The organism is Novosphingobium sp. GW835-FHT14H07 (assembly GCF_058793515.1).
Window position 1 is genome coordinate 53841 of sequence record NZ_JBXAFX010000009.1, and the last position, 54588, is coordinate 108428.

A 54588-nucleotide genomic window follows, 5' to 3' on the forward strand; every position below is an offset into this window, starting at 1 on the left:
GCGCGAGAAGCACCGCCTTGCCCTGCGCAAGCTTGCCACCTCCAATTGCGAGCGCGTGTTTCTCGGTACTGACACCGCGCCGCACGCCAAGCACCTCAAGGAAACTGCCTGCGGCTGCGCCGGCATCTTCAACGCGCCCTTCGCGCTCGAAAGCTACGTCACCGTGTTCGACGAGGAAGGCGCGCTGGACCGCTTCGAGGCGTTCGCCTCGCTCAACGGCCCGGCGTTCTATCGCATGCCGGTGAACGAAAGCACGATCACGCTCGAGAAGGCTCCGGTGGAAGTCCCTGAAGTGCTCGATTGCAACGGCACGCTGATCGTGCCGTTCCATGCGGGCGAAACTCTCGCATGGCGGCTGGCTTGAACCTTCAGGCCTGACGGGCCCGCTTCACCATGTCCCAACTGTAGAGCGCGATTGCCGCCCAGATCAACGCGAAGCATGCGAGCCTCGTAGTGTCGAGCGCTTCGCCGAACACCGTCAGCCCGAGAATGAAGCTGAGCGTGGGTGACAGGAACTGGACGAAGCCCAAGGTCGAGAGCGGTAGGCTTCGCGCCGCGACGGCGAACAGCAGCAGCGGTATCGCCGTCGCCACGCCCGAAGCGATCAGTAGCGGGGTCTCATGCCCGCCCATCGCGAGGGCCGACCCCGCGGGTGAAACCGCGCCAAGCCAGACGATGACCAGCGCTGGCGCCACCAGCAGCACGGTCTCGATCGTCAGGCCAGGAACCGCACCGACCGGCGCCTTCTTCCGCACGAAGCCATAGAACGCAAACGTGAACGCCAACGATAGCGCGACCGCCAGCGTATCCAGCGCGCCCCCGAGCAGCAGGGCTATTCCCGCACCAGCCAGCGCCACCGCCATCCATTGTACCCGGGTCAGCCGCTCGCCGAGGAAGACCGTGCCGAGAACGACGTTGATCAGCGGGTTGATATAGTAGCCAAGGCTTGTCGCCAGAACGTGCCCGCTGTTGATGGCGATCACGAAGATCAGCCAGTTCGATCCGATCAGCAGCGCGCTCAGCACAAGCAGGCCGAGCACATGGCCGCTGGTCAGCGCCGCCCTGACATCCGGCCATTGCTTGCGGAAGCTGATGATCACGAAGCAAACCGGCACAGTGAACAGAACCCGCCAGCCCACCAGTTCGAGCGGAGGCACCGCGTGAAGCGCGCGGAAATAGAGCGGGAGCAGGCCCCACATCACATAAGCCGCCAGTGCTGATGCGAGTCCCCGGCGTAAGGTGCTGGATTCGTTCATGCGGCGTCCCTGCCAGCAATGTCGAACGGGGCCAACCCCGCTCTGGCCCTCGTTTCATCGGCAACGGCAATCGCTTCGCCGCAAAGTTCAAATCTGACGCCCCGGTTGCGATCTGTTCAGGTTGGCGGGCGTAAATCTTAACCAACGAAGCAACAGGACCAGACTCCGAACGGTGCGGGTCCTCGATCAAATGAGGAGAACGTCAATGTTCAACCTGAAGAATACCGCCCTGGCCCTGGTTGCCGCATCAACCGTCGCTGCTGCCGTTCCGGCAAGCGCCGCAGTCCTTCCGCAGGCTCAGGCGAGCACCGCCGTTGCCGCCCAGTGGAATGAAGGCTGGAATGGCGAGAGCTGGGAACATGGTCGTCGCGACCGCGACTGGCGCGGTGACCGCTATTACGGCCGTGGCTACGACCGCAACTATTACCGCGGTAACGACCGTCGCTATTATGGCGACCCCGTCTATCGCAACACCCGCGTCTGGCGCGGCAATGATGGCCGCTACTACTGCCGCCGCTCGAACGGCACGACTGGCCTCTTGATCGGTGGTGCAGCCGGCGCCCTGCTCGGCCGTGAAGTCGCCGGTGACTATGGCGACCGCACTCTCGGTGCGATCCTCGGCGCCGCCGGTGGCGCCCTGCTCGGCCGCGAGGTTGACCGTGGCGGCTCGCGTTGCCGCTAAGTCAGGGTTCCTGAGTTATTGACCGTCCTTCGGGTCGCACTGAAAGGTCGGCGAGGGAGCGCTCCGCAGATGCGGGACGCTCCCTTTTTCTTAACCATGCCGCGCTAGTTCACCATCATGCGCAGCCTTGGCCTCGTTCTTACACTGACTCTCGCTGCCTGCGGTTCTGCGCCTGTCGAGCAGCACAAGACCCCGCTGGACCCGGTAATGACCGAGGCCCTCGAAGGACAGCTCATGGTCGATCCCGACCTCAGCCAGCAGAACATGCGCAATCTCGCGATCGTTCCCGGCGGTCCGATCGACCCGGCGCTCCCGCTCCCCGATCCGAAAAGCTGATCTTACAATTCGCTCGTCCTGAGCCTGTCGAAGGACGCAAGCACAGCGCTTGCCAACCAGAACCCTTCGACAAGCTCAGGGTGGGCGGCATTGGGTTATCCGTAGTGTTATTCGCTGCGCAGGCCCACGCCGATGCTTGCGCGCGGCTGATCCATCTCGCTCGAGGCGACCGGGTAGGCGCAATAGTCCGCCGCGTAATAGGCGCTCGGCCGGTGGTTGCCTGAAAGCCCGACACCGCCAAACGGCGCGGCAGACGACGCACCATTGGTCGGCCGGTTCCAGTTGACCACGCCCGCTCGGATATTGGCCCAGAAGCGGTTGTAGTCCTGCGGGGTGCCGCCGATCAGCGAGGCAGAAAGACCGAACCGTGTGTTGTTCGCCTCGGCAATCGCCTCGTCGAAATCATCGACCTTCACCACCTGCAGGAGCGGGCCGAACAGTTCCACATCAGGCCGCTCGGCAATGCCGGTAACGTCGATGATCGCCGGGCTCAGGAACGGCAGTCCGTCCTGAAGCCGCACCATGTGCTTGATCGGCCGTCCGCCCGACGACAGCAGGTAGACGAAACTTTCGGTCAGCCCGTCAGCCGTACGGTTGTCGATCACCGGGCCCATGAAGGGCGCCGGCTCGTCGAACGGAGCGCCGACGATGATCCGGTCGGCCAGATGCTTCACCTGGCTAACCACCTCGTCGTACATCGAAGATTTGACGATCAGGCGCCGCCCGGCCGTGCAACGCTGCCCGGCGCTGGTGAACGCCGATTGCACGATCAGCGTGGCGGTATCCTCGATCTTGGGTGTATCCCACACCACGATCGGGTTGTTGCCGCCCATCTCCAGCGCCACGATCTTGCCGGGATTCGAGGCCAGCTTGCGGTTGATCGCGATGCCAGCGTGGGCAGAGCCGGTGAACAGCACGCCGTCGATCCCGTCATGGGCGACCAGCGCCTGACCCTCGGCGGGGCCACCGATCAGCACCTGGACCACGGCCGCCGAGATGCCCGCCCGGTGGAAGCACTGCGCCAGAAGTTCACCCGTCGCCGGGGTCTTTTCCGAAGGCTTGAACACCACGGCATTGCCGGCAATCAGAGCCGGCACGATATGGCCGTTGGGCAGGTGGGCCGGGAAGTTGTATGGCCCGAGCACTGCCAGCACGCCATGCGGCTTGTGGCGCAGCGCCGCCGTGCCTTGCAGCGCGCTGTCCAGCTTGCGCTGCGACGTGCGGTCGGCATAGGCGCGGATCGAGATCTCGACCTTGTTGACGACACTTTCGACTTCAGTGCGCGCTTCCCACAGCGGCTTGCCCGTTTCGCGCGAGATCATTGTCGCCAGCTTGTCGGCGTCCTTGCGCACTTCGTTGGCGAAGCGGCGCACCAGCTCGATGCGCGTGGCAAGGGGCTGCGCTGCCCATGCCGGCCAGGCCCTGCGCGCACGCGCGACGACTTCTTCGACGTCGCCGATCTTGCCGCGCCACACTTCGGCGCCGGTTGCGGGTTCAAACGAAACGATTTCGGCAGCTGCCACGGATTTGCCTGCTCTTCTTTTCAATTCTTGCGCGAACGATGGGTCCCGATCCCGGGCGTACCGTAACGCAGCGTTGGTTACCGATTAAACAAAATTCATGGGCGGGACCACCCCTGCCTTTCGGATTTCAAACGGGGCGGAATTCACGAGGCCGAACGACCCAAAGGTTCCAGCCTTGCGCCCATTGCCTCGCCCATGCGCCGCACTGCATCGACTTTGGCGAACAGACCGCTCCAGTCGTCCTGTCCGGCAATCGGAGCCCAGATCGCCTCCACTTCATCGATCAGCATGGACTGCGGTGCTGCATCGGACCAGTACGGATGGCTACTGTCGGTCGCAACGTAAGGCGCCAACGATGCCTTCAGCGCCTGCTCCTCCTCGCTTGCCCCGAACGGTCCGCGCCCGCCGCGATGGGTGAAGAAGAACGCATCCGGTCCCAGTCCCCGGGTTGCCATCACCTTTTCGCAAGCCCCGATCAGCGCCGTATCCTCTTCCAGCCCGCGTTGTTCCACACCCAGCCGCCACAGCCATCGCTTCGTCATGGCCTGCTGGTACAGCTCGGGATAGCGGTTGAGCGCCTCGATCAGCGGCGGCGCCTCTACCAGCGTGCGCAAGGCCACGGCCAATTGCCCGCAATTCCAGTGAATTGCCTCGGGCTGGCGGCCATAGGCATAAAGCCCCTGGTGATCGAAGTAGGCCGCGGTGAAGCCAGGTTCCCACTTCGGCAGCCACCGCCACGGCCCATAGTCGAAGCTTTCGCCCGTCACGTTCATGTTGTCGGAATTGAGCACGCCATGGACGAAGCCTGCCACCATGTAGCTCGCCGCCATGTCGGCCATGCGCTCGACAACCTGATTGAAGAACCGCACCGCCGGATGGGGCGCATCTGCGTGGCCCCCCGGAAAGTTCGCGAGGCAGTAGGTCACCAGTTGCGCCATCTCGTCTTCGAGTTCCAGCGCCGCCAGCCGCTGGAACGTGCCGATGCGGATGTGCCCATGGCTCAAGCGTACCAGCACTGCCGATCGCGTCGGCGAGGGTTCGTCCCCGCGATACAGCGATTCGCCGGTCTCGATCACCGAAAGTGTGCGGCTGGTATTCACCCCCAGCGCCTCGAGCATCTCGGTCGCCAGAATCTCGCGCACTGCGCCTTTCAGCGTCAGCCGCCCATCGCCTGCGCGGCTCCACGGCGTCTGGCCGGAACCCTTAGTGCCCAGATCCATCTGCCGCCCGCCTGCGTCGAGCATCTGTGCAAAGGTAAACCCGCGCCCGTCGCCCAGGTCAGGGTTGTAAACCCGGAACTGATGCCCGTGATACCGTAGCGCCAGCGGTCCGGGCATGTTGTCGGCCAAAGGCTCGAAACGCCCGAAATGTCGCACCCAGTCCTGATCGGTCAGACGCGCCAAGCCGATCTCGGCTGCCGCCCGGTCATTGCGCCAGCGCAGTATGGTTTCGGGAAAGTCCGCCGCCTTCACCGGATCGCCGATCCAGTCGGCCAGAGCCATGATACGGGGTGAGGGGCGATAGATCGCGTCTTGCGGGAGCGCCTGCATCCGGCAATAGTGGGCATGACCAGGCCTGCCCGCAAGCAGGCACCCCCGATTTCACGCGGAATACCAGACGAAATGGCCGAATACGAAGATCGCTACTGGACCAGCAGCGACGGATTGCGCCTGCATTTTCGCTACTTCGACGGCGATTCCAGCAAACCCCCGGTAATCTGCCTGCCGGGATTGACCCGTAACGCCCGCGATTTCGAAGATCTTGCTGCCCGCCTTGCCGGCACATGGCGGGTCCTCTGCCCGGAAATGCGCGGCCGCGGTGACAGTGATTACGCCAAGGACCCGATGACCTACACGCCCATGCACTATCTGCAGGACGTCGAGGCGCTGCTGGCGCAGGAAGGGATCGAGCGTTTCGTTTCCATCGGCACCTCGCTCGGTGGCTTGCTCACCATGCTGCTCGCGGCCGCCAACCCACAGCGCATCGCCGCCGCCGTGCTCAACGACGTCGGCCCCGAGGTCTCAGAGAAAGGCCTCGAACGCATCCGCGGCTATGTCGGTCAGGGGCGAAACTTCGAAACCTGGATGCACGCCGCCCGCGCGCTTCAGGAAAGCAGCGGCGATGTCTACCCCGATTGGGACATCACCCAATGGCTCCGCTATGCCAAGCGCATCATGGTCCTGGGTACCGGCGGACGCATCGCCTTCGACTATGACATGAAGATTGCCGAGCCGTTCGAGGCTCCCGCCGGCGCGACCCCGCAAGTCGACATGTGGCCGCTGTTCGATGCACTCACCACCCGTCCGCTGCTGATCTTGCGCGGCGAGAATTCCGACATTCTCGAAGCGGCCACCGCACAAAAGATGGCCTCACGGCCCGGCGTCGAACTCGTCACTCTCCCGCGCACCGGCCATGCGCCAACACTCGATGAGCCGGAAAGCATCGCCGCGATCGGACGGCTGCTGGCCCGGGCATGATCCGCCCACCGGTCAAAGGGCCCCTGAAACTGCTCCACCTGCATTCGACGTTCGATGCAGGCGGCAAGGAACGGCGCGCCGTCGCGCTGATGAACCGCTGGGGGAAGGGGCGGAAAGATCAGCCGATCGAGCATCACATCGTCTCGGCTCAACCTGGCGCGATGGGCGCCAAGGCCCTGATCGACAAGAAGGTGTCCGCGTTTTTCCCGTTCGGCTTTCCGCCGCTTGCGGGAAAGCTCAGGGTTGGCCGCCTGCGCCAGCTTGCCCGCGCGATGCAGGGATTCGACCTCGTCCTCACCTACAACTGGGGCGCGATGGACGCGTGCATGGCCCATGCGGTTTTCGCGCCGACCATGGGCCTTCCTCCCCTGATCCACCATGAAGACGGCTTCAACGCCGACGAGGCTGATGGCCTCAAGACCAGCCGCAACTGGTACCGTCGCGTTGCGCTTGCCCGCGCCAGTGCGCTGATGGTCCCCTCGCGTCAGCTTGAGCACATTGCACTCACCGTCTGGCACCAGCCGCGCAGCCGGGTTCAGCGCATCGCCAACGGCATCGACACTGGTCTCTATGCCCGCAAGCCCAAGCCCGACCTGCTGCCTCGCGTGGTCAAGCGCCCCGGCGAGAAGTGGCTCGGCACGCTCGCCGGCCTGCGCGCGGTGAAGAACCTGCCGCGCATGGTCCGCGCGATGAAGGGCCTGCCACCCGAATGGCACCTTGTCATCCTCGGCGAAGGCCCGGAACGCGAGGCGATCACAGCCGAGGCCATCCGCCTGGAACTCGGCCACCGCGTTCACCTGCCCGGTCACGTCGCCGATCCGTCGCTCGCCGTCGGCCTGTTCGATCTCTTCGCGCTCTCGTCCGACAGCGAACAGGCACCGTTTTCGGTCATCGAGGCCATGGCCGCCAGGCTCGCCGTTGCCAGCCCGGCCGTGGGTGACGTCGCGGAAATGGTGGCAGAGCCAAACCGGCGCTTCATCGTGCCCGCCAACGATGAGGCTGCCTTCGCCGGCGCCATCGCCACGCTCGCTGGTGACGAACCGCTGCGCCGCGCCATCGGCAAGGCCAATCGTGATCGCGCCCGCGACGAATTCGATGAGTCCGTGATGGCGAACCTCTACGCGCAAGTCTACGCGCAGGCGCTGGGGACCAACCCGTTCCGCTGAACAGCCTTCAGCAAGCGTTCACGCTCGTCGCGGCAGGTGGGGCACGAGCAATCAATTCCGTTGAAAAGGCGGGCCCATCCGCTAAACACCGCGCCAGACACACGCTAGCAAACGTCAACCAATTCCCGAAAGCGCTGCCTTGGCTCTCCGTCCTGATAGTCCGCAATCCCGTTCCAACCAACTCGCCGAGCGTTCGGCCGGGCAGGGCGATGCCTTCCTGCGCGAAGTGGACGATGCCCTGCGCGAAGATCAGGTCTACACCGCGATCCAGAAGTACGGAAAGCCGGTCGGTGCGCTGATCGTGGCGGGCCTGCTCGGTCTGGGCGGCTATCTCTGGTATGAAAACCACAGCAACGCCAAGGCTGCCGAACAGGGCGAAGTGCTGACGAAGGCACTCGACAACCTGGAAGTGCGCAATCTCAAGGCTGCCACCGATGCGGTTGCCCCCCTCGCTGCCGAAGGGACTGACGGTTACCGCGCTACGGCGAAGATGCTGGCGGCGGGTGTCCTGTCCGAACAGGGCAAGAACGCGGAAGCGGCTAAGGCTTTTGCCGCGATTGCCGCCGATGCCGACATTCCGCAGGCCTACCGTGATCTCGCCACGATCCGCGAAGTCTCGCTGACTTTCGACCAGCTCGGCCCTGACAAGGTGGTTGAGCGTCTTAAGCCGCTGGCCGTACCCGGCAATGCCTGGTTCGGCAGCGCGGGTGAACTCGTCGGCATGGCCTATGTCAAGCAGGGCAAGAACGACCTTGCCGGAGCGATGTTCGCGCAGATCGCCAAGGACAAGACCGTGCCTGATACCCTGCGCCGCCGCACGCGCCAGATGGCCGGATTGCTCGGGGTGGATGCCGTGGAGGATCCCGGCACCGCCACGATAGTGCAGAGCGCGCAATAAGTTTTGAGGATGCATTCGATGACGCCGAAACCCACTTTCCGCCGCGCTTCGCTGACCAGCGTGGTGGTTCTCGCGCTCGCTCTTGGCGGTTGCGGCGTCTTCAAGAAGGGCGTGAAGACCACGCCGACGGTCGGTTCGCGCCAGCCGATCCTCTCCAAGATCGATGCCGGCACCAAGGTCGATGATTCGATCTCGCTGATGACGGTCGTGCTCCCCGCCGCTGAGGTGAATACCGAGTTTGCGCAAGGCGGCGGCAACGCCTCGAAGTCCTACGGCCACGCCGCCCTTGCGGAATCGCCCTCGCGCGCCTTCAGCGTCTCGATCAAGGGCTCGAATGCCCGCCAGCGCCTCGCCGCATCGCCGGTCGTTGGTGGCGGCAAGCTCTTCGCGATGGATACGGACGGCACCGTCCATGCCTTTGACGCAAGCACCGGCGCCCGCGTGTGGGACACCTCGGTCCGCGCTGAAAAGCAGAACGCCGGCTCCACCTTCGGCGGTGGCGCATCCTATGATGACGGCAAGGTCTACGTCACCAACGGCGTCGGGGAAGTCGCCTCGCTTGATGCCAGCTCGGGCGAAATCAAGTGGCGTGTGAAGCCCGCTGGCCCGTTGCGCGGCTCGCCCACGGTCGCTTTCGGGCAGGTCATGGTGATGAGTCAGGATAACCAGCTCTTTGCCCTCAACGAAGCCGATGGTGCCGTGCTGTGGAATGAAAGCGCTTCGGTAGGCCAGACCAACGTGTTCGGCGTTGCCTCGCCAGCAGCAGGGCAGGGCACCATTGTCGCCGGTTTCTCCTCGGGCGAGCTCGTCGCCTATCGCTATGAGAACGGTCGCCAGCTTTGGGCTGACGCTCTGGCTCGCACCTCGATCGCCACCTCGGTTTCGACCCTGACCGACATCGACGCCGATCCGATCATCGAGCGCGGCCGCGTCTATGCGCTGGGGCAGGGCGGACGCATGGCCGCCTATGAACTGGTCACCGGCCAGCGCATCTGGGAATTGAACCTCGCAGGCATCTCCACCCCCGCCATCGCCGGAGACTGGATCTTCGCGCTGACCGACGAAGCCAAGCTGCTGTGCATCGCCAAGTCGAGCGGCAAGGTCCGCTGGATGACGCAGCTCCAGCGCTACCGGAACGAAAAGAAGAAGAAGAACCAGATTCTCTGGACCGGCCCCGTTCTTGCCGGCAACCAGCTGTGGATCGCCAACTCGCGCGGTGAAGTCATGCGCGCCTCGGTAAATGACGGCACGGTAAGCGAATTCACCAAGGTCGGCTCCAGCGTCACCCTTGCGCCCATCGTCGCCAACCAGACGCTCTATATCCTCGATGATGGCGGCAAGATCACCGCGTTCCGCTGAGCGCGACCTTGGGTCTGATGCTTCGACAAGCTCAGCATGAGCGGATTTGGTAGCGGCTCATCAAAGGGCCGCTCACCCTGAGCCTGTCGAAGGATGCCCGCGCAAGGTTGGTCATCACAACCATATCCTAACCCTTTGATGCGATGGACAGGTGCATGAGCGCCCGTCCGGCCCCGCCTCCGTCAGACGTCTCCGCAGGCACCGGCCTTGCCGGGGTCATCGGCCTTGTGCTGTGGGTCCTCACCTGCCGCTTCTGGCCTCAGATCGTCACCACGCTGGGCCTCTCTGCCCCCGCTGAAGTGATGGACGGCCCCTCCGCTGCGCTCGCCGCCCTGCTGTTCTCGGGTAGCGCGATGATCGGTTACGCGCTGCTGGTGGAGAAGGTCCACCTGCGCCCGTCGACCGGCATAGACTGGTCTCGCCCACGCCCCTTGCGCGAGGTCCTCGACATCTCGATCACCAAGATCGCCGGGCTCTGGACCACGTGGGCCGTCATCGGCTTTGCCTACTGCATCGCCCGCTGGTACTGGCGCGGACAATACGTCTTCGCGATGGAAGTGCTGGAAACGGCCGCGCCATTCCTGTTCCTTGGCGCCATCCCTTATGTCCTCTGGCTGGACCGCGTCCTCGTCAACCCGCGCGATGCATCGTGGCACTTCGGCGCCATGCTCATCGGGCGCGAACCCTGGGACGCGGCGGAAGTGAAGCGCCACGCCCTGGCCTGGCTGGTTAAGGGCTTCTTCTGTGCCTTCATGATCTCGATCGTGCCCGGTGGCTTCGCCGCAGTCATCCACTTCGACTGGGCTTCCGTTCTCGACGACCCCGTCGCGCTCGGCACCCTGTTGATCGAGACGATGTTCATGATCGACGTGCAGATCGCCATGGTCGGCTACCTCGTCACCATGAAGCCCCTGGACGCGCAGATCCGCACCGCCAACCCGCACCTGTCGGCATGGGTGGCAGCGCTGATCTGCTACCCGCCGTTCATCCTCATGGGCGATGGCGACGTGCTGGATTATCGCCACAATGGCGCGGAATGGGCCTACTGGCTCCAGGGTCACACCGGCCTGCTCTGGCTCTGGGCAGGAGCGCTGGTGTTCCTCACCGCCGTCTACGCCTGGGCCACCGTCGCCTTCGGCCTGCGCTTTTCGAACCTCACCTATCGCGGCGTCCTGACCAACGGCCCCTACCGCTACACCCGCCACCCCGCCTACCTGTCCAAGAACGCCTACTGGTGGCTCGCCTCGCTGCCGTTCCTCACCACCAGCGGTTCGATGGTCGATGCGATCCGCAACACCGTGATCCTCGGCCTCGTCAGCGCGGTCTACTACTGGCGCGCCCGCACCGAGGAGCAGCACCTTCTTGCCGAAGACGCCAAGTATCGCGAATACCATGCGTGGATGGCCGAACACGGCCTTATCACGTCGATCCTGCGCAAGCTTGCCCGCGCTGTCACGCCGCGCCGGCCAGTTGTCCAGCCGGCCGAATAGGCGTCAGACCTCCGCGCCCTCGTCGGTTTCGAACACGCGAATCTTGCGCTCGAACAGCCCCAGCGTCGCGCGCTCCTGCGCCCACGCCTTCATGTGTTCGGTCTGGAAGTGCGCCTTGAGCGCGCCCATGTCGCGCCACTTCTCGGCGATATGGATCAGCTTGGGATCGAGCACGTCCTGCGCATAGGCATACTGGATGCAGCCATCCTCGGCCAACGTCGCCGCGATGACCTTGGCCATCATCGGGCGGATCGCCTCGATGTTCTCGACCGGAACGCGGACAGTGCCCATCACGATGATCATCAGAAGCTCTTCTCGCCATAGATGCGCGAAAGGTCGCCGCCCCATTCGCCGTGGTAAAGGTCAAGCAGGCGTTCGGCGGGGGTCTTGCCCGAAGAGACAATCTCGTCGAGCGGCTGGAGGTAGCCCGTCTCGTTGTCACCCGCCTCGTTCAACTGCGCGCGTGCAGCCAGGCCTGAGCGCGAGATCGCCAGAACTTCGGCAGCAACATTGCGCAACTTGCCCCCACCCGGCAGCGACGCATCAAGCCCCAGCTTCGGCACTTCGGCGCGCAGGCGTTCGCGCCCTTCCATGTCCCAGCCCTTGACCAGGTCCCACGCCGCATCGAGCGCGCCCTGATCGTAGAGCAAGCCCACCCACAGCGCCGGCAGCGCGCAGATACGGCTCCATGGACCACCATCGGCCCCGCGCATTTCCAGGAACGACTTGAGCCGCACTTCGGGGAAGGCGGTCGAAAGATGGTCGTTCCAGTCCGAAAGCGTCGGCTTCTCGCCGGGCAGCACCGATAGCTTGCCGTCGAGGAAATCGCGGAAAGAAAGCCCTGCCGCATCGATGTACTTGCCGTCGCGGAACACGAAATACATCGGCACGTCGAGCATGTACTCGACATAGCGCTCGTACCCGAAGCCTTCGTCGAACACGAACGAGAGCATCCCCGTGCGCGCCGGATCGGTGTCGGTCCAGATATGGCTGCGGTACGACAGGAACCCGTTGGGCTTGCCTTCGAGGAACGGCGAATTGGCGAACAGCGCCGTCGCCAGCGGCTGCAGCGCAAGGCTGACGCGGAACTTCTGCACCATGTCCGCCTCGGATCGATAATCGAGGTTGGTCTGGATTGTGCAGGTCCGCAGCATCATGTCGAGGCCCATCGAGCCCACGCGCGGCATGTGCCGCAGCATGATGTCATAGCGGCCCTTGGGCATGATCGGCAGCTCTTCGCGGGTCTTGTCCGGCCACAACCCCATGCCAAGATAGGCAAGGCCCAGCTTGTCGCCGATCGTCTTGACCTGCGCCAGGTGACGCCCGGTCTCGGCACAGGTCTGGTGCAGGTTCACCAGCGGCGCGCCCGAAAGCTCCAGCTGCCCGGCCGGCTCCAGGCTCACCGCGCCATCGGGGCCAGACATCGCGATGACGTTCCCGCCCTCGATGATCGGCTCCCAACCATACTCTGTCAGCGCGTTCAGCAGGTCGCGAATGCCGCCTTGCTCGCCATATGAAGGCGCCGCACGGTCAGCCGTGCGGTAGACGAACTTTTCGTGCTCGGTGCCGATCCGCCAGTTTTCCTTGGGCTTTTCGCCCTTCTGCATCGGCACCACGAGCATGTCGCGGCTCTCGATGACGGGATCGTTGCTATTTGAAACTTGCCGCGTGCTCATGCCCGCTTCCGTTAATGGGCGGGACAGCTTTTAGCCAGCCTAATTGTAGCACGTCACCTGCAAGGCAATGTTGCCAAGAGCGCGCCAATCGCCTGTAACTTCAGGTTGCTCTCATCCGAACCAGTCGCCCTGCATGCCCATCCACAAGGCCGTCCCGGCGATCGCCGCCGTCTCGCCGCGAAGGATGCGCGGTCCCAGCGAAAGCGCCGCTGCCGCCGGATGCGCCCTCACCAGGGCCCGCTCCGCCTCGTCAAACCCGCCCTCCGGCCCGATCAGCAAGGCGGCCGGCCCGTTATGGATCGAAAACGCCACCGCCGCCGGCATCCCGCCGTTCTCGTCGGCAAAGAACAGCGTTCGCCCTTCCGGCCAGTCGCGCAGCAGATGCTCCAGCTTCACCGTCTCGCCAAGGTCCGGCAACGCCGTGCGGGCGCACTGCTCGGCCGCCTCGGCCATGATCGTCAGCGCGCGTTCCGGGTTCAGCTTGTCCGCCACGCAGCGTCGCGTCACCAACGGCACGATCTTTGCCGCGCCCAGTTCTGTCGCCTTTTCCAACACCAGATCGAAGTTCGGCTTCTTCAGCAGTGCCGCGCAGAGCCAGAAATCAGGAACGTCCTCGCGTTCACGCAGGCGCCGCTCGATCTCGACGACCACCTCGCGCTTGCCGGCCTCGGCCACGCGCGCCAGCCACTCACCGGTGCGGTTATCGCAGACGATCACCGCATCGCCAGCGCCTACGCGCATCACCTTGCCCAGATAATGCGCCTGTTGCCCCTCGATCGGCAGTCGCATTCCCTCGCTCAACGTCGTATCGACGAACAGCCGCGGCGCGGATCTCGGTGGCCAGGCAGGAGTCGCTGTCATCCCCACCGCCTAGCGCGGATATTGCCTTTCGTTAAGAGTCTGTAATGTGACTTCGACCACTTCCGAAACGATCGTCCCCGACAGCGAACATAAGGGTCTGGTCGCCAACCTGCCGCAGCCATGGCGCAACCTTGCCTTGCTGGCGCGGTTTGATCGCCCGATCGGCTGGTGGCTGCTGTTCTGGCCTTGCGCCTGGGGCCTGTTCCTGGGCGGCTGCACGGCGCGCTGGGGCATTCTCGCATGGATGCTTTTGGGGGCCATCGCCATGCGCGGGGCAGGGTGCGTCTACAACGATATCGTCGATGCCGATCTCGACGCCCGCGTCGCCCGCACCGCGGCTCGCCCCATTGCCAGCGGCGCAACCACCAAGCGTACCGCGTGGATCTGGCTGCTCACGCTCTGCGCCGTAGGTCTTGTGGTCCTGCTCCAACTGCGCTGGGAAGCGCAGGTCGTGGCGCTTGGCAGTCTCGCGCTCGTGGCCGCCTATCCCTTCATGAAGCGCATCACCGGCTGGCCGCAGGCGTGGCTTGGCCTTGTCTTCACCTGGGGCGCGCCGGTCGGCTGGGTCGAGGCGACGGGCTTCGAACGCCTCGCCCCGCTGGCTGCGCTCTACGCCGGGTGCTGGGCCTGGTGCATGGCCTATGACACCATCTACGCACTGCAGGATCGCGAAGACGATGCCATGGTCGGCATCGGCTCCTCCGCGCTTTCGTTCGGGCGCCACGTTCGTGCAGGCGTCGGCGGGCTCTACACGATGGCCTTGCTGTGCTGGGCAGGGGCGATCTGGCTCACGCGCGCCGATCCGCTCGCATTGCTGGCACTGGCACCGGTCTCGCTCCACCTCCTGTGGCAGGTCGCCACGCTCAAGGAAGATGGTGCCGATCCGCTGGCCAAGTTTCGCTCGAACCGCTTTGCCGGCTTGCTGATGGCCGCGGCCTGCTACGTCGTCGGCGCGGCCTGAGTGCCGAACAGCGCCTCGTGGCGGGCCTCGATCGCGGGCCACAGGTCAGCCGCTTCGGGCACGTCGATCAGGAACAGGTCGTGCAGGATGCTGACCAGCTCCCGAGCGGAGCCCAGTTCGCGCCGCTCTTCGCCATGCGCTCCCACAACCGTGAGCACCTTGCCCCTGAGCATCAGGTAGCTGCCCGAAAGCCGCCTCTGCACGGTCAGGTTCTGTACGAAGACCGAGGCAGGATCACTGGCCTGCCAATGGCATAGCGCCGAAAGCTGATCCTCGTCGGCAGGTTGGTCCACGAAATCGTACGACATCGCTGTGGGGCCAAGGCTGACGGAAACCCGCCACATCGCGTCGTCTGTCCGGCCGAGCGACACCGGCAGCGGATCATGCATCCACTGCCCCGGTTCGAGCGGCACCGGCGCGCCGAGCCAGCTTCCGAACCCCGCATCGACCAGCTTCGGCCCATCGCACTGCACCAGCAGGCACAAGTGCGAACCCATGCACTCATCGCCGCGCGCTTGTCGCATGACCCCGGCGCTCATCCGCACGACATCGAACCCGATTGCCGACAATGCCGCGCCCAGTACGCCATTGTGCTCATAGCACCAGCCTCCGCGCCGCGCTCCCACCAGCTTGGCGAAGGCCGCGGCAGGATCGATCGTCAGGCTGCGGCCAAGCTGTACGTCGATGTTTTCGAACGGGATTGCCTGAACATGCGCCCGCACGATGGCATCCAGCGTCGGCAGGTCGGCGGCCACAGGCGCGGACACGCCGATCCGCGCTAGATAGGCGGCCAGTTGCGCAGGGGAGAGCGGTTCAATCGCCATAGCTGACCACTTCGAATTCGATCCCGTCCCAGTCATAGAAATAGAACCGCCGGCCCGGCTCATAGTCCGCATGATTGAACGGCTCGAGCCCCGCTGCAATCACGATCTGCTCGGCAGCGGCGAGGTCATCCACTTCGATGCCCACGTGCTGCAGCGGCATGCCTTTGGCAAAGCGCGTCAAGACACCACCCGGCGGGGTATAGAACACGATGTAATGGTTCTCGGTGCCGAGATGGATCGAAAATCCATCGTCGATTGCCAGGCCACGCCAGCGTTCGTGCCACCCGCAAAGCTCAGTGAAGAACGCCGCAGAGCGTTCGGCATCGCTGACCGAGATGTTGACGTGTTCAAGGCGGGCAGACGGCATCGTCGGGGTCCTTTCGGGATACGGTGTCGAATCGATGCTTGCGAATCTGCAACCTCAAGTTAACTTGAGGTCAAGCGGAAAGCGTGGAGTCGCAGAACCTTGGCCATTACCCGCAACGATCTCATCCCGATCGGCACGCTCGCGCGCCGCACCGGCCTCGCGGTCAGCGCCATCCGTTATTACGAGGATCGCGGGCTCGTCACCTCGATCCGCACGGGCGGGAATCAGCGCCGCTTCCTTCGCTCCGACATCCGCCGGTTGAGCTTTGTGCAGATCGCGCAGAAGCTCGGGCTTGGCCTGGCAGAGATCGAACGCGAACTCGCCGCCCTGCCGCAGGGCCGCACCCCGAACGTGCTTGATTGGCAGCGCATAAGTCGCTCATTGCGCAAGGAAATCGACAGCCGCATCCAGCTCCTTACCCGCACCCGCAACAAGCTTGACGAATGCATAGGCTGCGGCTGCCTCAGCCTCGAACGCTGCCAGCTCTACAACAAGGATGACCGCGCCGCCGCAGCTGGGCCGGGGCCAAGGTATGTGCTGGATTAGCCCGCGTTCTCAAGCAGTTCCACAGCACCGCCCAAGTCCACGCTGACAAGGCGCGATACGCCGCGCTCTACCATCGTCACACCGAACAGGCGGTGCATGCGGCTCATCGTCACGGCGTTGTGCGTGACGATCAGGTAGCGGGTGCGGGTTTCGGCGACCATCGCATCGAGCAGGTCGCAGAACCGCTCGATGTTGGCATCGTCAAGCGGCGCGTCGACTTCGTCGAGCACGCAGATCGGGGCGGGGTTGGTCAGGAATAGCGCGAAGATCAGCGCGACGGCAGTCAGCGCCTGCTCGCCGCCCGAAAGAAGAGTCAACGATTGCAGGCGCTTGCCGGGTGGCTGCGCGAAGATTTCGAGGCCTGCTTCCAGCGGATCGTCGGAATCGACCAGCGCCAGATGCGCCTCGCCACCGCCGAACAGGCGGCTGAAAAGGCGGCGGAAGTGGCCATCGACAGCCTCGAATGCCGCCCGCAGGCGCTCGCGCCCTTCGCGGTTGAGGCTGCCGATGGAGCCTCTAAGTCTATGAACTGCCTCGGTTAGCTCCGCCTGCTCGGCCACCGAGGTACCATGCTTTTCCTCGGCATCCTTCAGCTCGTCAGCCGCCACGAGGTTCACCGGCCCAATGCGCTCCCGCTCCGCCGAGAGACGGTCCATCGTCGCCGACTCCTCGGTCGCGGCGGCAACGTCGGCTGAGGAAAATTCGAACCGCTCGGGCAGGAGGGGGGGAGGGCATTGGAAGCGCTCGCCGGAAATGGCCGCCATCTCCTGTCGGCGGGCGTCTTCGTTCTCGGCACGGGCAGACGCTCCGGCGCGGCCTTCGCGGGCCGTGGCGAGCGCCTCGTTTGCGGCCGAGAGTGTGGCCTCTGCCTGCGAGAGTTGGCCTTCCGCCTCGGAGAGTTGCCGCTCTGCCTCGGAGAGTTGGAGAGTGAGCCGCGCGCGGATTCCCTCGCCCTGTTCGATCTCGGAAATCAGTCCCGCAGGCTTGGCGGCAGAGATCGCGCGCTCGGTTTCCAGCTCCTCGCGCCGCCCGGTCATCTCGGCAAGGCGCTTGGCGGCATCGCCAGAACGGGCCTGCCACGCACGGATATCGCCCTTGAGGCCCGCCAGCCGCTCCTTGCCCGCGGCGATCTGCTGTTCGAGCGCGGCCGAAGCGGCGGTGGCGGATTGCAGGGTGACGCGGGCCGCGTCGTTGCGCGCGCGCGCCGCTTCCAGCGCCGCCCGGCCCGCCGCCGGATCGGGCAGGGTGCTGCGCTTGTCCTCAGCCGCCGTCACTTCCGCCTGGGCCGCAAGGCGTTGATCCGAAAGCTCTTCCTGCGCCCGCGTCAGTTCCGCCTTGCGCTGTTCGAGCCGCGCCCGCGCTGCCTCTGCGGCATCCAATGCCCGCAGTGCCATACGCTCGGCATCCGCAGCGGCAGAGAGCGCGCGTTCCACTTGCGTGAGTTCGCCCTGCACCTCGGAGAGCCTGGCGCGAACCTCTTCCTGCGCGGTCTCGGCAGACAAGACCGCTGCGCGCCGCTCGGGCAGGAGCGCCTGCAACTCCGCCAGCCGGTTCTCGGCCTCAAGCGCAGCGGCTTCTGCGGCCCCTTCGCCCCGCGCGATGAATCCGTCCCAGCGGCGCAAGTGCCCGGCCTTTGTGACCAGCCATTCGCCGGGGACGAGCGCCTGACCTTCGTCGGCATCGACGACGCGAACCAGGGCGAGGCGCGCTGACAGTTCGGGCGGGCACTGGGGGACGTGATGGGCCAGCGAATCCGCAAGTGGCTCAGGCACTTGCGCACCTGTCCAGAAGCGCCCCTCCGCAGTGGCCGGGGCCGCGCCCACCGGAGCAGAGGCGTCACGCCCGAGCACGGCGGCCAAGGCGCGCTCGTAGCCTGGAGCAGCGCGGGTTCCGGCAATGGCGGACTGGCCCAAGCCCTTGGCGGAGCGCGCTTTCTCCCGCGCCGCCTTGTCGCGGGCGAGCGCGTCGGCTTCACGCTCGATCCCGGCAAGATCGGCGCGGGCTTGGGCCAAGGCGTTGCTGGCAGCGTCACGGCGGGCAGACAGGTCTTCGCGCTGGCCGGTGAGGTCCGCGCGGCGTCCCTCGGCAGACGCGATGGCCTCCGCGGCGGCCGCGCGCTTTGCTTCCGCCTCGGCAATCTGCGCAGCCGGATCGGCTTCGCGGGCAAGCGCTTCGGCCTGCTGGGTCAAGCGCGCGGCATCGCCATCGAGCCGGGTCAGCCTTTGGCGCGCAGCGGCGACGGCTGCTTCGGCCACGCGCCATTCGGCATCGATCCCGGCCTGCTCCGCCACACGTTGAGCGAGGGCGACTTCGGCTGCACGGGCGGCACGATCGGCGTCGTCCACGGCTGCGGCCAGCGTGGGGCGACGTTCGCTATCGGCGGCAAGCGAGTCCTCGGCTGCGGTGAGGTCCTGCTCCAGTTTCGCCATCGCCGCGGCGGCATCTTCGGTCAGCCGATCCGCGCTGGCGCGGTCTTCCTCGATCCGAGTCAGCTGGCGATCGATGTCCTTGACCCGCTGCTCAGCCGCTTCGAGCTGCGCCGTGAGCGAGGCCATGCGCTGGCCGTGGGCTGCGGCGTCCTGGCGCCGGTCGAACAGTTCGTCCCGCGCCTCGGCCAAGGCTGCAGCAGCCTTGTGCTGGGCTTTCTGGGCCGCTTGCGCGAGGTCGGTAGCCCGCTTCACTGCTTCCTCGGCCGCGACGGCCTGCTTGCGTGCAGCATCGGCGGCGGCGGCGGCATCGCGCCAGCGGGCGAAGACGAGGCGGGCTTCGGCGAGGCGGATCTTCTCGCTGACGGCGCGATAACGCTCGGCAGCACGGGCCTGCCGCCTGAGCGTGCCGATCTGGCTTTCGAGGCCTGCCAGCATGTCTTCAAGCCGCGCCAGGTTTGCCTCGGTTGCGCGCAACTTCTGTTCGGCATCGCGGCGCCGCACGTGGAGGCCAGCAATCCCGGCCGCTTCTTCGAGCATCATGCGACGTTCGGCAGGCTTGGCGGCGATTACTGCGGCGATCCGGCCCTGGCTGACCAGGGCTGGGCTGTGCGCGCCAGTTGCCGCGTCAGCAAAGACCAGCGCCACGTCCTTGGCGCGAACGTCCTTTCCGTTGACGCGATAGGCGCTGCCTGCGCCGCGCTCGATGCGGCGGATGACTTCAAGCTCTGCCCCGAATGGCCCGTCAGGATCGGTTTCGGCGGTGAGCAGGACTTCGGCAAAGGACCGGGCCGGGCGGGTTGCGGTCCCGGCAAAGATCACGTCTTCCATGCCGCCGCCGCGCATGGATTTGGGCGAGCTTTCGCCCATGACCCAGCGGATGGCTTCAAGAAGGTTCGACTTGCCGCAGCCGTTGGGGCCAACGACGCCGGTGAGGCCAGGTTCGATACGCAGTTCGGCAGGTTCGACGAAGCTCTTGAAACCGGAGAGTTTCAAGCGCTTGAATTGCACCGATCAGGCCCCCCGACCCGTCTCGGCCCCCTTAGCGGGCGCCAGCCTTCTGCAGCAGCGGTTCGAGTTCCTGCCAACTGGCAACGCCGGTCTTGCTGCCGTTGAGGAAGAAGGTCGGCGTGCCGGTGATGTCGAACTCCTTGCTCCACTGTTCGTTGGTGGTGGCAAGCTTGGTGGCCTTGGCGCTGTCAGCCAGGCATGACGAGCCCTGAGCGGCCGCAATGCCGCGCGAGGCGAAGAATTCGCTCATGCCGCCGAGTTGGGCGATGCCGGCAAAGCGCTTGTCAGCGGGAAGGTTCTGGATCTGCTGGAAGGCGGCTTCGTCCTTCTGCAGGTTGGTGAACATGTTGGGTTGCCAAGCCCAGAACTGCTCCGACAGCGGAATCACAGCTTCGGGGGCGCCGCACGTGGCCAGCAGCACCGCCGGCATGTCGAGCGCGTTCAGCAGGAACAGGCGCAGTTCATAGGAAACGCGGCCCGATGCGATGTATTCATCGCGCAGCTTGGGGAAGCCCTTTTCCGAAAATTCCGCGCAGTGCGAACACGACAGCGCGCCGAATTCGATCAGCTTGATCGGGGCGTTGGGATTGCCCATCAGGTAACCGCCTTCGGGCGTGACCGAGAAAGTTTCGGTCCACGACTGGCCGGCGGGCGCAGGAACCTTGGCAATCGGCTCTGCGCTGGCAATCTCGCCTCCGGCAGCGGCGTCCTTCTTGTCACAGGCGGCAAGGCCAAGCGTCAGCGGAAGGGTGGCAAGCAGGAGCGCGCGGGCGAGTTTCATCGTCTGGATATTCCCGTTTTCTGGCGGTTTGGAAGGACGCTAGCGGATTGTTGCCGGGGTTTGAAGGGGGTGTGCGGTGGGGTTGTGGATGGCGGTTGATCGAGAGGTCATGGGCCCCGGCCTGCGCCGGGGCAACGGAGAAATGAATGGCCTTGTTGCTTGTCGCCCCGGCGCAGGCCGGGGCCCATGAGGCCCGAAATATGAAACTTCCTCAATCCATCCGCGCGAGGATTTGCGGGCGCAGCGAATCCCAGTCATGTGTGCCTGCGAGCAGGATGCCATCGATCATGAAGCTGGGGGTGCCGGTGACGCCGAGCTTCTCGGCAGCGTCATTGGTCCGCTGGGCAAGCTTGTTGGCCAGCGCCTCGTTCGACAGGCAACGGTCCATGGCCTGGCGGTCCATCCCTCGGGCTGCCATGAATTCGTAGAACTTGAAGTCGCTGGCGATGGCGCGGGTGCGGGTGGCGAAGGGGCCGGTTGTCCACCGCTGGCGCTGTGCTGCGGTAGCGTTCGAAAGCGGGCCGATCCACTGCGGCTGCAGGCGCATGAAGGCAGTGTGCAACTGGAAGAAGCGGTTGGCAGGCGCGCAATTGGTGATGAGCGCCACGGTCATGTCCACCGGATCGCGCACGAAATTGCGCACTTCAACCGCGCCCTTGCCGGGGGCGATCATGCCGATCTTGAGCTGGCCTTCGGACTCGGTCTCGAAATGCGAGCAGTGCGGGCAGGTGTAGCTGACGAATTCGATCAGGCGCAACTTGGCAGCGGGGTTGCCGAGCACGTGATGGCCTTCAGCCGTGATGGAGCCGGTGACGGCCCAGTTGAGGCCGCCTGCCGGGCGCGGTGCAGGCTTTTTGGCGGCCTGCCCCGAAGCTCCCGTTGCGACGAGCGCTGCGGCGGCGATTGCTGCTGCTGCAAACTTGCGGATCATCCGATCTTCTTCCCCCCGGTTGCACTATCGAGACTGCGCGCCAGCGATTCCAGCACCGTGCGCAGTTCAGGATCGCCGATATCGCGCAGCGAATCCCCCAGTTCCATCGGTATCGGCTTCAGCGAGGGAGGCGCCGCACGCGGTGCTTCCTTGGGCTTTGGTGCCTGAACGGCGCCTTGCCGTATCTTTACCTTGGCTACGGCATTGTAGCCGAAAAAGCGGTTCACCCGGTCAATGATTTCGGGCGTGACGTGTTGGATCAGCGGCGCATGTGCCGGGCTGACGACCAGTTGCAGGATGCCTTCGGATTTCTCGCCCGGGGGAAAGCGGATCGATTCGGGCATGCAGTGGCGCGCATGCCGCTCACCCACGATCTCGGGCCAGCGGGTGACCACGCTGGATTGCACGAAGCCGAAGCGGCGGAAGGCGGTGCGGCCGATGGCGGGCATGAGATCGGCGATCTGGCGCGCTTCGCCGCCCCTGGGGCGCTCGTAGAGCTTGCCCGCCTCGGTCTTGGTGGACCGGGCGCTCTTGCGTTTCGGCGCGTCCGAAGGGGTGCTTTCCATATCGCTTCGCGCCATGCCATAGGTGCGCGATGCAAGCCAGAGAGGAAGCCGCAAAGTCGTTCGATCCGGAGGCAATCGCCCCGCTTCTGCTGGCGTGGTACGATACCAACGCACGACGCCTGCCATGGCGACGGTTGCCGGGCGAGGAGCGGCAGGACCCCTACAGGGTCTGGCTGTCCGAAGTGATGTTGCAGCAGACGACCGTGGCGGCGGTGGGGCCATACTATTCCAGATTCACCGAGGTCTGGCCGACGGTGGCGGATCTCGCGGCAGCCGACGACGGCGACGTGATGGCCGCTTGGGCGGGGCTCGGTTATTATGCCCGCGCCCGCAATCTGCTGGCCTGCGCACGGGCCGTGGCGGCGCGCGGCGGGAACTTTCCCGATACCGAGGCGGGCTTGCGCGAATTGCCGGGACTGGGGGAATACACTGCTGCTGCCGTTGCCGCGATCGCGTTCGGGCGCCGCGCAGTGGTGGTCGATGCCAACGTCGAGCGGGTCGTGGCGCGGCTGTTCGCGATCGACGAACCCCTCCCTGCGGGTAAGGCGGCAATCCGTTTTGCGGCGGGGCAGGTGACACCGGAGGAGCGCGCCGGGGACTTTGCGCAAGGGATGATGGATCTGGGCGCGACGATCTGCACGGCAAGGTCTCCGCGCTGCATGCTGTGTCCATTGCGCGAGGGATGCCGTGGTTACGCGCAAGGTTCGCCCGAGAGGATGCCGGTGAAGGCGGCGAAGAAGGCCAAGCCGGTTCGGACCGGCCGGGTCTATTGGGTGGAGCGCGATGGCAAGGTCCTGCTGGTGCGCCGGCCCGGGCGCGGAATGCTGGGCGGGATGCGCGCTTTGCCCGACGATGGGTGGTCGGCCAAGGGTGATGGCGCAGATGCGCTGGCGGGAGATTGGCGCGCTGGCGGAATGGTGCGCCACGGCTTCACGCATTTCGATCTCGAATTGCAATTGATGCTTTCGGTTCAGCCACAAGCGGTTAGTCTTCCGCAAGGAGAATGGTGGCCGGTCGAGACAATCGAGGCTGCCGGATTGCCGACCGTGTTCGCCAAGGCGGCGCGGCTGGTGGTCGCTGGAAGGACAGACTGAGCAATGCAGCAGATTTCGGTTTCGCGGCGCGGGTTCATCGGGGCGCTCGGGTTGGTCGCCGGAAGCATGGCCTTGCCGCGCATGGCGTGGGCAAGCGCTGCGGCGGAAGCGCGCTTTCCGACGGTTGCGGGAATGCTCGATGGCTATGTCTCGTCGGGCAAGCTGCCCGGCATGATCGCGGCGCTGGGCTGGGGGGCAAGCGAGGCGCCGATGGACATCGCCCGCGGCACTTTGGCCAAGGGGATGGCGCCAGCTATCGAGATGGACAGCCTGTTCCGCATCTATTCGATGACCAAGCCGATTACCGGAATGGCGGCGATGATGCTGGTGGATGAAGGCAAGCTCCGGCTCGACCAACCGATTGCCGATCTGCTGCCTGCCTTCGGCAAGATGCAGGTTCAGGTCACGCCTGACGGTTCGATGACCGATCTGCGCCCGGCAAGGCCACAGATCACGGTTCGGCACCTGCTGACGCACACCGCGGGGCTTGGCTATTCGATCATCCAGAAGGGCCCGATCAAGGACGCATACATCAACGCGGGGCTTGTGCCGGGGCAGGCCAGCCGCATGCGGCTTCCGGGCATGGATGCGCCCAAGCCACTGGGCAGCCTTGCCGAGTTCGCCGATGTCCTGGCAACGATGCCGCTGGTCTACGAGCCGGGTACGGTGTGGAGCTATTCGGTTGCGCTCGACCTGATGGGGCGGGTGATCGAAGTGGCATCGGGCAAGCCGTTCGACGTGTTTCTGGCCGAGCGGCTGTTCGCCCCTTGTGGCATGACCTCGACCTGGTTCCGTGTGCCCGAGAGCGAAGTGGGGCGGCTGACCACGAACTACGCTGCGGTTGGGGGTGCCTTGCTGCCGATCGATCCGGCCAAGGCTTCGATCTATCTCGATCAGCCGCCCTATCCGTTCGGCGGGGCAGGGCTGGTTTCAAGCCCTCGCGACTATGACCGGTTCCTGCGGATGCTGCTGGGCTTCGGGCGGATCGATGGCAGGCAGGTGATGAGCGAGACTGCCGTGCGCCTCGGCACCAGCAATCTCCTGCCGGCAGGCACAGACCTGTCGCAGGCTTTTATCAAGGGCAACGGCTTTGGCGCCGGCGGTTCGGTGGGGCTGGGCGAGGATGCCGGGACCTATGGCTGGGCCGGGGCGGCAGGCACTGTGGGCTTCGTCAATTACCGGGTCGGGCTGCGGGCGGGAGTCTATACTCAATACATGCCGTCCGATGCCTATCCGGTGCACAGGGAATTCGCGAAGGCCGTGCTGGCCGACGTAACGGGGAAGAAGGCCGCAGCCTGATGGACACGACGATTGCATTTGCTGGCGGCGGACTCGACCGCGCCGATCACATTCGTGGCGATGCGGACAAGCTGGGCAGCCTGATGAACTGGCGCGCGCGGCTGCTGCGGCTGGAAGGGATCGATCCGGTGATCGCGCCCGACGGCGGGCTGGATTGGGGCACGCTGGCCGATGCCGATCCAGAGGCGGAACTGGTGTTCCTTGGTCTGAGCGAAGATGGACGCGGCTGTTTTGCACAGGTGACGCCGGCGATCGTCGGAAGCGTTGCGCCGCCCAATCCACGGTTGTGGGCGGCGATGGGATCACTCTCGACGGGCGACCTTTCGATCTATGGCGGAGCGCGCAGCCTGGTCGACTGGCATGCACGGCACCGCTTCTGCGCTCGCTGCGGATCGGCGACGAAGCTGGCCAAGGGGGGCTGGCAGCGCACCTGCACCAACGAGGTCTGTAAGGGTGAGCACTTTCCGCGCGTCGATCCGGTGACGATCATGACGGTCGAGTGCGAGGGTGAACTGCTGCTCGGTCGTCAGCCGCGCTTTCCGCCGCGGCGCTATTCGGCGCTGGCGGGTTTCGTGGAGCCGGGGGAGGGCCTTGAGGACGCGGTTCGCCGCGAGGTGCAGGAAGAGGCAGGGGTGAAGGTAGATGAGGTGCGCTATGTGGCGAGCCAGCCCTGGCCATTCCCTTCGTCGTTGATGATTGCTTGCCACGCCTTCACCACGCAGCGGGAAATCACCATCGACGCGACCGAACTCGATGACGCGCGGTGGTTCACCCGCGAGGAAGTCCGTTATGCGATGAGTGGTGCCGAGGACGGCGCTTTCATTGCGCCGCCGCCGTTCGCCGTGGCGCATCACCTGCTCAAGTGGTGGTTGTCGCAATGATCGCGCCTGCAAATGTCACGCTCGACATCTGGTCGGACGTGATGTGCCCGTGGTGCGTGATCGGGCTGAAGCAGCTCGACAAGGCGCTGGCCAGCATGGACGGCGAAGTGGATGCGACCGTGCGCTTCCATCCGTTCGAGCTCAACCCCGACATGCCCGAGGAAGGCGAGGAGCAAGCCGCGCATATCCAGCGCAAGTATGGCCGCACGGCAGAGCAGTCGGCAGGCGTGCGCGAAACCTTGCGGCAGGCCGCCGAGCGCGCAGGCTATTCGTTCGATTACACCGGCGAAGGTGATGCTCCACCCGCGATGATGTGGAACACGCGGATGGCGCACCGGCTACTGACTTGGGCCCTGCGTGCTTTCGGGCCGGAGCGTCAGCAGGCGCTCAAACGCGCGCTGTTCGACGCGCACTTTCAGGCGCGGCGCAACGTGTCTGACCCGGAAGTGCTGGCCGAGGTTGCAGAGAGCGTCGGCCTGCCACGGCTTAACGCGCTGCAGGCGATGATCGACCCGCAGATCGATGCGATCGTCACCGCCGAGGAGCGGCAGGCTTGGGACTGGAACGTCACAGGCGTGCCGGCGGTGGTAATCAACGGCAAGTTGATTGTGCCCGGCGCGCAGGAGCCTGAAGTCTACAGCGACCTGATCCGCAAGGTCCTGGCTCGCGAAGCGGCCGGGAAAGCCTAGACCAATCCAAGCTTGGCGAGTTCCGAAGCAATCTGGGCGGGCAGGACTTCGCCCGCTTCTCCGTCACCCAGATCGGCCGGGGCATCTGCTTCTTCGAGATAGCGCCAGCCCTGATGCGCGCGGCGGGGCTTGGGGTGGACATCGATCAGGCGGGTGCTGACGACAATGTTGGTGCGGCCGCCTTCGGCTTCCTCGAAACCGACGATCTCCGATCGCGCGACAAGCTGATGCTTGTGGATCCAGTAAAGCGAGCCGCCGATCATTTCCTCGGCGCGCTTCGGGCGGTTGCGCGTGGTGAGATAGGCAACTTTCGCGCCACCGCGACGGCCGGTGTCCGAGAACCATTCGTGGATCTCGGCCAGTGATTGGGCGCCGTAGGCCACCTTGGTCATGTGCAGGGGCATGAAACTTCTTCCGGATCAGGCAAGGCCGCTCAGCACGGCGAGGCCGAGGAACGAGAAGAAGCCCATGACATCGGTCGCCATGGTCACGAATACGGCCGAAGAGACAGCCGGATCCACCTTGAGCCGATCAAGCGTGACCGGAACCAGAATACCGGCAAGGCCGGCCACAAGGTTGTTGATGACCATGGCCGAGCCGATGACGGCACCGAGCAGCGGGTTGGCAAACAGGAGACCCGTGCCCAGCCCGATCAGGATACCCAGCGCCGCGCCGTTGGTGGCTGCGATTCGCAACTCGCGCAGGATCATGCGTATCGTGTTCGAACTGGTCAGCTGATTGGTGGCAATTGCGCGCACCACGACGGCCAGTGTCTGCGTCCCGGCGTTGCCGCCCATTCCCGACACGATCGGCATCAGCACTGCGAGCAAGGCAAAGCGGGCGATGGCGCCCTGGAACATGCCGACGACCGAGGCGGCAACCAGCGCCGTGCCAAGGTTGACCACCAGCCAGGTCAGCCGGGTGCGAACGGTGAGCAGGATCGGCTCGTTGATGTCGCCATCGCCGGCACCGGACAGGCGCAGGATGTCCTCGCTCGCCTCTTCCTGAATGATGTGGACGATATCGTCGACGGTGATCTGGCCGACGAGGCGGCCGCTTTCGTCCACCACCGCGGCTGAAATCAGCGCGTACTTCTGGAAGCGCAGCGCGACTTCTTCCTGATCCATCGAGACCGGGATCAGCGTCTGGTCGCGCTTCATCACGTCGGCCAGCGGCACGCTCCGCGGCGCGCGCAGGATCCACGAGAGGCTGCAGGTGCCGACCGGATGATGCTTGTGGTCGACGATGAACACTTCCCAGAATTCGGTGGGCAGTTCGTCGTCGCGGCGCAGATAGTCGATCAGGTCACCGACGGTCATCGCCTCGGGCACCGCGATAAGATCGCGGCTCATCAGGCGGCCGGCGGTTTCTTCCGGATAGGACAGTGCGGATTCGATCGCGGCGCGATCTTCCGGTTCCATCTCGGCAAGGACGGCCTGCTGGTCTTCCTCGTCGAGGTCCTCGATCAGGGCGACGGCGTCGTCCGTCTCCATCTGCTCGGCTAGGTCGGCGACTTCCTCGGGCTCGAGCTCTTCGACCAGCAGTTCGCGGACGTGATCGTTGAGCTCGGCAAGAACCTCGCCGCCCATGAGGTCGTTGATCGCCCGGGCCAGCTTGACGCGGTCATCCTGGTCGATCAGCTCGAAAAGGTCGGCGATATCGGCCGGGTGGAGCGGTTCGACAAGATTGTAGACGGTCTCGTCGTCACCGGCTTCGAGTGCCTCTGCGACGCGGCGGACGAAGCTGGGACGAAGGGTATTGTCCTCCTCGTCAAGGCTTTCGGAATTGCGCGAGGGTTCGGCCGGCGCGGGCGCATCGTCCACGTCGGGGAGCAGGCTGTCGATGATGTCGTCGTCGCGCTCCATAGGGGCGGGTTACCGGCTGATGCGGCAATTGCAACCAGTCGGCAGACCTATGCGTGACTTTATTTTCGGAAGCCTTATATCGGCGCGCAAACAAGCAAGGATTGCGACTAATGGCTGACGAAAAACTGGTCCTCACGCTCGATTCCGGCGATGTCGTGATCAAGCTGCGTCCCGATCTGGCCCCCGGCCACGTCGAGCGCATCAAGGAACTGGCGAACGAGGGCTTCTACAACGGCGTGAAGTTCCACCGCGTGATTCCGGGCTTCATGGCGCAGGGCGGCTGCCCGCAGGGCACCGGCATGGGCGGTTCGAGCAAGCCAGACCTCAAGGCCGAATTCAACGATGAACCTCACGTCCGCGGCGTGTGCTCGATGGCTCGCACGAGCTATCCGCATTCGGCGAACAGCCAGTTCTTCATCTGCTTTGACGATGCACGCTTCCTCGACAAGCAGTACACCGTGTGGGGCCAGGTCGAGAGCGGCATGGACCTGATCGACGCGCTGCCCAAGGGTGAGCCGCCGGCGAACCCGGGCGTGATCAAGGAAGCGAAGGTCGTCGCTGCCTGATTGGACTGCTGGTCAAGAAAAGAGGGGCGGGGCCTGACGGCTGCCGCCCCTTTTTCATTGGCGCCGAGCTTGTCAATGATTGACTTGAGCCCGCTCATGCTGAGCTTGTCGAAGCATCCGGCGCAATGCCAGCGTCCTTCGACAGGCACAGGACGAGCGGGTTGGAAATTAAAACTTCAGCCGCCGCACTGCCTCGTCCTGCGCGATCAGCGGCAGGAGGGCGGCCATTTCGGGTCCGTGGTCATGGCCAGTCAGCGCCTGACGCAGCGGCAGGAACAGGGACTTGCCCTTGCGGCCGGTGCTGTCCTTGAGGGCGCTGGTCAATGCGCGCCACGGCTCGGCAGACCAGTCGAGTGTGATGGCAACCTTGGCGGCTTGCGCCAGGTAGGCGCGGGTTTCCTCGTCGAACGCAGGCACGGTCACCGGTCCGGTCACGACCTGCCACCAGTCCTTCGCCTCGTCGATATGGGCGAGATTGGGGCGGATGGCATCCCAAGCAGTTTGGCCCATGCCTTCGGGCAGAAGATGGGCAACGCGGGCGTATGGCAGGCGGTGAACGATCTGGGCGTTCACGCGGTGGAGGTCGGCTTCGTCGAAGCGGGCCGGTGCGCGGCCGAAGCGGGACAGGTCGAAGTTCTCAGCCAGTGCAGCAGCATCGAGTGACGGATCGACCGGATCGGACGTGCCAAGGCGGGCGAGCAAGGCGACAATTGCCTCCGGTTCGATGCCCTGTTCGCGGAAATCGGCCATCCCCAATGCGCCGAGGCGCTTGGACAGCTTGCCCTCGCTTCCGGTCAGCAGCGCTTCATGGGCAAACCGGGGAGGCCGGGCACCAAGAGCGGTAAACATCTGAAGCTGCGTGGCGGTGTTCGAGACGTGATCTTCGCCGCGCAGCACATCGGTAATGCCCATGGCAATGTCGTCGATTGCCGAGGGGAGCATGTAGAGCCAGGAGCCGTCAGCGCGGCGGATCACTGGGTCGGACATCTGGCGCGGATCAAAGTTCTGGGGGCCGCGAATACCGTCTTCCCAGGAAATCGGCTGTTCGTGATCGAGCAGGAAGCGCCAGTGAGGGGTTTCGCCCGCAGCGGCTTTCGCAGCGTGGTCCGCCTCGGTCAGCTTGAGCGCGGCGCGATCGTAAATCGGTGGCAGGCCGCGGCCGAGCAGAATCTTGCGCTTGAGGTCCAGTTCCTGTGCAGTCTCGTAGCAACGGTAGATGCGGCCCGCGTCGACCAGACGCTGGAACTCGCGCTCGTAGAGCTCGGTGCGCAGCGACTGGCGCTCCTCGCCGTCGTAGGTCAGGCCGAGCCAGGCAAGGTCGGCACGGATGGAATCGACATGCTCCTCGCGGCTGCGCTCGGCATCGGTATCGTCGATGCGCAGCAGGAATCGGCCGCCGGTCTTCTTCGCCAGAAGCCAGTTGTGGAGCGCAGTGCGGACGTTGCCGACATGAAGCTTGCCGGTGGGCGAAGGAGCGAAGCGGGTTACCGTGGTCATGCGCGCTGCCCTAGCGCGCCGCTGCTGCAAGGGGAAGGCCGGGGACTCTAGGGTATCAGCGCCACGGCATGGATCGTCGCGTTGTAGAGCGCTTCGTGGCGGTCAGCGCGGACAAAGCCCGCGATGCTTTCCGAGAAGGCTTCCCGCTTGCCCGAGACGGCGGCGCGGGCGAGGGCTGCAAGGGTGGTCTCGTCCGGCGTCATGGCAAGACAACAGGGGCGGTTGACCAGGAACGGTTCGGGCCAGACCTGCTTGATCGTCTGCACGAGCCCGTGGACGGCGCAGGCCGCTTCGATGGAGCGGTAGCGCTGGGCAAGGTCGGGCACGGGATCGCGGCCAGAGGCTTCAAACATTGCACACAGTCGCATCGCCATGGTCACGTGCAGGCCCTTCAGCGACAGGCCGCGCACGTCCTGTGGGCGGGCCATGCTGTCGATCAGGGCGGAGTAGCGGGTGGAGGACTGGCCTGCAGGCATTGCACATCCTTTCTTGCGAACGATTCGCAAGTTAACATGAGCTTGGCTCAGGTCAATGCGAATCGTTCGCAACTACTCCCTAGTCGCCGCTACGCGGTGGGATCGCCAGCGAAGGGCCATGCCGACGATTGACAGCAGCATGCCGGCAAGCATGAAAGCAAGCATCAGTGGCTCGTCTTGGGCGGACTTGAGCGCGGGCACGCCGAGCAGAACGACGCTGACGCTCGACACCAGATAGCCGCTTCCCTTGAGGCGGGAGCTTTTGCGCATTCGTGAATATTCCCAGATAGTTGAATGACAAAACAACTACGGGATGGAGGATGTCAGGTTCCGGTTCGGAAACCGTGGGTTATCGGATAACGCCGGTCGCGCCCATAGTTGCGCGCGCCCAGCTTCACGCCAGGAGGGGCCTGGCGGCGCTTGTATTCAGCGATGTTGAGCAGCCGTTCGATGCGGCTGACGGTCGCGCGGTCATGCCCTTCGGCCACGATCTGGTCGACGCTCTTCTCGTTCTCCACCAGCCCCTGCAGGATCGCATCGAGCACGTCGTAAGGCGGGAGTGAGTCCGAATCCTTCTGGTCGGGGCGCAATTCGGCGCTTGGCGGCTTGGTGATGATCCGCTGCGGCATGACCGGGCCATCAGGACCCAGGCCAATCTTTGGGCGATTCGCGTTTCGCCATTCGGACACGGCAAAGACCGTGGTCTTGTAGGCGTCCTTCAGCGGGTTGTAGCCGCCGTTCATGTCGCCATAGATCGTGGCGTAGCCGACGCTCATTTCGCTCTTGTTGCCGGTGGTGACCAGCATCGGGCCGAACTTGTTCGACAGTGCCATCAGGGTCACGCCACGAATGCGCGACTGGATGTTCTCTTCGGTAAGGTCGGGCTGCTTGCCGGCGAACACCGGGGCGAGCATGCCGTCAAAGGCATCGACAGCCGGAGCGATCGGCACAGTGTCGAGCCGGACGCCGAGCATTTGCGCGCAACCCGCAGCGTCGTCGAGGCTCTCCTGCGAAGTGTAGCGGCTTGGCAGCATGACGCACCACACGCGATCGGGGCCAAGAGCATCGACGGCAATGGCCGCGCAGATCGCCGAATCGATGCCGCCAGACAGCCCAAGGACAACGCCGGGGAAGCGGTTCTTGTTCACATAGTCGCGCAGGGCCATGACCATGGCGCAGTAGATGTCTTCGGGATGCTCGGCGAGTTCGTGATCGACGCCGGGTTCGCAGCGCCAGCGCGAACCGGAGCCGACAGCGGTCTGGGTCCAGACGGTGGTGACGACGGATTCTTCCCAGTCCGGCATCTGCACCCACAGCGCGCCTTCGGGGCCGACGACGAAGCTCGCCCCATCGAACACGATCTCGTCCTGCCCGCCGACGCGGTTAAGGTAGGCCAGCGGGATGCCGGTATCGATCGCGCGGCGCTTGGCCACGCCGTCGATGCGCAGCACGTCCTTGTCGATCTCGTAAGGGCTGCCGTTGATGCAGATGAAGATTTCGGCGCCGAGGTCGGCGAGGTGGCGACAGACGTCGGGGTGCCAGATGTCCTCGCAGATCGGCAGTCCCAGCATCGCGCCCTTGAACAGCACGGGCTCCGGCAAGGGGCCGGGCATGAAATAGCGCTTTTCGTCAAACGTGCCGTAATTGGGCAATTCGTACTTGAAGCGGGTGGCTGCGATGCGACCGCCTTCGAGCAGGGCGACGCCATTGTGGAGGTCACCATCGCGGACGAAAACCGAGCCCACGAGCATGGCGGGGCCGCCATCTGCAGTGACCTTGGCCAGCTTTTCGAGTTCGGTGGCAGCTCGCTCGATCAGGGCCGGCTTCATGATCAGGTCTTCCGGCGGATAGCCGATCAGCATCAGTTCCGGATAGACGATCAGGTCCGAATCCGGGTTGCTCTCCCGCACGGCAAGCATGGCCGCGACATTGGCGGCGAGATCCCCAACCGACTGGTTGAGTTGGGCGAGCGTGATGCGAAGCGTATCGGCCATGGCCCAACTCCTAAGGGACTGTTCGCTGGGCGGCAACGCCCATGGCTGCCAAGAGTTGCAAAGCTGTCATCATGGGCTAAGGGCGCGTTGGGGATCGAATCCGAGGGAATCGCACGCAATGAAGATCATGGCCGGCAACTCCAACCTGCCGCTCGCCCGCGCCATTTCGGCCTATCTCGAAATGCCGCTGACCGACGCCAGCGTGCGCCGCTTCGCTGACGAGGAAGTTTTCGTGGAAATCCACGAGAACGTCCGTGGCGAGGACGTCTTCGTCGTCCAGTCCACCGCCTACCCGGCGAACGACAACCTGATGGAACTGCTGATCTGCATCGACGCGCTTCGCCGTGCTTCGGCAAAGCGCATCACGGCGGTTGTCCCCTACTTCGGCTATGCCCGCCAGGACCGCAAGCCCGGGCCGCGTACTCCGATCTCGGCCAAGCTCGTTGCCAACCTGATCACGCAGGCAGGCGCCGATCGCGTGCTGGCGGTGGACCTCCACGCCGGCCAGATCCAGGGCTTCTTCGACATCCCGACCGACAACCTGTTTGCGGCCCCGGTGATGGCAGCCGACATCCAGACCCGCTACGGTACGCAGGAACTGATGGTAGTGTCGCCCGACGTCGGCGGTGTGGTCCGTGCACGTTCGCTGGCCAAGCGCCTGAACAACGCGCCGCTCGCCATCGTCGACAAGCGCCGCGACCGCCCCGGCCAGTCCGAAGTCATGAACATCATTGGCGACGTCAAGGGCCGCATGTGCATCCTGATCGACGACATCATCGATTCGGGCGGCACGCTGTGCAACGCAGCGCAGGCACTGATGGACGAAGGCGCGGCGGGCGTCTCGGCCTACATTACCCACGGCGTGCTTTCGGGCGGCGCAGTGGCGCGCGTCAGCAATTCCGCGCTCAAGGAACTGGTGATCACCGACACGATCATGCCGACCGAAGCGACCGCCGCTTCCGACCGCATCCGCGTGCTGACGATTGCCCCGCTGATCGGCGAGGCCGTGCGCCGCATTGCCGACGAAAGCTCGGTTTCCAGCCTGTTCGACTGATCCTGCCGCAAGTCAGCCGTTTTTCAGGCGCTCCAGCCATGCGCGAGCCTGCTTCGGCTCGCCCACAGCGTTGGCCGGAGGCTTGCCGCGGGAAGCCATGAACTCGTCGTGGAGGGTGAACGGCTCCATGAACAAGGCCTCGCGCGCCTCAGCGATCTCGTCGGCAATCTCGGTGAGGTTGTCGATAATCGGTGCAGTGGCGGCGCGCATTATCTTGTCCGCGTTGTGATCGAACAGGCCCCACTTGCCCGCCGCGGTCACTTCAAGCGCTTGGATCAGCACAGCGCGATAGTCCGCTTCCATTTCGGAGCGGCGTTTGTCGAGACGTTCGAGACGGTCAGCCCTGGCCATGCCTGAGCCTAGGTGGTGAAGCGGAAGCGCGCAATGCTGGTCACTCCCAGGGCTTGACCTCGCCGGGTTCCAGCCTGCGTATTTCCTCCAGCCTGCGGGCCTGCCGTGTTTCAAGGCCCAACGTCATAAGTGGCTGAGGGCGGTCGACGAACTGGCGCGGGCTCATCCCGAACAGAGCGGTGAATTCGCGTATCAGGTGGCTCTGGTCATAATAGCGCAAGGCAATTGCCTCGGCCTCTTCTTGATCTGCCACGCCGCGCAGGTGACTCGCCATGTCGAGCGCGCGGGCACGCCGCAAGACCTGCTTGGGTGGCATGCCGAAGTCGCGGTGAGCTATCCTTTCCAGCCGACGCTGCGTCACGCCCAGCTTTTCGGCAAGCCGTGCAACGCTGATCGTGGGATCGGCAAATGCGGCGGCCTCGAAGTGGGCTGAAATCGGATCCGGCTCGCGCACGGCGCGATCAGCGATCAGGCTGCGCATCTCGCATTCCATGGCCTTGACCCAGTCTTCCGGCGACGCATCGGGATCGAACAGGTCTAACCAGCGCTGTTCCGGCATCCCCAGATCGGCGAAAGGGGCCAGCCTGTCTGTCAGCGTGGCAATGTCCGGACCCCGCAGCGCATGACAGACGCCAGGTCGCAGGAAGATGCCGATGCTGACGAAGCTGCCGGTGACGCTGATCGGCATCCGACGAGAATGTGGACCGAACAGCATTGCCGCTTGCTCGGAAGTGCGCACGCCATCCGCCGTGGTGGCCTCCCACTTGCCGCGCAACTGAATTCGGATGCACGCGAAATCGCTCAACAGTCCACAGTCCAGGCGATGTTCAGGCGGGGTCCCGACGATGGTGACGTAGAGCCTTCCAATCCAGCGATCGAGGTCGGGAGCCGGGGCCCGGCTGTAGGAAATCGGCTGGCCATCGCGCGTGGCGATCGGCGAAACTATCGCGCGATCAACGCCCGGCCTGTTGCTGCGACTCATCTAGCGTGCCCCCAAGACAATCGGTGCATGAAGGTCTAGCGCCCCAAAAACCTTTCATGCGTGCGGTTTGTCACGCCTTCCTTAAAATTGCGCAGGCACATTTGTCCAATGCCGATTCTGGTCTTGCGGGTTGACCGTATTGGTTGAAAGCAGGCAGAGCCGGGGGATGAAGCTTGAAAACGACATCGCCCTTGCCATGCGTCTCGCCGACGCGGCGGCGGAGGCCATTCGCCCGCACTTCCGCACAGTAGCCGCCGAGCGGAAGGGCGACGCTACGCCGGTAACCCTGGCTGACCGTGCGGCTGAAGAGGCCATGCGGCGCATCCTGACGGCAGAGGTGCCGCGCGACACCATCATTGGCGAGGAATTCGGTTCGACCGCCGGTTCGTCGGGTCGGAGCTGGGTGCTTGATCCGATCGACGGAACAGCGGGTTTCCTGGCCGGCCGACCGATCTTCGGCACATTGATCGCGCTGGTGGTCGAAGGGTTTCCGGTGCTCGGCGTGCTGGACCAGCCCATCACCGGGGAGCGCTGGGTCGGTGCCATGGGCAAGCGGACTACGCTTAACGGCAAACCGGTGCAGACGCGAATCTGTCGTGAACTGTCGGAAGCCACGCTGGCGACGACCGGGCCGCATTATTTCGACGACCACGATGGCGGGCACTTCATGGGCCTTGCTGCGAAAACCGATCACAAGCGCATGGTGATGGGTGGCGATTGCTACAACTACGCCATGCTCGCCACGGGGCAGCTCGACGTGGTCTGTGAAGCGAACCTCAAGCTTCACGACTGGGCTGCGTTGGTGCCAATTGTCGAAGGTGCCGGTGGCACAATGGCCGACTGGAATGGCGATCCCTTGCACGCAGGTTCCGACGGCCACGTCATCGCACTGGGAGATCCGGCACGGCTGGAGGACGTGGTGGAGGCGTTGGCTTGCGCGCACTGAGCTGGCCGATGATCCCGTCCGACCCTCAGCGCGAGTTGCCGGGCGAGCGCGAAAGTTCCATCAACTCGTAGCGCTCTCCTATTGAGGGCAGGACCGGCAGTAGCGGCAGGCAATCGGATGGCTCGATCCAATAGTCTGTCAGATGCGGCGCCTGATCGCTCCAGCGGATCGTGTAGCGCAGGGCTCCAGCTATCGGACAAGAGGCAAAGATCTTCTTCAGCGCACCAGTAGCTGTACCTCGGACAGTTCGATGACCGGTATCTCCCAAGGGTGCGCAGCCATGAGCGCATCGAGTGCGGGCGCGAGGTCTGCGTCCGCATCGGCGTAGGTCGTAATGATCGCGGTCGGCGAGAGGGCGCGCTCGCCCGCACTTCCCATCGTCGGCTTGGCGTCCGGCCCGGGCTGGAAGCTTTCCCATCCCGGCGATATCTCGCAAACGCCATTGTAGAGCTTGAAGTCACCCAAGGGATTGTCGGCGCGGATCACGGCGAGCATGGCAGCTGCGGCGGGGTCGCGTTCGATCGCGTCGCCCTCGCCATTGAGCAATGCAGTGAGTGTCAGGGCAGAAATCGGGCAGTGGATCTTCACCGCAACGGCGCGGCGGCGGCTGGCGCTCAAAGCCCTGCCTTCAGCATCCAGTCGTGGAACAGGCGCACCGGGCGCGATTGCAGTGCGCGGGGCCGACAAACGAACCAGTACGAATAGGGACTGTCGACATCGATATCGTAAAGCCGGGCGAGGCGGGAATCATGGCTGCGATGGTAATGGTCATCGTGCATGATCGCGATGCCAAGACCCTGCGCCGCTGCCTCGAGGATCAGCTGACCGGAATCGAAGTGATCGATCGCGGCCGGTTCGAGTTTTTCGAGGTGTAGCGCTTTCTTCCATGCCTCGAAGCTGGCGGGAAGGTCATTATGTACAAGGAAGGTTTGCTTGGAGAGCTTGGCGATATCGGGACGCTCGCCAAGCTCGGCGGCCAATTCGCGCGAAGTTATCGCGTGGACCCGGTTGTGATCAAGGCGCACCGAATGCAGAGAGGCGTCCGGCCCTTCCGAAAGGACGATGGCGGCATCGATGGTGTCGCCAAGCTTGGTCTCGGCGGCGTGGCCTGAATCGATATCGATGTGCAACTGCGGATGAAGCTTGCGCAGTTCGCCGAGGCGCGGAAACAGGCGCTGGCTGCCGAACAGCGGCAGGACGCCAAGCCGCAGGCGCATGACCTTGCCGGTATCGATCAGTCGATCGACGCGGTCTGCCATCTCGTCGATCAGCGGAGCAACGGCATCGTAAAGCTGCTGGCCTTCTTCAGTGAGCTTCAGCGCCTGATGCTTGCGTTCGAACAGCGGCTTGCCGATGAAATCCTCAAGCGCGCCGAGACGACGCGACAGGGCCGAAGGACTTAGCGCAAGTTCCGCGGCCGCCGTCTTGGCCGAGCCTGCGCGCACGACGCGAATGAACGCCTCGAGCGAACGCAGTGGGGGCAGGCGGCGGATCATCTCTTCGTCCTATTCTTCTTCGGCCAGCACTGCCTGTGGCGCATGCAGCCTGAGGCGGGTGAGGCGCCGTTCATCGCCTCCGGTCACTTCAAGCCGCCAACCACTGGCATGTTCAAGCACGCGACCGACAGGCGGCACTTCGCCTGCCAATACCACGGCCAGACCGCCGAGCGTATCCACGTCTTCCTCCACTTCCGCAAGCCTTGGATCGACGGTGTCCGCGACGTCATCCAGTTCTGCCCGCGCATCGGCATCCCAGGTATCAGGATCGATCCTGCGGAGCAGTTCTTCGGGCGCATCGTCGTGTTCGTCCTCGATCTCGCCGATGATTTCCTCGACCAGGTCTTCGATGGTGATGATGCCATCTGTGCCCGAATACTCGTCGATCACCACTGCAAGATGCGTACGGCGGCTGCGCATGTCGGCCAATACGTCAAGTGCGCCCCTGGCCTGCGGCACGAACAGAGGCTGTCGCATCAGGCTCGTCCAGTCCTTGGGCGGCTGCTTGTTCGACAGCATCATGCCAGCGATGATGACGAAAACGTCCTTCACGTGGATCATGCCGACGATCTCGTCGAGCGATTCGCCATAGACGGGCAGGCGGCTGTGGCCGTGCTCGGCAAAGGACGCGACCATCTCCTCGAACGTCGCCGAGGCTGGCACGGCGATGATCTCGCCGCGCGGAATGGCTACGTCATCGGCGTCGTGTTCGCTGAAGTGAAGCAGGTTGCGCAGCATCTGGCGCTCGAGCGGAACAAGGTCGCCGTTGCCGTTGCTGCTGTTATCCTGATGGACCTCGCCCTCGTGCTCGTCGATCGCTTCCTCGATCTGTGCGCGCAGCGATTGATCGTGGTCCGGACCTCTGAAGAAGGCCCTGATCGCGCGCCACAGGGCGCGACTACTGCTACTGTCTCCGTCTCCCGACCGGCTGTCGCCGGCGGAGCCATTGCCCTCGGGCACTGTCGTATTCCCTCACTTGTTCAGTCTTCGACCGCATATGGGTCGGCAATGCCCATCAGCGCAAGCGCCTTCCGCTCCAGATTCTCCATTTCCTCGGCTTCGGCCTCACCCAGTTCGTGGTCGTAGCCGGCAAGATGGAGCAGGCCATGAACTACCAGATGGGTGGCATGGACCTCTACCGACACGCCCTTTTCCGCCGCTTCGCGCGTGCACACCCCGTGCGCAAGGATCAGGTCGCCGAGCATTCCAGGCGCGTCGGTATCCCGCGCTGCATGAAGGACTTCCTCGCGACTCAACATCGGGAAGGACAGGACATTGGTCGGCTTGTCCTTGGCGCGCCACTGCTTGTTGAGCGCGTGAACTTCCTCGTCATCGGCCATGACGAGGCTGACCAGCAGGTTCTCGTGCGCCAGTTCGCCGGCGATCTGCGCCGTGGCTTCAGCGGCGCGATTGGCGAGGTCCTCCCAATCGGTTTCCTCGCCCCAGACCGGATCGATGTCGATTTCAAGGATTGGCGCGCTCAAGCGTCCTTCCCTTCATATGCCTCGACAATGCGTCCGACGATTGGATGGCGCACCACGTCGGCGGTATTGAAGCGCACCGTTGCGATGCCTTCGACCCCTTCGAGACGCTGTACCGCGTCGTTCAGGCCGCTGGCGCCGACACCGCCGGGCAAGTCGACCTGCTTGGGGTCACCGCAGATCACCATTCGGCTGTTCTGGCCAAAGCGGGTGAGGAACATCTTCATTTGTGCAGGCGTGGTGTTCTGCGCTTCGTCGAGGATGACGAAGGCATCCGCGAGCGTGCGCCCTCGCATGAAGGCGATGGGCGCGATCTCGATTTCGCCGCTCGCAATGCGGCGCTCGACCTGTTCGGGCGGCATGCAATCGTACAGCGCGTCATAGAGCGGACGAAGGTAGGGGTCGACCTTCTCCTTCATGTCGCCGGGCAGGAAGCCGAGGCGTTCGCCGGCTTCCACAGCCGGGCGTGACAGGATCAGGCGTTGTACTGAACCGGAGATCAGTTGCGCTACGGCCTGCGCTACGGCGAGGTAGGTCTTGCCGGTACCCGCCGGACCGAGCGCGAAGATCACGTCGTGGCTGATCAACGCCTTCATGTAGTCGATCTGCGTCGGACTGCGCGGAATGATGGTTTTCTTGCGCGTGCGGATCATGATCGGCGGCGCACCACCCGGCGCCCCGGTGATGATGCCCTCAAGTGTCGGCTCGACGCTCATCGCGATCAGCGATTCGACCGCGCCGGAATCAAGTTCCTGCCCCGACAGCAGCCGCTGATGCATGCCCTTCAGCACGTCGCGCGCTCGGGCGACAGCGTCGTCGGGCCCTTCGATCAGCACGCGGTTGCCGCGCGCCGAAATGTAAACTCCTAGCCGATTCTCGATCTGCACGAGATTGGTGTCGAATTGGCCGAACAGGGCGCCAAGCACGGTCTGCTCGTCAAACTCGACCTCGACCCGGGCACGGCGATGCTGTGTTTCCGGGCGATGATGCGCCTCGTCGGCGCGATGGGGTTTACGGGCCATGAGCTCCTTTCAGGTTTGGGCCTGATTCAGAGCATAGGAACGGAAGTTGCGCGCACAAGACGCGCGCGCAGACTTTGCACAGGGCAATTAGACGAGCTGACCTGCCAGCGAGTTCGGACCGGCTTCAACATGCTTCACCGTAACCATCTGGCCGATCTCGGCTTCGCCGACGAAGTGCACTGATTGCAGCCAGGGCGATTTGCCGAGCCACTGGCCGGGATGCTTGCCCTTGCGTTCGACGAGGACTTCGCAGGTCTTGCCGACGCTGCCCTGATTGAAAGCCAATTGATCGCGGTTGAGCGCCGCTTGCAGGCGCTGAAGGCGCTCGTCCATCACTGCTGCCGGAACATGGTCGGGCATCGTCGCAGCCGGGGTGCCGGGGCGGGCGGAATACTTGAAGCTGAACGCCTGCGCATAGCCGACGGCGTCGACGAGACGCAGTGTTTCCTCGAATTCTGCATCAGTCTCCCCCGGGAAACCGACGATGAAATCGCCCGACAGCGCGATGTCGGGCCGGGCGGCGCGGATCCGGTCGAGCACCTTGAGGTAGCTGTCTGCGGTGTGGCTGCGGTTCATCGCCTTGAGCACACGATCGCTGCCCGCCTGCACCGGCAGGTGGAGGAAAGGCATCAGCTTCTCAAGTTCGCCATGCGCGGCGATCAGGCCATCGGTCATGTCGTTGGGATGGCTGGTTGTGTAGCGGATGCGCTTGAGGTCCGGGTCAGCTGCTAGGGCGCGCGCCAGCCCGTCCAGGCCGATGCTGCGGCCCTTGCCGTCCTCTCCAGTCCACGCATTCACGTTCTGCCCAAGCAGCGTGATCTCGCGCGCACCGCCGGCAACGAGCAGCTTCGCCTCTTCGACCAGATCGGAAAACGGGCGGCTGATCTCTGCACCGCGCGTATAGGGCACGACGCAGTAGGTGCAGAACTTGTCGCAGCCTTCCTGCACGGTGAGGAAGGCGGTGGGGGCTGACTTGCGGCGCTTGGGCAAGGCCGCGAACTTGGCCTCTGCCGGCATGTCGGTTTCGGTGGCGCGCTTTCCGGAAGCGGCCTCGGCAACCATTTCCGGCAAGCGGTGGTACGATTGCGGGCCGACCACCACCTTCACGCTTGGCGCGCGGGTCATGATTTCCTCGCCTTCAGCCTGGGCCACGCAACCCGCGACTGCGATCATGGGTGCCGAGCCATCTTCCCGGCGCAGCCGGCCGATATCGGAATAGACCTTTTCGGTCGCTTTCTCGCGGATGTGGCAGGTGTTTAGAACGACGAGGTCGGCGTCATCCCCGTCGCGGGCGGCAGACATTCCTTCTGCTGCCAAGAGTTCGGCCATGCGCTCGCCATCATAGACGTTCATCTGGCAGCCGAAGCTCTTGACGCGGAACGTCTTGGGGGAAGAAGTTGCGGTGGAAGACATGGGCCGCGCCGATAGTGGATTTGGCAGGGTTTGTCTAACGCGCGCCGCTCATCGCTGCGAGGATGCGTTCGCGTGCCGCTGTAGCCATGACCTTGCGGTTCGCTGTCTCCTCAGGTCCGAGTGGCGCGAGGAAATGCACTGTCACCGGGATCGGCTTACTCCGGGCGAGGATCTTGAGGAAATTGTCCAGCCCATGTTCCTCCCCCACCCATGCTATCGCCGCAACGTCCGGCCCGTAGTCGAGCCACACCGGCTGTATCGCAATGCCGGGCGGGGGCGGATCCAGCGCGGACAATAGTGACGACTTGAATGGCAGCAGGCTGACGCCGTTGCTCGTGGTGCCTTCCGGAAACACGGTGAGCGCACCAGTGTCGGTGAGAGCTGCACGCACCTGTTCGACCTGGGTATGGACCGAGCGCCGGTCATGACGGGCGACGAACACCGTGTCGTTCATTTCGCACAGCCATTTGAGCAGACCGACATCGGCAAGCCCTGAGTGGGCAACGAAGGCGCTACCGCTCGCGCCTGAGATGACCGGGATGTCGAGCCAGCTGACATGATTGGAGAGGAGAAACGCGCCCTTGCGCGAAGGCTCCCCCGAGATCGCGACACGCGTGCCGGCGATGCGGGCGATGCCGCCAAGGAACACCCGTGGCCAGGGATTGTGCAGCCGCAGGATTCGCCAGACGTAATAAAGCGGTACGCATACGAGCAACAGAACCAGCATCGCTGCGAGCCGCACTGCGATGCGCAGGCGTCCGACAAGCGAAATTGCCTGACGAGGGATAGCGTCAGCCGTCGCGTTCAAGCTTCACGCCGTAAAGCTCCATGCGATGATCGACCAGTCGGTAGCCAAGTTTTTCCGCGATCTGGCGCTGGAGTTGTTCTAGTTCGGGATCGACGAATTCGATGACCTTCCCGGTCTCGACGTCGATCAGGTGATCGTGATGCGCCTCGGGCGTCGCTTCGTAACGGGCGCGGCCATCACCGAAGTCATGCCGGTCGAGAATGCCGGCTTCTTCGAACAGGCGCACGGTGCGGTAAACCGTCGCGATCGAAATGCGCGAGTCGATGGCCGAGGCGCGTTCGTGCAGCTTCTCGACGTCCGGATGGTCGTCGCTCTCCGAAAGGACGCGCGCGATTGTCCTGCGCTGGTCGGTAATGCGCAGGCCGCGTTCGGCGCAGAGAGCTTCGATGTCGATCGGCTGATGCACTGGGTACTCGTCATGAAAGGATCGGCCCGCCGATCTATAGACCGGCGGGCCAAATCTTCAACTGTACGCAATCGTATTGCGCACAGTCATTGCCACCAATCTGCCCGCGGATCAGGCAGCGGTCTTGCGGCCGCGCTTGGGCGCCGGCTTGCGGCCGAGGCCGATCTTCTTGGCAAGTTCACGGCGCTTTTCGGCGTAGGCCGGCGCGACCATCGGATAGTCGGCAGGAAGATTCCAGCGGGCGCGATACTGTTCCGGCGTCATGTTGTAGCGCGTTGCGAGGTGGCGCTTGAGCATCTTCAGCTTCTTGCCATCTTCCAGGCAGACGATGTGATCGTTCTTCACCGAAGCGCGGATCGAAACGGCAGGTTCCGGAGCGGGCTCTTCGGCAACTACCGGCTTTTCCAGCCCGGCCAGCGCAGAATACACGTTTGAAATCAATGCCGGGAGATCGTTCACCGAGACGCTGTTGTTGCTCACATGCGCGGCAACGATGTCCGAAGTGAGGGTGATCAGCGTCTCCCGCATGTCGTTCTGAATTTCACTCATGGCAAAACCGGCTTTCTATGTTTGTCCTGCGCGGAGGCATCTGGACTCGCGACTTGGTTTGGTGATCCAGATCACATTTATAGTCGCATCCCACAAGGATACAACCGGTTTCACGACAGATCGACGACGCTGTCAATGCTACTTAGGTTAATCCTAAGTATTGTTTCAATTGCCGAGTGCAAGTTCCTGGCTTATCGCATCAATTCTGGCCCCGCTGGGGGTGCGATAATAAGCCGGCCTTAATCCAATTTGGCGGAATCCGTGCGCGGCATAAAGAAAGCCAGCGGGATTGTTATCGCGCATCTCGAGGAAAACGCGGCGCATCCCGTTCTGCTTTGCGGACAGGATAAAGCGACCTAAAAGTGCGTGCCCCAATCCTTTTCGCCGGTACTTCGGAGAAATTGCGAAAAGGAGAAGTTCTTCCTCGTCGATGATCGCACGACTCAGGAAAAAACCGGCAGTTTCATCGCCGGATTCCAAGTCTTCGCTACCATCTGGTGCAATGAGGCCGTAGCGACAATTGCCGACCAGTAGCGCGTCGCTTACCTGCTTGCGGTTCCAGGCCTCACCGTACTCCGCGGCGAATGCCTGGTCCATGACGGCCATGATCCGGTCGATATCATCGGGTGGCGGAGTCATCGGTCAGCCTATCCCTTCGGTCATGCTGCCGAAGGAAGGCGGGCATCGGGCGCGCGACCGTAGCTTGGCCTGGGATCTCTATGGAACGCCCGCTCGTCCAAAAGGCCAGCGCAGCGAGCATCGGGATGCAAGCTGATCGCAACCGCATGAGTGCGGTCGGCGGCGAGTGCTGCAGCCTGGCTGCCTGCCAGCAACAGAGCCGTGCTTCTCGACTTGGCCTGGGCAGGCGTGAGCGATGCAAGGGGAGCGAGCGGTGTTGCGTCAGAGTCGAAGGGTTGGAAAAACCACTCGCCGTGACCGCCAGTCATGCAGACGTCGACAGCCGAGCCTGGCCGTTCCGAAAGGGCCATCGCTGCAACCAGCGCGAGGCTTTCATACCCCTGCAATCGCGCATTCCATGCCAGTGCAAGGGCTCGTGCTGCAGCAAGGCCGACGCGAATGCCTGTGAAGCTTCCGGGGCCGACGTCTATCGCGATCACATCCGCCATGCCCTTGTCGGGAAGGGCAGCAATCATGGGGACCAGACGTTCAGCATGACCGCGACCAAGCAGCGCGTATTCACCAGCCACAAGTACGCCATCCTCGATCAGCGCGACTGAACAAGCTTCTGTCGCGCAGTCTATCACGAGTTTGCGCATCGCCGTCAGATCAGGCTGCTCGAACTTCAGTAACTTCGGGCACGTAGTGCTTGAGCAGGCTCTCGATCCCGTTCTTCAGCGTAGCTGTCGACGACGGGCAGCCCGAGCAGGCGCCCTGCATCTGGAGGTAGACCACGCCCTCGCGGAAGCCCTTGTAGATGATATCTCCGCCGTCATTGGCCACCGCAGGCCGCACGCGCGTTTCGATCAGATCCTTGATCTGGTCGATGATGTCGGCGTCGGCCGGGTCGTCGGCGAAGCTTTCATCAGCTTCGGCAGGAACCGCGATGCCGGCGGCAGTGCCCCCCAGGAACAGCGGAGCCTGGCTGACGAAATGATCGAGCAGGATCGCCAGAACCTGCGGTTTCAGGCCGGCCCATTCTACGCCGGGTGCGGCGGTGACCGAAACGAAATCGCGCCCGAACAGCACGCCGGTCACGTCACCAAGATCGAACAGCGCCTGCGCGAGGGGCGATGCCTCAGCAGCTTCAGGCGAAGTGAACTCGCGCGTTCCGCTTGCCATGACCTGCTCGCCGGGCAGGAACTTGAGCGTGGCGGGGTTGGGCGTGGTTTCTGTCTCGATGAACATGATTCGCATGTAGGCCAGTCCTTCGCGTGGTCAAGGGCCCGACAGGCCGGGTTTTGCGCAGTTTCAGCGCAAGGTCTCATGGCGGAACCTCGCAAGGCTCGCTAATGCAGCGAGATGATCAAGCTCCCCCTTGCGCTCGTCCGCCTCGCCCCTGCCGTTCTTGCCTGCACCTTCGGTGCTTCGGCCTTGAATGCCGCCGCACCTGCGGCAAAGCCGGTCGCCCCATCGGCTGTCGCCATCCCGATGCCGCTGAATCCGGTGGTCGCGCCCGCACAGCGCCTCTGCTCCGCCAAGACTGCTAGTGGGCTCGGCACGATGCTCCTGAAGCCAGCCGAAGGCGCAAAGCCGACCAAGAGTGATTACGTGCTGGTCAATTACGTCGGCTATCTTGCCGCCAATGGGGAGGTGTTCGACCAGGGCATGCAGGCGGCATTTCCCGTGGATGGCGTCATTCCGGGCTTCTCTGAAGGCCTGCAGCTTCTGTCCAAGGGCAGCCTGATGCGTCTCTGCGTGCCCTCGGCGCTTGGTTATGGCGCTGAAGGCTCAGGCCCGATCGGTGCAAATGCGGATCTCGTGTTCCAGGTCGAACTGGTCGACTTCAAGACCGTTGCAGAAGTCGAAGCCATGCGTGCTGCCCAATCTGCAACCCAACCTGCGCAGCCGGCCACGACAACGCCCTGAAAGTAACGGGTCTATTCACTGGTCCTTCATGAGAAGGCTTCCTATAGTCGGCTGATGCGATCCCGTAACACGCGCGCCCGGCGCTTCGGCCTGTTTCTTTCCCTCCTGCTGGTTTCGGCGGCTCCCGTGGTTGCCGAAGCTCCTGCAAAAGCCCCGAGCGCGGCGACGAAGTCCAACGTTCCGTGGCTCTACAAGGGTTCGGACGTTCCGCAGGACAAGGCCTGGACCTTTGGCATCCTGCCGAACGGCATCCGTTATGCGGTTCGCCACAGCGGCGTTCCGCCCGAGCAGGTATCGATCCGCGTACTGGTGGATGCGGGTTCGATGTACGAGACCGAGCCGCAGCGGGGCTATGCGCACCTCATCGAACACCTGACCTTCCGTGAATCGAAGTATCTAAAGGAAGGCGAGACGATCCCAACGTGGCAGCGGCTGGGTGCCACCTTCGGAAGCGATACCAACGCCGAGACCAGTCCCACGCAGACGGTTTACAAGCTCGACATTCCCAATGCGACTGCACCCAAGCTGGACGAGACGTTCAAGCTGCTGTCGGGGATGATCACTGCGCCGATCTTCACCGATCGTGGCGTCAAGACCGAGGTTCCGATCGTTCTTGCCGAAATGCGCGAACGCACCAGCGCGCAATCGCGGGTGCTGGACGCCACGCGGGGGCTGTTCTTCAAGGGGCAGCTCCTGGCATCGCGCAGCCCTATCGGCACGGTGGAAACTCTCGAAGCGGCCGACGCTGCTGCGGTAAAGGCCTTCCATGACAAGTGGTATCGCCCCGACAATACCGTGATCGTGGTGGCCGGCGATGCTGACCCGGCAGCACTGGTCGCGCGGATCGAACAATGGTTCGGCGGGTGGCAGGTGGCCGGCAAGAAGCCGTTGCAGCCTGATTTCGGCAAGCCGATTGCGCCCGCCGGCATCGATCCCAAGAACCCGGTCGGCGAAGCGAAAGTGCTGGTCGAGCCGGACCTGCCACGACTGGTAAACTGGGCGATCCTGCGTCCATGGACAAAGGTCAACGATACCATTGTCTACAACCAGGGCCTGATGATTGATCGGCTCGCGCTGGCTTTGATCAATCGCAGGCTTGAGGCCAGGGCGCGGGGCGGCGGGAGCTATCTGGTGGCGTCCGTGGACGAGATGAAGCAGGAGCTTTCGCGATCCGCAGACGCCACGATCGTGACGGTCACGCCATTGAGCGAGGACTGGAAAAGTGCGGTAACAGACGTGCGCTCGGTCATTGCCGATGCTTTGGCCACGCCGCCCTCTCAGGCAGAGATCGACCGCGAAGTTGCCGAATTTGAAGTCGCCTTCAAGGTCTCGGTCGAAACGCAGTCCACCATTGCCGGGTCCAAGGCGGCTGACGATATCGTCAACGCCGTCGATATCCGCGAGACCGTAGCCAACCCCGACACCGTCTACGACATATTCAGGCGTTCCATACCCTTGTTCAAGCCGCAAGCCGTGCTTGAACATACCCGTGCCTTGTTCAGGGGCACCGTGGTACGCCCGATGATGATCACGCCAAAGGCTGGCGAAGCTGACGAAGCCTCCTTGCGCGCGGCATTGACTGCGCCTGTCAAGGCGGCATCGGAAAGCCGCGTGGCGGCAAACGCCCTCAAGTTTTCGGACCTTCCACCCGTTGGCACACCTGGCACTGTCGCCAGCGCGCGACCGATCGGGTTGCTAGGCATCGAGCAGGTCGAACTCTCCAACGGTGTTCGCGTTCTGCTGTGGCCCAATGACGCCGAGCCAGGCCGCATCATCATCAAGGCCAGGTTTGGCGGCGGGTACTCGGCGATCCAGCCCCAAGATGCGGTTTATGGCCCGATCGGCGAGGTGGCGCTGATGGACAGCGGCATCGGCGCACTCGGGCGGGATGATCTGGACCGTCTGGCGACAGGCCGCAAGTTGAGCCTCGATTTCGACATAGACGACACGGCATTCGTGCTTTCGGCCGATACGCGCCCGGCGGACCTTGCCGACCAGCTCTATCTCATGGCTGCCAAGCTGGGCATGCCGCGTTGGGATGCCAATCCGGTGTTGCGTGCCAAGGCCGCGGCAAAGCTCCAGTACGAAAGCTACAATTCGGCTCCCAATGCGGTACTCAATCGCGATCTCAACTGGCTGTTGCGCGATGGAGACCCGCGCTATGCGACGCCAAACCCGGCCGAGCTGGAGAAGGTAACTCCGGAGGGCTTCCGCAAGACATGGGAGCCGCTGCTTTCGGAAGGACCGATCGAGATCGACATGTTTGGCGATTTCACGCGCGAACAGGCATTGGCTGCTCTGGAAAAGACTTTCGGCGCCTTGCCGGTCCGCACTCCGACAGCGGCGCCGACACTTGCCCCGAACATCCCGGCACACAACGCCGAACCGCTGGTTCTGACCCATCGCGGCGATCCCTCGCAGGCCGCAGCCGTGGTGGCATGGCCAACCGGGGGCGGCCAGGCCGGTGTGCGTGAAAGCCGCCAGCTCGAAATCCTGGCGCAGATCTTCAACAATCGCCTGTTCGATGCGATGCGCGAAAAGGTGGGAGCGAGCTATGCACCACAAGTCGGTTCAAGCTGGCCCCTGGATCTGCCATCGGGCGGGTATCTCTCGGCGATGGTCCAATTGCGGCCGGGAGATTTCGACACTTTCTTTGCTGCCGTTGACAAGATCGCAGCTGAACTTGCTGCTACGCCGCCTTCAGCAGACGAGATCAGCCGGGTGACTGAACCGCTCAAGCAACTGATCACGCGGGCCAGCACTGGAAATGGCTTCTACATGTACCAGCTGGAAGGAGCTGCATACGATCCGCGCAAGATTGCTGCGATCCGCACGATCCTCAACGATTACAGCCAGACAACGCCCGAGCGCATGCAGGCTCTGGCGCAGAAATACCTGCGAGCGGACAAGAGCTGGCGCCTGGAGGTTGTCCCGGAAAAACGCTGACCGAAATGTCCTCAGGCCTGTGTCAGCATTCGATCTTGTCGTTCGTACCGCTCAGGCCAGGACCGACATTACGGTCGTCACGGACGATGATGGCTGCCTGTTCGTGTATCGTGATCGGCTTGACGAACATCGTTCCGAACAGGCCTTTGTACTCGTACCAGACTTCGGCGACCATGACCGCGCTCTTGCTGGATGACGTCATCTTTCTACCGCCGAGCGAAATGCCCGAAGCTATCGAGGACAATGCGCTGCCTGTGGGATCTGGCTTGCCATGCGCAGAGGTCTGGCGGCCCTTGCCCATGCACTTCTGCCAATGAACATACTGCTTGCCAGTCAGTGGATGGACTTCAAGGCTGGACAGGATGACTCGGCCATTCTCGGCCAGATCGATATTAGAGCCTTCCTCCAATGCGCCTGTCAGGACCGAGTGTACGTCGTTGCTCGTAATGGTGGGGGTCACGCCGCTATTGTCGGTTTGGCCAAGACGGGAAGCATTGTCAGCAAGCGCCAGAGCAACCTGGCTCGCTTCCATTGAAGCGGCGTTGAGCCATGCGATTTCGGCCCCATACATGCCCAGGATCATGAATACAGGCACAACCAGAGCAAACTCGATGGTCGATACCCCGTCCTGTCGGCTGAACAGACTTTGCAGTATCTTCATGGGCAGCTCCCGGCCGTGGCGCCATAGCCCGTCTGGTTGCCGAACGGCTGGTTCTTGGTCACTGCGGTAGCCGTGAGCGTTCGTTCCGACCACATTTTGGGCAGGAAGGGCACCTGGAACACGGGCTTGAAGGTTGCTGTCACCTTGTAGACGACGACGTCATTGGCGGTACCGGCGCTGTCCTTTTGCCCAACGTCCTGGTCCCATTGGCCATTTCGGTTTTCGTCGGTAAAGGTCTCGCCGGCATCGCACACGGCATTGGCGTTCTTGTCGTTCCATTTCTCGGCCCTGCCGACGTCGGCAAAGTCGTAATAGCTGGTCCGGCTCGTCTTGATGGTTACGCCAGGAAGCACCGGACGGATGGCGTCGAGTACCGAGGCGTCGGCTTCGCTGGTGTTGCGCGTTTCCAATGAAGAATCGCGCGCTGCGCGGTGTACAGCGCCGGTCAGGACCGATTTGCCATAAACCATCTGCCCGATGTCCATGATGCCAATCAGCAGCAACAGGAACAGGGGCACGACAATCGCGAATTCGACGACTGTTGCACCTTCGTCGTCAGTCCTGAGCCGCATTTCGGTCATTGCACCACTCGCAGTTCGCCGACCTGTTTTGCGATCGACTGGAATGCCGCATCCAACTGGTTTGCGTTGGCTGCCGTGAAGGCACTCGCGCTGGAGGCGCATGTCTGGAGTTCGGGCGTCATGGCCTGTGCAAACGCGATGACCCATATGCGGATGCCTTTGGCCTTCACGGCTTCGCACAGGGCGAGGAACCGTGAGTTATGGCGCGCAGCGTCTTCGTTTACACCATCATCGGTCACACGGCGATCATGGTACTCAATGCCCCATGCCGATTGGATGGAGTAGCTGGGCGCCATTTCGCCATCGGTCATGAAGATCAGATGGCGCGAAACCTCGCCGCCGTTCGTGGGCGCTTGGCGAACAGTGCTCGACCATAAGCCGTCTGGCGATGCCAGCCGCGCTCCCCAGACCATCCCGATGTCGTGATAGGTCGCGCCTTCGGGAACGAGCGAATCCGCGAACGCATCGAACGCTGTCTTGTTCATCGTGGCCAGCAAGCGCGCGCCAGTCGGACAGAATGATGCCGCCTGCTGTCCCTGCGATGACGGTACCGCACTGTTCATGTAAACAGTGCCGTTGTCGGTGACCGTCCGTATGTAGGCGACATTCGGCCACATCGGAGCCCATTTGCTGGATGCGGAGCTGTCAGGGGCGGAATCGATTTCGAGGTCCAAGGCGCCGGACGGGTTGAAGCCCCCCAGCGACGACCACGTGAAGCTCGGCTCGGATACGGTTGCGCGCTCCTCGATGCACCCTTTCCAAGTTGACGAAACAGACGCGCCGTTCTCGCCGGTTGGTGTGGAGACCGCTTCGAAATTCTTGAACCGGCTCGTATCATAAGTCACCGGGCGATATTCCCAACGATCGAAGACTTGCGAGCTTGTATAAATGGGATCGGCCGTCGTGGTCGTCGTCGTCACGGAGTTGCGCGAGCCGGTTCGCGACTGGATCCTGTAGTTCAGGATCAGCCAGGCGCACTGATAGAAAGTCGCCGTCTGCGGCTGGGTCACGACGGTCGTCACAACCCGTTGACCGGACGAGTTCGTTGTCGTCGTCGAGGTGGAGGTGGCACTCCCCGAATTGGCCCAGGCCGTATCGGCTGGCTTTGCGTTGTTACATGATGTCGACGTCAGGTAGATGTTGGAGCCGTAGTTGGCCCAGAGGGAGTAGGTTGGCGTTGTAGTTGTGGTCGTCGGTGTCCCGCTTCTCGGCGTGCCGTAGCCACTCAAGGTCTGAACGGTTCGGTAAACCGCATGACGAGACTGGATTGTCCAACTGTCAACCAGATACGACGGATCAAGGTCGTGTAGAAGCCTGCCAACGTTGACTGACGAACTGTACGGCACGAATCCGTATCGCACACGTGCGTTTGTGCCCGACAAGGCGTTCTCGACAGTGCTGTGGAAGTTCTTCATGGCAGCGCGCAGTGCTTCGATGCGTGTCTGCGTACTTCCCGCCAGCAGTGAGGCCATGGAGCCAGTGGTATCGAGGACCATCATGATGTCGCTGTTGCCGACGCCCATCGAGGCCGTGCATCTGACGCTCAGATCAAAACCCTGGAAGCCGAAGATCTGCATCATCAGGGGCGGAAGCATGGTTGTGGCCACGGCGTCGATCGTGCCGCCTTTGTCCGCCGAGGTCGACTCGAAAGTCGTGTCTCGCGAACCTTGGTGAGTCTCGTCGAAGTTTGCGAAGAAGTAATTGTCCGCCTGCGTCTTTGCCGCGGCATCGAAGCCGTTTGTGGTTACGGCTCGACGGCCTGCTAGAACACCTGCGTCGCATGCCGCCTGCAGCCTCGTCTGGGTGCGCCAGGCGCGGCTTATGTCGATGGCGCCGCCAATCAGCGCGGCCACGGCGAAGATTGCCATGGCCGATAGAGGCAAGATGTTTCCGCCGCGGCTTCGGGCCAGTAGGATCAGGAGGCGGCGAAGGGCAAGCATTCGAAAACAAACGACCTTTGGTGGGGCCTGCACGGTTAACCGCCCGTCCACCAAGACATCCTGATGAGGTGACTAAGGTAAATTCCCTATCGATGGCCTTGGGCGTGATCGCGATGATCGATTGCTGTGACAGCAAGCCTTCCTTTGCTTTTCCTGCTCAGGGGGCGTATGGGCGCGCCTCTTGAAAGGAATGGAAAGTGGCACAGAACTGGACTGCGGATTCGTGGCGCGGGTTTGAAGGGCGGCATCTGCCGGTCTATCCCGATGCCGAAAAGCTGAACGAGGTCGAGAAGACCCTGACGAGCTTTCCGCCGCTGGTCTTTGCAGGTGAGGCGCGCGCTCTGAAGGCCGACCTCGCGCAGGTGGCCGCAGGTAAGGGTTTCCTGCTGCAGGGTGGAGACTGTGCCGAGAGCTTTGCCGAATTCCATCCGAACAACATTCGCGACACGTTCCGCGTGCTGCTGCAGATGGCGGTCGTGCTGACCTTTGCCAGCAAGCAACCGGTGGTAAAGGTGGGCCGCATGGCCGGGCAATTTGCCAAGCCGCGCTCCTCCCCGGTTGAGAAAATCGGTGACGTTGAACTGCCGAGCTACCTCGGTGACAATATCAATGGCATTGATTTCACTGCGGAATCGCGCATTCCGGACCCTGAGCGCATGCTGCGGGCCTACAGCCAGGCAGCGGCGACACTGAACCTGCTGCGCGCCTTCGCGGGCGGCGGCTACGCCAACTTGCGCCAGGTCCACCAGTGGACGCTGGACCACATCGGCAAGAGCCCGTGGGCCACGAAGTTCCGTGAAACCGCCGACAAGATCGGCGAAGCGCTCGACTTCATGGAAGCCTGCGGCGTCGATCCGCGTACCGTGCCGCAGCTTCAGGGCACCAGCTTCTACACCAGCCACGAAGCGCTGCTGCTGGCTTACGAAGAGGCGATGACCCGGCAGGATTCGCTGACTGGCGAATGGTATGACACCAGTGCCCACATGCTGTGGATCGGCGATCGCACGCGTTTCGAAGGTTCGGCCCACGTCGAGTACCTGCGCGGCGTCAACAATCCGATCGGCATGAAGTGCGGTCCTTCGCTCAGCGTCGATGCGCTGCTGCGCATGCTCGATACGCTGAATCCCTCGCACGAGGCCGGCCGCATGACGCTGATCAGCCGCTTCGGCCACGACAAGGTCGAGGCAGGGCTGGCTCCGCTGGTTCGCGCCGTGAAGCGCGAAGGCCATCCGGTGGTGTGGTCGTGCGATCCGATGCACGGCAATGTCATCAAGGCCGACAACGGCTACAAGACGCGGCCGTTCGACCGTATCCTGACCGAGGTGAAGGGCTTCTTCGCGGTCCACCGCGCCGAAGGCACCCACGCTGGCGGGATTCACATCGAGATGACCGGCCAGGATGTGACCGAGTGCACCGGTGGTGCCGTCGCGATCACCCAGGAAGGGCTGGCCGATCGCTATCACACCCATTGTGATCCGCGTCTCAATGCAGCGCAGTCGATCGAACTGGCATTCCTGCTGGCCGAGGCACTGAATGCCGAGCGGGAAGGGACAAAGGCCGAAGCTGCCTGACGTCCTTCCCAGACTGCAAAATCATGGCCCCGGGGGTTCTGCCTCCGGGGCTTTTTCTTTGCCTAGCGCGGGTGTCTGGCGTTCAAGGCTATGCCCGCAAGGTTCTGCTCGCGCTTAACCCATCGAACACGCGTGGGCGGATTCGCTCCAGCCAGCTTCCGGAAGCGCTCCAGATGCACCCGGTCACTTGGCGAAGCCGCTTTCGCGCGGCCATTGGCCTGTGCGATCACCGAACGGCTGTCCCCCAACAGATCGAATGCGGCGGCGCCACTGGCCTGTGCCACTTCAAGCGCATGGATCAGGGCCAGCCATTCGGCATCGCCATTGGTGCCGTTGCCAAGATCGGTGCGCACTTGGGCCATCCCACGCATTACAGCCGCAACCTCGATGGGACCCGGGTTGGGCCGGCAGCCGCCGTCGAAGTAGACCTTGAGACGCTTGTGCTCTGCCATGGGTGGGGCGGTATCAGGCCCCGGCCTTCACCGCAAAACTCAACGCCAGCTCTGCCAGCGGTCGGACTCTTTCCGACATCGCCTTGGCGTGAGCGCTTGAGGCTGTCCCGTCGATCACGCGCTTCTTGATCCCCTGGATGATGCCTGCCAGCCTGAAGAAGTTGTAGGCAATGTACCAGTCAAGCCCCGGCAATCCGTCACGTCCGGTCTTTTCGCAGTATCGTGCAACCACTTCTTCAAGTTCCGGAATGCCCAGCGCCTTGCGGTCCAGGTCCTGCACGCCCGAACGTCCGCCATTGTCCTGCACCCATGCCGTGCAGAAATAGGTGAAGTCGGCAAGCGGATCGCCCAGCGTGGACAGTTCCCAATCGAGCACCGCAACGACCTTGGCTTGCGTGGGATGGAAGATCATGTTGTCGATGCGATAATCGCCATGCACCACGCTGGTCCGCGTCTGCTCGGGGAGGGTTGCGGGCAGCCATTCGATAAGCCGCTCCATCTCGGGCATCGTCTCGGTTTCCGAAAGGCGATACTGCTTGGTCCAGCGATCGACTTGCCGGCCGAAGTAATTGCCAGGCTTGCCGAAGTCGGAAAGCCCGGCCTGCTCGATATCAACCGAATGCAATGCGGCAAGCGTATCGACCATGGCGTCGTAGGTCGCACGCCGGAATTCCGGTGTGGCGCCCGGCATTGCGCCGTCCCAGATCGTCCGCCCGTCGACACAGCCCATGACATAGAACCACGACCCGATGACGCTGTCGTCCGTGCACAGCCCATACTGGCGAGCAACCGGGAAGCCTGTTCCTGATAGCCCCGCCTGAACCTTGTATTCGCGGTCCACCGCATGGGCCGATGGCAGCAGCTTGCCGAAGGGCTTTCGCCGC

Annotated in this window: 57 protein-coding genes (2 of these 57 running past the window's edge); 20 read left to right on the top strand and 37 right to left on the bottom strand. The window is 63.7% G+C overall.

Annotated elements, in window-relative coordinates; genetic code table 11:
- Positions 1–364: the 3' end of a dihydroorotase gene (gene pyrC / locus AC1Q5P_RS10305; protein WP_492518873.1), read on the top strand. It extends 677 nt beyond the left edge of the window; 364 of the gene's 1041 nt are visible here — the last part of the coding sequence; its start codon lies beyond the left edge, outside the window; its stop codon occupies positions 362–364.
- A gap of 4 nt (positions 365–368) precedes the next feature.
- Here the strand turns inward: pyrC and rarD are convergent, their stop codons facing one another.
- On the bottom strand, positions 369–1256 hold the full coding sequence (gene rarD / locus AC1Q5P_RS10310) for an EamA family transporter RarD (RefSeq protein ID WP_492477511.1): 888 nt from the start codon (positions 1254–1256) through the stop codon (positions 369–371).
- Positions 1257–1461: 205 nt separating this feature from the next.
- Between rarD and AC1Q5P_RS10315 the strand changes: the two genes are divergently transcribed.
- Positions 1462–1938 carry a glycine zipper 2TM domain-containing protein gene (locus tag AC1Q5P_RS10315; RefSeq protein WP_052242131.1) on the top strand — a complete coding sequence of 159 codons (477 nt, stop codon included), beginning with the start codon at positions 1462–1464 and terminating at the stop codon, positions 1936–1938.
- Positions 1939–2055: 117 nt separating this feature from the next.
- Complete coding sequence (locus tag AC1Q5P_RS10320) at positions 2056–2274, top strand: hypothetical protein (protein ID WP_492518874.1); 219 nt, start codon at positions 2056–2058, stop codon at positions 2272–2274.
- 107 nt (positions 2275–2381) lie between these two features.
- Here AC1Q5P_RS10320 and astD read toward each other — a convergent pair whose 3' ends face one another.
- A complete protein-coding gene (gene astD / locus AC1Q5P_RS10325; RefSeq protein ID WP_039332690.1) occupies positions 2382–3797 on the bottom strand; it encodes a succinylglutamate-semialdehyde dehydrogenase in 1416 nt (471 codons plus the stop codon).
- Positions 3798–3940: 143 nt separating this feature from the next.
- Entirely contained in the window at positions 3941–5347 is a 1407-nt protein-coding gene (locus AC1Q5P_RS10330; protein WP_492518875.1) for a protein adenylyltransferase SelO, read from the bottom strand.
- A gap of 72 nt (positions 5348–5419) precedes the next feature.
- Between AC1Q5P_RS10330 and AC1Q5P_RS10335 the strand changes: the two genes are divergently transcribed.
- The 5 genes from AC1Q5P_RS10335 to AC1Q5P_RS10355 all read left to right on the top strand — a co-directional run bounded on the left by AC1Q5P_RS10335 (position 5420) and on the right by AC1Q5P_RS10355 (position 11187).
- Complete coding sequence (locus AC1Q5P_RS10335; RefSeq protein WP_492518932.1) at positions 5420–6274, top strand: alpha/beta fold hydrolase; 855 nt, start codon at positions 5420–5422, stop codon at positions 6272–6274.
- Entirely contained in the window at positions 6271–7440 is a 1170-nt protein-coding gene (locus AC1Q5P_RS10340; protein WP_492518876.1) for a glycosyltransferase family 4 protein, read from the top strand. The genes AC1Q5P_RS10335 and AC1Q5P_RS10340 overlap by 4 nt, the downstream gene beginning before the upstream one ends.
- Positions 7441–7579: 139 nt before the next feature.
- Positions 7580–8338: a tetratricopeptide repeat protein gene (locus AC1Q5P_RS10345; RefSeq protein ID WP_039332697.1), complete on the top strand. Its 759-nt coding sequence runs from the start codon at positions 7580–7582 to the stop codon at positions 8336–8338.
- A gap of 18 nt (positions 8339–8356) precedes the next feature.
- A complete protein-coding gene (locus AC1Q5P_RS10350; protein WP_492518877.1) occupies positions 8357–9697 on the top strand; it encodes an outer membrane protein assembly factor BamB family protein in 1341 nt (446 codons plus the stop codon).
- Between the two features lie 155 nt (positions 9698–9852).
- On the top strand, positions 9853–11187 hold the full coding sequence (locus AC1Q5P_RS10355; RefSeq protein WP_492518878.1) for a methyltransferase family protein: 1335 nt from the start codon (positions 9853–9855) through the stop codon (positions 11185–11187).
- A gap of 3 nt (positions 11188–11190) precedes the next feature.
- Here AC1Q5P_RS10355 and AC1Q5P_RS10360 read toward each other — a convergent pair whose 3' ends face one another.
- From AC1Q5P_RS10360 to AC1Q5P_RS10370, 3 genes are all read right to left on the bottom strand, one after another.
- Positions 11191–11490 (bottom strand): putative quinol monooxygenase, encoded by a 300-nt coding sequence (locus AC1Q5P_RS10360; protein WP_492518879.1) that lies wholly within the window; start codon positions 11488–11490, stop codon positions 11191–11193.
- Entirely contained in the window at positions 11490–12863 is a 1374-nt protein-coding gene (locus AC1Q5P_RS10365; protein ID WP_492518880.1) for a glutamate--cysteine ligase, read from the bottom strand. The genes AC1Q5P_RS10360 and AC1Q5P_RS10365 overlap by 1 nt, the downstream gene beginning before the upstream one ends.
- Before the next feature lie 111 nt (positions 12864–12974).
- Positions 12975–13724 carry a 16S rRNA (uracil(1498)-N(3))-methyltransferase gene (locus AC1Q5P_RS10370; protein WP_492518881.1) on the bottom strand — a complete coding sequence of 250 codons (750 nt, stop codon included), beginning with the start codon at positions 13722–13724 and terminating at the stop codon, positions 12975–12977.
- Between the two features lie 46 nt (positions 13725–13770).
- Between AC1Q5P_RS10370 and ubiA the strand changes: the two genes are divergently transcribed.
- Complete coding sequence (gene ubiA / locus AC1Q5P_RS10375; protein ID WP_492518882.1) at positions 13771–14685, top strand: 4-hydroxybenzoate octaprenyltransferase; 915 nt, start codon at positions 13771–13773, stop codon at positions 14683–14685.
- Here the strand turns inward: ubiA and AC1Q5P_RS10380 are convergent.
- Complete coding sequence (locus AC1Q5P_RS10380) at positions 14664–15509, bottom strand: arylamine N-acetyltransferase family protein (RefSeq protein ID WP_492518883.1); 846 nt, start codon at positions 15507–15509, stop codon at positions 14664–14666. The two genes, ubiA and AC1Q5P_RS10380, sit on opposite strands and share 22 nt — an antisense overlap.
- Entirely contained in the window at positions 15499–15876 is a 378-nt protein-coding gene (locus AC1Q5P_RS10385; RefSeq protein ID WP_039332712.1) for a VOC family protein, read from the bottom strand. Before AC1Q5P_RS10385 ends, AC1Q5P_RS10380 begins: the two co-directional genes overlap by 11 nt.
- A gap of 105 nt (positions 15877–15981) precedes the next feature.
- Here AC1Q5P_RS10385 and soxR point away from each other — a divergent pair, with 105 nt between their 5' ends.
- Complete coding sequence (gene soxR / locus AC1Q5P_RS10390; protein WP_039332918.1) at positions 15982–16422, top strand: redox-sensitive transcriptional activator SoxR; 441 nt, start codon at positions 15982–15984, stop codon at positions 16420–16422.
- On the opposite strand, the gene smc is transcribed toward soxR, so the two are convergent.
- The 4 genes from smc to AC1Q5P_RS10410 form a co-directional block, all read right to left on the bottom strand.
- Positions 16419–19859 (bottom strand): chromosome segregation protein SMC, encoded by a 3441-nt coding sequence (gene smc / locus AC1Q5P_RS10395; protein WP_492518884.1) that lies wholly within the window; start codon positions 19857–19859, stop codon positions 16419–16421. The two genes, soxR and smc, sit on opposite strands and share 4 nt — an antisense overlap.
- Before the next feature lie 31 nt (positions 19860–19890).
- Positions 19891–20640 carry a thioredoxin domain-containing protein gene (locus tag AC1Q5P_RS10400; RefSeq protein ID WP_039332715.1) on the bottom strand — a complete coding sequence of 250 codons (750 nt, stop codon included), beginning with the start codon at positions 20638–20640 and terminating at the stop codon, positions 19891–19893.
- 211 nt (positions 20641–20851) lie between these two features.
- Complete coding sequence (locus AC1Q5P_RS10405; RefSeq protein WP_492518885.1) at positions 20852–21571, bottom strand: DsbA family protein; 720 nt, start codon at positions 21569–21571, stop codon at positions 20852–20854.
- A complete protein-coding gene (locus AC1Q5P_RS10410; RefSeq protein WP_039332920.1) occupies positions 21568–22137 on the bottom strand; it encodes a DUF721 domain-containing protein in 570 nt (189 codons plus the stop codon). Before AC1Q5P_RS10410 ends, AC1Q5P_RS10405 begins: the two co-directional genes overlap by 4 nt.
- A 29-nt stretch (positions 22138–22166) precedes the next feature.
- Here AC1Q5P_RS10410 and AC1Q5P_RS10415 point away from each other — a divergent pair, with 29 nt between their 5' ends.
- The 4 genes from AC1Q5P_RS10415 to AC1Q5P_RS10430 are packed head-to-tail and all read left to right on the top strand — an operon-like array spanning position 22167 to position 26100.
- The gene (locus AC1Q5P_RS10415) at positions 22167–23231 is read left to right on the top strand and encodes an A/G-specific adenine glycosylase (RefSeq protein ID WP_492518886.1); all 1065 of its coding nucleotides are present in this window, start codon (positions 22167–22169) and stop codon (positions 23229–23231) included.
- Positions 23232–23234: 3 nt separating this feature from the next.
- Positions 23235–24530, top strand: coding sequence for a serine hydrolase domain-containing protein (locus AC1Q5P_RS10420; RefSeq protein WP_492518887.1), 1296 nt, complete (start codon positions 23235–23237; stop codon positions 24528–24530).
- On the top strand, positions 24530–25411 hold the full coding sequence (nudC, locus tag AC1Q5P_RS10425) for an NAD(+) diphosphatase (protein ID WP_492518888.1): 882 nt from the start codon (positions 24530–24532) through the stop codon (positions 25409–25411). The genes AC1Q5P_RS10420 and nudC overlap by 1 nt, the downstream gene beginning before the upstream one ends.
- On the top strand, positions 25408–26100 hold the full coding sequence (locus tag AC1Q5P_RS10430) for a DsbA family oxidoreductase (protein WP_492518889.1): 693 nt from the start codon (positions 25408–25410) through the stop codon (positions 26098–26100). The genes nudC and AC1Q5P_RS10430 overlap by 4 nt, the downstream gene beginning before the upstream one ends.
- Here AC1Q5P_RS10430 and AC1Q5P_RS10435 read toward each other — a convergent pair.
- Both AC1Q5P_RS10435 and mgtE read right to left on the bottom strand, forming a co-directional pair.
- A complete protein-coding gene (locus AC1Q5P_RS10435) occupies positions 26097–26504 on the bottom strand; it encodes a DUF1489 domain-containing protein (protein ID WP_039332725.1) in 408 nt (135 codons plus the stop codon). The genes AC1Q5P_RS10430 and AC1Q5P_RS10435 overlap by 4 nt on opposite strands.
- 15 nt (positions 26505–26519) lie before the next feature.
- On the bottom strand, positions 26520–27965 hold the full coding sequence (gene mgtE / locus AC1Q5P_RS10440) for a magnesium transporter (protein ID WP_039332727.1): 1446 nt from the start codon (positions 27963–27965) through the stop codon (positions 26520–26522).
- 110 nt (positions 27966–28075) lie between these two features.
- Here mgtE and AC1Q5P_RS10445 point away from each other — a divergent pair, with 110 nt between their 5' ends.
- Positions 28076–28531: a peptidylprolyl isomerase gene (locus AC1Q5P_RS10445; protein WP_039332729.1), complete on the top strand. Its 456-nt coding sequence runs from the start codon at positions 28076–28078 to the stop codon at positions 28529–28531.
- Positions 28532–28699: 168 nt separating this feature from the next.
- On the opposite strand, the gene gltX is transcribed toward AC1Q5P_RS10445, so the two are convergent.
- From gltX to AC1Q5P_RS10465, 4 genes are all read right to left on the bottom strand, one after another.
- Positions 28700–30028 carry a glutamate--tRNA ligase gene (gltX, locus tag AC1Q5P_RS10450; protein WP_492518890.1) on the bottom strand — a complete coding sequence of 443 codons (1329 nt, stop codon included), beginning with the start codon at positions 30026–30028 and terminating at the stop codon, positions 28700–28702.
- A 47-nt stretch (positions 30029–30075) separates the two neighbouring features.
- Positions 30076–30504 (bottom strand): hypothetical protein, encoded by a 429-nt coding sequence (locus AC1Q5P_RS10455; protein ID WP_492518891.1) that lies wholly within the window; start codon positions 30502–30504, stop codon positions 30076–30078.
- 72 nt (positions 30505–30576) lie between these two features.
- Positions 30577–30774: a hypothetical protein gene (locus AC1Q5P_RS10460; RefSeq protein ID WP_039332734.1), complete on the bottom strand. Its 198-nt coding sequence runs from the start codon at positions 30772–30774 to the stop codon at positions 30577–30579.
- A gap of 53 nt (positions 30775–30827) precedes the next feature.
- Positions 30828–32498, bottom strand: coding sequence for an NAD+ synthase (locus AC1Q5P_RS10465; RefSeq protein ID WP_492518892.1), 1671 nt, complete (start codon positions 32496–32498; stop codon positions 30828–30830).
- 118 nt (positions 32499–32616) lie between these two features.
- On the opposite strand from AC1Q5P_RS10465, the gene AC1Q5P_RS10470 reads away from it, so the two are divergent.
- Complete coding sequence (locus tag AC1Q5P_RS10470; protein WP_039332738.1) at positions 32617–33552, top strand: ribose-phosphate pyrophosphokinase; 936 nt, start codon at positions 32617–32619, stop codon at positions 33550–33552.
- Positions 33553–33564: 12 nt separating this feature from the next.
- On the opposite strand, the gene AC1Q5P_RS10475 is transcribed toward AC1Q5P_RS10470, so the two are convergent.
- Together AC1Q5P_RS10475 and AC1Q5P_RS10480 are read right to left on the bottom strand one after the other, a co-directional pair.
- A complete protein-coding gene (locus AC1Q5P_RS10475) occupies positions 33565–33903 on the bottom strand; it encodes a hypothetical protein (protein ID WP_039332740.1) in 339 nt (112 codons plus the stop codon).
- A 40-nt stretch (positions 33904–33943) separates the two neighbouring features.
- Complete coding sequence (locus AC1Q5P_RS10480; protein ID WP_193827803.1) at positions 33944–34885, bottom strand: helix-turn-helix transcriptional regulator; 942 nt, start codon at positions 34883–34885, stop codon at positions 33944–33946.
- Positions 34886–35051: 166 nt separating this feature from the next.
- On the opposite strand from AC1Q5P_RS10480, the gene AC1Q5P_RS10485 reads away from it, so the two are divergent.
- Positions 35052–35831, top strand: a complete 780-nt coding sequence (locus AC1Q5P_RS10485) for an inositol monophosphatase family protein (protein WP_039332744.1) — start codon at positions 35052–35054, stop codon at positions 35829–35831.
- Positions 35832–36047: 216 nt separating this feature from the next.
- On the opposite strand, the gene AC1Q5P_RS10490 is transcribed toward AC1Q5P_RS10485, so the two are convergent.
- From AC1Q5P_RS10490 to AC1Q5P_RS10545, 12 genes are all read right to left on the bottom strand, one after another.
- Positions 36048–36449, bottom strand: coding sequence for a hypothetical protein (locus AC1Q5P_RS10490; RefSeq protein ID WP_492518893.1), 402 nt, complete (start codon positions 36447–36449; stop codon positions 36048–36050).
- A complete protein-coding gene (locus AC1Q5P_RS10495; RefSeq protein ID WP_052242137.1) occupies positions 36446–37327 on the bottom strand; it encodes a LysR substrate-binding domain-containing protein in 882 nt (293 codons plus the stop codon). Before AC1Q5P_RS10495 ends, AC1Q5P_RS10490 begins: the two co-directional genes overlap by 4 nt.
- A 9-nt stretch (positions 37328–37336) precedes the next feature.
- Entirely contained in the window at positions 37337–38287 is a 951-nt protein-coding gene (locus AC1Q5P_RS10500; RefSeq protein ID WP_062342305.1) for a CBS domain-containing protein, read from the bottom strand.
- A 20-nt stretch (positions 38288–38307) separates the two neighbouring features.
- Positions 38308–38811, bottom strand: coding sequence for an rRNA maturation RNase YbeY (gene ybeY / locus AC1Q5P_RS10505; protein ID WP_039332751.1), 504 nt, complete (start codon positions 38809–38811; stop codon positions 38308–38310).
- Positions 38808–39830 carry a PhoH family protein gene (locus tag AC1Q5P_RS10510; RefSeq protein WP_039332754.1) on the bottom strand — a complete coding sequence of 341 codons (1023 nt, stop codon included), beginning with the start codon at positions 39828–39830 and terminating at the stop codon, positions 38808–38810. Before AC1Q5P_RS10510 ends, ybeY begins: the two co-directional genes overlap by 4 nt.
- Before the next feature lie 87 nt (positions 39831–39917).
- Positions 39918–41243, bottom strand: coding sequence for a tRNA (N6-isopentenyl adenosine(37)-C2)-methylthiotransferase MiaB (miaB, locus tag AC1Q5P_RS10515; RefSeq protein WP_492518894.1), 1326 nt, complete (start codon positions 41241–41243; stop codon positions 39918–39920).
- A gap of 34 nt (positions 41244–41277) precedes the next feature.
- Complete coding sequence (locus tag AC1Q5P_RS10520; RefSeq protein ID WP_492518895.1) at positions 41278–42051, bottom strand: lysophospholipid acyltransferase family protein; 774 nt, start codon at positions 42049–42051, stop codon at positions 41278–41280.
- Positions 42035–42457 (bottom strand): Fur family transcriptional regulator, encoded by a 423-nt coding sequence (locus AC1Q5P_RS10525; protein WP_039332758.1) that lies wholly within the window; start codon positions 42455–42457, stop codon positions 42035–42037. The genes AC1Q5P_RS10520 and AC1Q5P_RS10525 overlap by 17 nt, the downstream gene beginning before the upstream one ends.
- A 111-nt stretch (positions 42458–42568) precedes the next feature.
- Entirely contained in the window at positions 42569–43006 is a 438-nt protein-coding gene (locus tag AC1Q5P_RS10530) for a Ros/MucR family transcriptional regulator (RefSeq protein ID WP_039332761.1), read from the bottom strand.
- 165 nt (positions 43007–43171) lie between these two features.
- Positions 43172–43645, bottom strand: coding sequence for a GNAT family N-acetyltransferase (locus AC1Q5P_RS10535; RefSeq protein ID WP_062342299.1), 474 nt, complete (start codon positions 43643–43645; stop codon positions 43172–43174).
- Between the two features lie 20 nt (positions 43646–43665).
- Positions 43666–44283 carry a tRNA (adenosine(37)-N6)-threonylcarbamoyltransferase complex dimerization subunit type 1 TsaB gene (gene tsaB / locus AC1Q5P_RS10540; RefSeq protein ID WP_039332763.1) on the bottom strand — a complete coding sequence of 206 codons (618 nt, stop codon included), beginning with the start codon at positions 44281–44283 and terminating at the stop codon, positions 43666–43668.
- A gap of 10 nt (positions 44284–44293) precedes the next feature.
- Positions 44294–44872 (bottom strand): NifU family protein, encoded by a 579-nt coding sequence (locus tag AC1Q5P_RS10545; protein WP_039332925.1) that lies wholly within the window; start codon positions 44870–44872, stop codon positions 44294–44296.
- A gap of 114 nt (positions 44873–44986) precedes the next feature.
- Between AC1Q5P_RS10545 and AC1Q5P_RS10550 the strand changes: the two genes are divergently transcribed.
- Together AC1Q5P_RS10550 and AC1Q5P_RS10555 are read left to right on the top strand one after the other, a co-directional pair.
- Positions 44987–45553, top strand: a complete 567-nt coding sequence (locus tag AC1Q5P_RS10550) for an FKBP-type peptidyl-prolyl cis-trans isomerase (protein WP_492518896.1) — start codon at positions 44987–44989, stop codon at positions 45551–45553.
- A gap of 54 nt (positions 45554–45607) precedes the next feature.
- The gene (locus tag AC1Q5P_RS10555; RefSeq protein WP_039332765.1) at positions 45608–48499 is read left to right on the top strand and encodes a M16 family metallopeptidase; all 2892 of its coding nucleotides are present in this window, start codon (positions 45608–45610) and stop codon (positions 48497–48499) included.
- A 22-nt stretch (positions 48500–48521) separates the two neighbouring features.
- Here the strand turns inward: AC1Q5P_RS10555 and AC1Q5P_RS10560 are convergent, their stop codons facing one another.
- From AC1Q5P_RS10560 to AC1Q5P_RS10570, 3 genes are read right to left on the bottom strand one after another with little or no spacing between them, the layout of a single operon-like run.
- Positions 48522–49160: a TadE/TadG family type IV pilus assembly protein gene (locus AC1Q5P_RS10560; RefSeq protein ID WP_492518897.1), complete on the bottom strand. Its 639-nt coding sequence runs from the start codon at positions 49158–49160 to the stop codon at positions 48522–48524.
- Positions 49157–49741, bottom strand: a complete 585-nt coding sequence (locus tag AC1Q5P_RS10565) for a TadE/TadG family type IV pilus assembly protein (protein WP_039332766.1) — start codon at positions 49739–49741, stop codon at positions 49157–49159. Before AC1Q5P_RS10565 ends, AC1Q5P_RS10560 begins: the two co-directional genes overlap by 4 nt.
- Positions 49738–51681: a pilus assembly protein TadG-related protein gene (locus AC1Q5P_RS10570; RefSeq protein ID WP_492518933.1), complete on the bottom strand. Its 1944-nt coding sequence runs from the start codon at positions 51679–51681 to the stop codon at positions 49738–49740. The genes AC1Q5P_RS10565 and AC1Q5P_RS10570 overlap by 4 nt, the downstream gene beginning before the upstream one ends.
- Before the next feature lie 197 nt (positions 51682–51878).
- Between AC1Q5P_RS10570 and AC1Q5P_RS10575 the strand changes: the two genes are divergently transcribed.
- Positions 51879–53252 carry a class II 3-deoxy-7-phosphoheptulonate synthase gene (locus AC1Q5P_RS10575; RefSeq protein ID WP_492518898.1) on the top strand — a complete coding sequence of 458 codons (1374 nt, stop codon included), beginning with the start codon at positions 51879–51881 and terminating at the stop codon, positions 53250–53252.
- Positions 53253–53314: 62 nt separating this feature from the next.
- Here the strand turns inward: AC1Q5P_RS10575 and AC1Q5P_RS10580 are convergent, their stop codons facing one another.
- Entirely contained in the window at positions 53315–53704 is a 390-nt protein-coding gene (locus tag AC1Q5P_RS10580; protein ID WP_062342286.1) for a reverse transcriptase-like protein, read from the bottom strand.
- Between the two features lie 13 nt (positions 53705–53717).
- Positions 53718–54588 carry the 3' portion of a phosphotransferase family protein gene (locus AC1Q5P_RS10585; protein ID WP_492518899.1) on the bottom strand. Its footprint extends 206 nt past the window's final position, so 871 of the gene's 1077 nt are visible here — the last part of the coding sequence; its start codon lies off the right edge, out of view; its stop codon occupies positions 53718–53720.

Coding starts and splice junctions, on each gene's coding strand:
- rarD (WP_492477511.1), bottom strand. CDS start 1,256: ATGAACGAATCCAGCACCTTACGCCGGGGACTCGCATCAGCACTGGCG.
- AC1Q5P_RS10315 (WP_052242131.1), top strand. CDS start 1,462: ATGTTCAACCTGAAGAATACCGCCCTGGCCCTGGTTGCCGCATCAACC.
- AC1Q5P_RS10320 (WP_492518874.1), top strand. CDS start 2,056: ATGCGCAGCCTTGGCCTCGTTCTTACACTGACTCTCGCTGCCTGCGGT.
- AC1Q5P_RS10330 (WP_492518875.1), bottom strand. CDS start 5,347: ATGCAGGCGCTCCCGCAAGACGCGATCTATCGCCCCTCACCCCGTATC.
- AC1Q5P_RS10335 (WP_492518932.1), top strand. CDS start 5,420: ATGGCCGAATACGAAGATCGCTACTGGACCAGCAGCGACGGATTGCGC.
- AC1Q5P_RS10340 (WP_492518876.1), top strand. CDS start 6,271: ATGATCCGCCCACCGGTCAAAGGGCCCCTGAAACTGCTCCACCTGCAT.
- AC1Q5P_RS10350 (WP_492518877.1), top strand. CDS start 8,357: ATGACGCCGAAACCCACTTTCCGCCGCGCTTCGCTGACCAGCGTGGTG.
- AC1Q5P_RS10355 (WP_492518878.1), top strand. CDS start 9,853: ATGAGCGCCCGTCCGGCCCCGCCTCCGTCAGACGTCTCCGCAGGCACC.
- AC1Q5P_RS10360 (WP_492518879.1), bottom strand. CDS start 11,490: ATGATCATCGTGATGGGCACTGTCCGCGTTCCGGTCGAGAACATCGAG.
- AC1Q5P_RS10365 (WP_492518880.1), bottom strand. CDS start 12,863: ATGAGCACGCGGCAAGTTTCAAATAGCAACGATCCCGTCATCGAGAGC.
- AC1Q5P_RS10370 (WP_492518881.1), bottom strand. CDS start 13,724: ATGACAGCGACTCCTGCCTGGCCACCGAGATCCGCGCCGCGGCTGTTC.
- AC1Q5P_RS10380 (WP_492518883.1), bottom strand. CDS start 15,509: ATGGCGATTGAACCGCTCTCCCCTGCGCAACTGGCCGCCTATCTAGCG.
- AC1Q5P_RS10385 (WP_039332712.1), bottom strand. CDS start 15,876: ATGCCGTCTGCCCGCCTTGAACACGTCAACATCTCGGTCAGCGATGCC.
- AC1Q5P_RS10400 (WP_039332715.1), bottom strand. CDS start 20,640: ATGAAACTCGCCCGCGCGCTCCTGCTTGCCACCCTTCCGCTGACGCTT.
- AC1Q5P_RS10405 (WP_492518885.1), bottom strand. CDS start 21,571: ATGATCCGCAAGTTTGCAGCAGCAGCAATCGCCGCCGCAGCGCTCGTC.
- AC1Q5P_RS10410 (WP_039332920.1), bottom strand. CDS start 22,137: ATGGAAAGCACCCCTTCGGACGCGCCGAAACGCAAGAGCGCCCGGTCC.
- AC1Q5P_RS10415 (WP_492518886.1), top strand. CDS start 22,167: ATGCAAGCCAGAGAGGAAGCCGCAAAGTCGTTCGATCCGGAGGCAATC.
- AC1Q5P_RS10420 (WP_492518887.1), top strand. CDS start 23,235: ATGCAGCAGATTTCGGTTTCGCGGCGCGGGTTCATCGGGGCGCTCGGG.
- nudC (WP_492518888.1), top strand. CDS start 24,530: ATGGACACGACGATTGCATTTGCTGGCGGCGGACTCGACCGCGCCGAT.
- AC1Q5P_RS10430 (WP_492518889.1), top strand. CDS start 25,408: ATGATCGCGCCTGCAAATGTCACGCTCGACATCTGGTCGGACGTGATG.
- AC1Q5P_RS10435 (WP_039332725.1), bottom strand. CDS start 26,504: ATGCCCCTGCACATGACCAAGGTGGCCTACGGCGCCCAATCACTGGCC.
- mgtE (WP_039332727.1), bottom strand. CDS start 27,965: ATGGAGCGCGACGACGACATCATCGACAGCCTGCTCCCCGACGTGGAC.
- AC1Q5P_RS10445 (WP_039332729.1), top strand. CDS start 28,076: ATGGCTGACGAAAAACTGGTCCTCACGCTCGATTCCGGCGATGTCGTG.
- gltX (WP_492518890.1), bottom strand. CDS start 30,028: ATGACCACGGTAACCCGCTTCGCTCCTTCGCCCACCGGCAAGCTTCAT.
- AC1Q5P_RS10455 (WP_492518891.1), bottom strand. CDS start 30,504: ATGCCTGCAGGCCAGTCCTCCACCCGCTACTCCGCCCTGATCGACAGC.
- AC1Q5P_RS10460 (WP_039332734.1), bottom strand. CDS start 30,774: ATGCGCAAAAGCTCCCGCCTCAAGGGAAGCGGCTATCTGGTGTCGAGC.
- AC1Q5P_RS10465 (WP_492518892.1), bottom strand. CDS start 32,498: ATGGCCGATACGCTTCGCATCACGCTCGCCCAACTCAACCAGTCGGTT.
- AC1Q5P_RS10470 (WP_039332738.1), top strand. CDS start 32,617: ATGAAGATCATGGCCGGCAACTCCAACCTGCCGCTCGCCCGCGCCATT.
- AC1Q5P_RS10475 (WP_039332740.1), bottom strand. CDS start 33,903: ATGGCCAGGGCTGACCGTCTCGAACGTCTCGACAAACGCCGCTCCGAA.
- AC1Q5P_RS10480 (WP_193827803.1), bottom strand. CDS start 34,885: ATGAGTCGCAGCAACAGGCCGGGCGTTGATCGCGCGATAGTTTCGCCG.
- AC1Q5P_RS10485 (WP_039332744.1), top strand. CDS start 35,052: ATGAAGCTTGAAAACGACATCGCCCTTGCCATGCGTCTCGCCGACGCG.
- AC1Q5P_RS10495 (WP_052242137.1), bottom strand. CDS start 37,327: ATGATCCGCCGCCTGCCCCCACTGCGTTCGCTCGAGGCGTTCATTCGC.
- AC1Q5P_RS10510 (WP_039332754.1), bottom strand. CDS start 39,830: ATGGCCCGTAAACCCCATCGCGCCGACGAGGCGCATCATCGCCCGGAA.
- miaB (WP_492518894.1), bottom strand. CDS start 41,243: ATGTCTTCCACCGCAACTTCTTCCCCCAAGACGTTCCGCGTCAAGAGC.
- AC1Q5P_RS10530 (WP_039332761.1), bottom strand. CDS start 43,006: ATGAGTGAAATTCAGAACGACATGCGGGAGACGCTGATCACCCTCACT.
- AC1Q5P_RS10535 (WP_062342299.1), bottom strand. CDS start 43,645: ATGACTCCGCCACCCGATGATATCGACCGGATCATGGCCGTCATGGAC.
- tsaB (WP_039332763.1), bottom strand. CDS start 44,283: ATGCGCAAACTCGTGATAGACTGCGCGACAGAAGCTTGTTCAGTCGCG.
- AC1Q5P_RS10545 (WP_039332925.1), bottom strand. CDS start 44,872: ATGTTCATCGAGACAGAAACCACGCCCAACCCCGCCACGCTCAAGTTC.
- AC1Q5P_RS10550 (WP_492518896.1), top strand. CDS start 44,987: ATGATCAAGCTCCCCCTTGCGCTCGTCCGCCTCGCCCCTGCCGTTCTT.
- AC1Q5P_RS10555 (WP_039332765.1), top strand. CDS start 45,608: ATGCGATCCCGTAACACGCGCGCCCGGCGCTTCGGCCTGTTTCTTTCC.
- AC1Q5P_RS10560 (WP_492518897.1), bottom strand. CDS start 49,160: ATGAAGATACTGCAAAGTCTGTTCAGCCGACAGGACGGGGTATCGACC.
- AC1Q5P_RS10565 (WP_039332766.1), bottom strand. CDS start 49,741: ATGACCGAAATGCGGCTCAGGACTGACGACGAAGGTGCAACAGTCGTC.
- AC1Q5P_RS10570 (WP_492518933.1), bottom strand. CDS start 51,681: ATGCTTGCCCTTCGCCGCCTCCTGATCCTACTGGCCCGAAGCCGCGGC.
- AC1Q5P_RS10580 (WP_062342286.1), bottom strand. CDS start 53,704: ATGGCAGAGCACAAGCGTCTCAAGGTCTACTTCGACGGCGGCTGCCGG.